At 69.4% G+C, this 57,280-nt stretch carries 46 protein-coding genes, 1 tRNA gene and 6 pseudogenes (2 of these 53 only partly in view); 21 read left to right on the top strand and 32 right to left on the bottom strand.

The genetic code is table 11. From position 1 onward, the window contains the following. Positions 1–795: the 3' portion of a uroporphyrinogen decarboxylase gene (gene hemE / locus FU658_RS07920; RefSeq protein ID WP_147891579.1), read on the top strand. 291 nt of this gene lie to the left of the window's left edge; only the last 795 of its 1,086 coding nucleotides appear in the window; the start codon falls outside the window, past its left edge; it ends in the stop codon at positions 793–795. 127 nt (positions 796–922) lie between these two features. On the opposite strand, the gene FU658_RS07915 is transcribed toward hemE, so the two are convergent. Next, positions 923–3,220, bottom strand: coding sequence for a M3 family metallopeptidase (locus tag FU658_RS07915; protein ID WP_147891578.1), 2,298 nt, complete (start codon positions 3,218–3,220; stop codon positions 923–925). A gap of 52 nt (positions 3,221–3,272) precedes the next feature. Beyond that, positions 3,273–6,791, bottom strand: a complete 3,519-nt coding sequence (locus FU658_RS07910) for a hybrid sensor histidine kinase/response regulator (protein ID WP_187265999.1) — start codon at positions 6,789–6,791, stop codon at positions 3,273–3,275. Positions 6,792–7,005: 214 nt separating this feature from the next. On the opposite strand from FU658_RS07910, the gene FU658_RS07905 reads away from it, so the two are divergent. Genes FU658_RS07905 through FU658_RS07895 form a run of 3 tightly spaced genes read left to right on the top strand, consistent with a single transcriptional unit; the run spans position 7,006 to position 8,791 of the window. Continuing rightward, complete coding sequence (locus FU658_RS07905) at positions 7,006–7,665, top strand: YceI family protein (RefSeq protein WP_147891576.1); 660 nt, start codon at positions 7,006–7,008, stop codon at positions 7,663–7,665. After that, on the top strand, positions 7,662–8,237 hold the full coding sequence (locus FU658_RS07900; RefSeq protein ID WP_147891575.1) for a cytochrome b: 576 nt from the start codon (positions 7,662–7,664) through the stop codon (positions 8,235–8,237). Before FU658_RS07905 ends, FU658_RS07900 begins: the two co-directional genes overlap by 4 nt. Continuing rightward, positions 8,234–8,791: a YceI family protein gene (locus FU658_RS07895; RefSeq protein ID WP_147891574.1), complete on the top strand. Its 558-nt coding sequence runs from the start codon at positions 8,234–8,236 to the stop codon at positions 8,789–8,791. The genes FU658_RS07900 and FU658_RS07895 overlap by 4 nt, the downstream gene beginning before the upstream one ends. A gap of 15 nt (positions 8,792–8,806) precedes the next feature. Here the strand turns inward: FU658_RS07895 and FU658_RS07890 are convergent, their stop codons facing one another. Beyond that, positions 8,807–9,034 carry a glutaredoxin family protein gene (locus FU658_RS07890; RefSeq protein WP_147891573.1) on the bottom strand — a complete coding sequence of 76 codons (228 nt, stop codon included), beginning with the start codon at positions 9,032–9,034 and terminating at the stop codon, positions 8,807–8,809. 58 nt (positions 9,035–9,092) lie between these two features. On the opposite strand from FU658_RS07890, the gene FU658_RS07885 reads away from it, so the two are divergent. The 6 genes from FU658_RS07885 (at position 9,093) to trhA (ending at position 15,963) form a co-directional block, all read left to right on the top strand. Beyond that, on the top strand, positions 9,093–10,475 hold the full coding sequence (locus tag FU658_RS07885; protein WP_147891572.1) for an L-serine ammonia-lyase: 1,383 nt from the start codon (positions 9,093–9,095) through the stop codon (positions 10,473–10,475). 36 nt (positions 10,476–10,511) lie between these two features. Beyond that, on the top strand, positions 10,512–11,657 hold the full coding sequence (locus FU658_RS07880) for a phytase (RefSeq protein ID WP_147891571.1): 1,146 nt from the start codon (positions 10,512–10,514) through the stop codon (positions 11,655–11,657). After that, entirely contained in the window at positions 11,642–12,631 is a 990-nt protein-coding gene (locus tag FU658_RS07875; RefSeq protein ID WP_147891570.1) for a peptidoglycan DD-metalloendopeptidase family protein, read from the top strand. Before FU658_RS07880 ends, FU658_RS07875 begins: the two co-directional genes overlap by 16 nt. A gap of 52 nt (positions 12,632–12,683) precedes the next feature. After that, on the top strand, positions 12,684–14,288 hold the full coding sequence (locus tag FU658_RS07870; RefSeq protein ID WP_147891569.1) for a peptide chain release factor 3: 1,605 nt from the start codon (positions 12,684–12,686) through the stop codon (positions 14,286–14,288). 1 nt (position 14,289) lies between these two features. Continuing rightward, on the top strand, positions 14,290–15,228 hold the full coding sequence (locus FU658_RS07865) for a glycosyltransferase family 9 protein (RefSeq protein ID WP_147891568.1): 939 nt from the start codon (positions 14,290–14,292) through the stop codon (positions 15,226–15,228). An 87-nt stretch (positions 15,229–15,315) separates the two neighbouring features. Next, positions 15,316–15,963: a PAQR family membrane homeostasis protein TrhA gene (gene trhA / locus FU658_RS07860; protein ID WP_147891567.1), complete on the top strand. Its 648-nt coding sequence runs from the start codon at positions 15,316–15,318 to the stop codon at positions 15,961–15,963. On the opposite strand, the gene FU658_RS07855 is transcribed toward trhA, so the two are convergent. Both FU658_RS07855 and mtgA read right to left on the bottom strand, forming a co-directional pair. Then, a complete protein-coding gene (locus tag FU658_RS07855; protein ID WP_147891566.1) occupies positions 15,954–16,970 on the bottom strand; it encodes a glycosyltransferase family 2 protein in 1,017 nt (338 codons plus the stop codon). The genes trhA and FU658_RS07855 overlap by 10 nt on opposite strands. Positions 16,971–17,058: 88 nt before the next feature. After that, complete coding sequence (gene mtgA / locus FU658_RS07850) at positions 17,059–17,787, bottom strand: monofunctional biosynthetic peptidoglycan transglycosylase (RefSeq protein WP_187265997.1); 729 nt, start codon at positions 17,785–17,787, stop codon at positions 17,059–17,061. Positions 17,788–17,903: 116 nt separating this feature from the next. Here mtgA and hslO point away from each other — a divergent pair, with 116 nt between their 5' ends. From hslO to FU658_RS07835, 3 genes are all read left to right on the top strand, one after another. Continuing rightward, the gene (hslO, locus tag FU658_RS07845) at positions 17,904–18,824 is read left to right on the top strand and encodes an Hsp33 family molecular chaperone HslO (protein ID WP_147891565.1); all 921 of its coding nucleotides are present in this window, start codon (positions 17,904–17,906) and stop codon (positions 18,822–18,824) included. 114 nt (positions 18,825–18,938) lie between these two features. Further along, positions 18,939–19,418, top strand: coding sequence for a hypothetical protein (locus FU658_RS07840; protein WP_147891564.1), 480 nt, complete (start codon positions 18,939–18,941; stop codon positions 19,416–19,418). After that, positions 19,358–19,906: a hypothetical protein gene (locus FU658_RS07835; protein ID WP_187265996.1), complete on the top strand. Its 549-nt coding sequence runs from the start codon at positions 19,358–19,360 to the stop codon at positions 19,904–19,906. Before FU658_RS07840 ends, FU658_RS07835 begins: the two co-directional genes overlap by 61 nt. 47 nt (positions 19,907–19,953) lie before the next feature. Here FU658_RS07835 and tsaB read toward each other — a convergent pair whose 3' ends face one another. The 5 genes from tsaB to FU658_RS15200 are packed head-to-tail and all read right to left on the bottom strand — an operon-like array spanning position 19,954 to position 25,457. After that, complete coding sequence (gene tsaB / locus FU658_RS07830; RefSeq protein ID WP_147891562.1) at positions 19,954–20,664, bottom strand: tRNA (adenosine(37)-N6)-threonylcarbamoyltransferase complex dimerization subunit type 1 TsaB; 711 nt, start codon at positions 20,662–20,664, stop codon at positions 19,954–19,956. Then, positions 20,661–22,688 (bottom strand): DNA repair helicase YoaA, encoded by a 2,028-nt coding sequence (gene yoaA / locus FU658_RS07825; RefSeq protein ID WP_147891561.1) that lies wholly within the window; start codon positions 22,686–22,688, stop codon positions 20,661–20,663. Before yoaA ends, tsaB begins: the two co-directional genes overlap by 4 nt. Positions 22,689–22,693: 5 nt before the next feature. After that, positions 22,694–23,221, bottom strand: a complete 528-nt coding sequence (locus tag FU658_RS07820; protein ID WP_187265995.1) for a tetratricopeptide repeat protein — start codon at positions 23,219–23,221, stop codon at positions 22,694–22,696. A gap of 2 nt (positions 23,222–23,223) precedes the next feature. Then, complete coding sequence (locus FU658_RS07815; RefSeq protein WP_255505483.1) at positions 23,224–24,972, bottom strand: transglycosylase domain-containing protein; 1,749 nt, start codon at positions 24,970–24,972, stop codon at positions 23,224–23,226. Continuing rightward, the gene (locus tag FU658_RS15200; protein WP_255505482.1) at positions 24,903–25,457 is read right to left on the bottom strand and encodes a hypothetical protein; all 555 of its coding nucleotides are present in this window, start codon (positions 25,455–25,457) and stop codon (positions 24,903–24,905) included. Before FU658_RS15200 ends, FU658_RS07815 begins: the two co-directional genes overlap by 70 nt. Before the next feature lie 170 nt (positions 25,458–25,627). Here FU658_RS15200 and FU658_RS07810 point away from each other — a divergent pair. Then, positions 25,628–27,765 (top strand): annotated as a pseudogene (locus tag FU658_RS07810) (glycosyltransferase). Here the strand turns inward: FU658_RS07810 and FU658_RS07805 are convergent. The 3 genes from FU658_RS07805 to FU658_RS07795 form a co-directional block, all read right to left on the bottom strand. Next, the gene (locus tag FU658_RS07805; protein WP_147891559.1) at positions 27,762–28,013 is read right to left on the bottom strand and encodes a hypothetical protein; all 252 of its coding nucleotides are present in this window, start codon (positions 28,011–28,013) and stop codon (positions 27,762–27,764) included. The pseudogene FU658_RS07810 and the gene FU658_RS07805 sit on opposite strands and share 4 nt — an antisense overlap. Further along, positions 28,007–29,020 (bottom strand): tetratricopeptide repeat protein, encoded by a 1,014-nt coding sequence (locus FU658_RS07800; protein ID WP_147891558.1) that lies wholly within the window; start codon positions 29,018–29,020, stop codon positions 28,007–28,009. Before FU658_RS07800 ends, FU658_RS07805 begins: the two co-directional genes overlap by 7 nt. Before the next feature lie 176 nt (positions 29,021–29,196). Beyond that, positions 29,197–31,374 carry a bifunctional (p)ppGpp synthetase/guanosine-3',5'-bis(diphosphate) 3'-pyrophosphohydrolase gene (locus tag FU658_RS07795; RefSeq protein ID WP_147891557.1) on the bottom strand — a complete coding sequence of 726 codons (2,178 nt, stop codon included), beginning with the start codon at positions 31,372–31,374 and terminating at the stop codon, positions 29,197–29,199. A gap of 81 nt (positions 31,375–31,455) precedes the next feature. Here FU658_RS07795 and FU658_RS07790 point away from each other — a divergent pair, with 81 nt between their 5' ends. After that, entirely contained in the window at positions 31,456–31,953 is a 498-nt protein-coding gene (locus tag FU658_RS07790; protein ID WP_147891556.1) for a hypothetical protein, read from the top strand. A 21-nt stretch (positions 31,954–31,974) separates the two neighbouring features. On the opposite strand, the pseudogene hrpA reads toward FU658_RS07790, so the two are convergent. Then, positions 31,975–35,927: pseudogene (hrpA, locus tag FU658_RS07785) on the bottom strand (ATP-dependent RNA helicase HrpA). 98 nt (positions 35,928–36,025) lie between these two features. Here hrpA and FU658_RS07780 point away from each other — a divergent pair. Together FU658_RS07780 and recQ are read left to right on the top strand one after the other, a co-directional pair. Beyond that, positions 36,026–36,505 (top strand): annotated as a pseudogene (locus FU658_RS07780) (Dps family protein); the annotation flags it as partial. Positions 36,506–36,645: 140 nt separating this feature from the next. Further along, positions 36,646–38,465: pseudogene (recQ, locus tag FU658_RS07775) on the top strand (DNA helicase RecQ). Positions 38,466–38,505: 40 nt separating this feature from the next. On the opposite strand, the gene FU658_RS07770 reads toward recQ, so the two are convergent. The 15 genes and pseudogenes from FU658_RS07770 to FU658_RS07700 all read right to left on the bottom strand — a co-directional run bounded on the left by FU658_RS07770 (position 38,506) and on the right by FU658_RS07700 (position 49,255). Further along, positions 38,506–38,581: transfer RNA gene (locus FU658_RS07770), tRNA-Lys, on the bottom strand. Between the two features lie 38 nt (positions 38,582–38,619). Beyond that, positions 38,620–39,283: pseudogene (gene queC, locus FU658_RS07765) on the bottom strand (7-cyano-7-deazaguanine synthase QueC). 33 nt (positions 39,284–39,316) lie between these two features. Next, a complete protein-coding gene (gene queE, locus FU658_RS07760; protein ID WP_147891554.1) occupies positions 39,317–40,003 on the bottom strand; it encodes a 7-carboxy-7-deazaguanine synthase QueE in 687 nt (228 codons plus the stop codon). A 72-nt stretch (positions 40,004–40,075) separates the two neighbouring features. Then, on the bottom strand, positions 40,076–40,891 hold the full coding sequence (gene ybgF / locus FU658_RS07755) for a tol-pal system protein YbgF (protein WP_255505481.1): 816 nt from the start codon (positions 40,889–40,891) through the stop codon (positions 40,076–40,078). A gap of 38 nt (positions 40,892–40,929) precedes the next feature. After that, positions 40,930–41,442 (bottom strand): peptidoglycan-associated lipoprotein Pal, encoded by a 513-nt coding sequence (pal, locus tag FU658_RS07750; protein WP_147891552.1) that lies wholly within the window; start codon positions 41,440–41,442, stop codon positions 40,930–40,932. A gap of 72 nt (positions 41,443–41,514) precedes the next feature. Continuing rightward, positions 41,515–42,831: a Tol-Pal system beta propeller repeat protein TolB gene (gene tolB, locus FU658_RS07745; protein WP_147891551.1), complete on the bottom strand. Its 1,317-nt coding sequence runs from the start codon at positions 42,829–42,831 to the stop codon at positions 41,515–41,517. A gap of 110 nt (positions 42,832–42,941) precedes the next feature. After that, a complete protein-coding gene (gene tolA / locus FU658_RS07740; protein ID WP_147891550.1) occupies positions 42,942–43,913 on the bottom strand; it encodes a cell envelope integrity protein TolA in 972 nt (323 codons plus the stop codon). 9 nt (positions 43,914–43,922) lie between these two features. Beyond that, positions 43,923–44,360 carry a protein TolR gene (tolR, locus tag FU658_RS07735; protein WP_147891549.1) on the bottom strand — a complete coding sequence of 146 codons (438 nt, stop codon included), beginning with the start codon at positions 44,358–44,360 and terminating at the stop codon, positions 43,923–43,925. A 13-nt stretch (positions 44,361–44,373) separates the two neighbouring features. Beyond that, a complete protein-coding gene (tolQ, locus tag FU658_RS07730) occupies positions 44,374–45,129 on the bottom strand; it encodes a protein TolQ (protein WP_147891548.1) in 756 nt (251 codons plus the stop codon). A gap of 8 nt (positions 45,130–45,137) precedes the next feature. Further along, on the bottom strand, positions 45,138–45,566 hold the full coding sequence (ybgC, locus tag FU658_RS07725) for a tol-pal system-associated acyl-CoA thioesterase (RefSeq protein WP_147891547.1): 429 nt from the start codon (positions 45,564–45,566) through the stop codon (positions 45,138–45,140). Positions 45,567–45,573: 7 nt separating this feature from the next. Beyond that, positions 45,574–46,599: a Holliday junction branch migration DNA helicase RuvB gene (gene ruvB, locus FU658_RS07720; RefSeq protein WP_147891546.1), complete on the bottom strand. Its 1,026-nt coding sequence runs from the start codon at positions 46,597–46,599 to the stop codon at positions 45,574–45,576. A gap of 9 nt (positions 46,600–46,608) precedes the next feature. Then, positions 46,609–47,214: a Holliday junction branch migration protein RuvA gene (gene ruvA, locus FU658_RS07715; protein ID WP_147891545.1), complete on the bottom strand. Its 606-nt coding sequence runs from the start codon at positions 47,212–47,214 to the stop codon at positions 46,609–46,611. Positions 47,215–47,271: 57 nt separating this feature from the next. Then, positions 47,272–47,819: pseudogene (gene ruvC, locus FU658_RS07710) on the bottom strand (crossover junction endodeoxyribonuclease RuvC). 6 nt (positions 47,820–47,825) lie between these two features. Further along, positions 47,826–48,566 carry a YebC/PmpR family DNA-binding transcriptional regulator gene (locus tag FU658_RS07705; RefSeq protein ID WP_147891544.1) on the bottom strand — a complete coding sequence of 247 codons (741 nt, stop codon included), beginning with the start codon at positions 48,564–48,566 and terminating at the stop codon, positions 47,826–47,828. A 35-nt stretch (positions 48,567–48,601) separates the two neighbouring features. Next, positions 48,602–49,255, bottom strand: a complete 654-nt coding sequence (locus FU658_RS07700; protein ID WP_147891543.1) for an esterase/lipase family protein — start codon at positions 49,253–49,255, stop codon at positions 48,602–48,604. 153 nt (positions 49,256–49,408) lie between these two features. On the opposite strand from FU658_RS07700, the gene FU658_RS07695 reads away from it, so the two are divergent. Beyond that, positions 49,409–51,811, top strand: coding sequence for a Tex family protein (locus FU658_RS07695; protein ID WP_147891542.1), 2,403 nt, complete (start codon positions 49,409–49,411; stop codon positions 51,809–51,811). Positions 51,812–51,872: 61 nt separating this feature from the next. Here FU658_RS07695 and FU658_RS07690 read toward each other — a convergent pair whose 3' ends face one another. Beyond that, positions 51,873–52,373, bottom strand: coding sequence for a pyridoxamine 5'-phosphate oxidase family protein (locus FU658_RS07690; protein WP_147891541.1), 501 nt, complete (start codon positions 52,371–52,373; stop codon positions 51,873–51,875). A 184-nt stretch (positions 52,374–52,557) separates the two neighbouring features. Between FU658_RS07690 and FU658_RS07685 the strand changes: the two genes are divergently transcribed. The 3 genes from FU658_RS07685 to alkB are packed head-to-tail and all read left to right on the top strand — an operon-like array spanning position 52,558 to position 54,470. After that, the gene (locus FU658_RS07685; RefSeq protein ID WP_147891540.1) at positions 52,558–53,166 is read left to right on the top strand and encodes an SRPBCC family protein; all 609 of its coding nucleotides are present in this window, start codon (positions 52,558–52,560) and stop codon (positions 53,164–53,166) included. A 9-nt stretch (positions 53,167–53,175) separates the two neighbouring features. After that, complete coding sequence (locus FU658_RS07680) at positions 53,176–53,823, top strand: DNA-3-methyladenine glycosylase family protein (RefSeq protein ID WP_147891539.1); 648 nt, start codon at positions 53,176–53,178, stop codon at positions 53,821–53,823. Then, positions 53,820–54,470, top strand: a complete 651-nt coding sequence (alkB, locus tag FU658_RS07675; RefSeq protein ID WP_147891538.1) for a DNA oxidative demethylase AlkB — start codon at positions 53,820–53,822, stop codon at positions 54,468–54,470. The genes FU658_RS07680 and alkB overlap by 4 nt, the downstream gene beginning before the upstream one ends. A gap of 16 nt (positions 54,471–54,486) precedes the next feature. Here the strand turns inward: alkB and FU658_RS07670 are convergent, their stop codons facing one another. Continuing rightward, positions 54,487–55,215 (bottom strand): hypothetical protein, encoded by a 729-nt coding sequence (locus tag FU658_RS07670; RefSeq protein ID WP_147891537.1) that lies wholly within the window; start codon positions 55,213–55,215, stop codon positions 54,487–54,489. A gap of 41 nt (positions 55,216–55,256) precedes the next feature. Beyond that, positions 55,257–57,280: the 3' portion of a type VI secretion system ATPase TssH gene (gene tssH, locus FU658_RS07665; protein ID WP_147891536.1), read on the bottom strand. Its footprint extends 685 nt past the window's final position; the window shows 2,024 of its 2,709 coding nt (coding positions 686–2,709); its start codon lies beyond the right edge, outside the window — the gene reads right to left on this strand; it ends in the stop codon at positions 55,257–55,259.

Below are 57,280 nucleotides of genomic sequence, written 5' to 3'. Positions count from 1 at the left end.
GGCGAGGGCCCGAAGTTCGAGCGCCCGGTGCGCAGCGTCGCCGACGTCGACAAGCTGGCGGTGCCGGACATCGGATCTGAACTGCGTTACGTCACCGACGCGGTCAGCCTGATCCGCCGGGAGCTCGACGGCCAGGTGCCGCTGATCGGCTTCTCCGGAAGCCCCTGGACGCTCGCCTGTTACATGGTCGAGGGCGGCGGCAGCAAGGACTTCAGCCGCATAAAGGCGATGGCGCTCAACGAACCCGCCGCGCTGCACCGGCTGCTGTCGGTCACCACCGATGCAGTGGTCGCCTACCTCGATGCCCAGCGCCAGGCGGGCGCCCAGGCGCTGCAGGTGTTCGATACCTGGGGCGGCGTGCTGGCCCCGCACATGTACCGCGAGTTCTCGCTGCGCTACCTGCAGCGCATCGCCAGCGAGCTGCCGCGGGGCGACGGCGCCGACGCGGCGCCGCTGATCCTGTTCGGCAAGGGCAACGCGCCCTATCTCGAGGAGCTCGCCGCTTCGGGTGCGGAAGGCATCGGCGTGGACTGGACCGTCGCGCTCGCGGACGCGCGCCGGCGAACCGGCGGCAAGGTCGCACTGCAGGGCAACCTCGACCCCACCGTCCTGTACGCCAGCCCCGAGGGCATCCGCCGCGAGGTCGGGCGCGTGATCGACAGCTTCGGTGCCGGGCCCGGGCACGTCTTCAATCTTGGCCACGGCATGTCGCCGGACATGGACCCCGAACACGTCGCGGTCCTGGTCGAGGCGGTGCACGCGCTGGGCCGCGGGCAGGCCGAACGCCGCGACTGAAAAGTCGGGGCCGGCTGCAGGAGCTAGCTCCCCCGTTGCCGGCGAAGGAGCCATCCTTCCGTGCAAGGCACCACAAAGAAAAAGGCCGCCCCGAGGGGCGGCCTTTTCCATGCGGTGATGGCGGCGATCAGCGCTGGCTGCCACCCTGCGGCGGGGTGCCCGGCGTGGTCGGCTCCGGGTCACGGCCCACCTCGCTGGCTCCGCCATCGTCGGTGAACCCGCGACGGATCAACAGCGGCTCCAGCCTCGGCTCGCGCCCGGTGAAGTCCTGGTAGAGCTCCATCGCATCCTTCGTGCCACCACGCGAAAGCAGCGTGTCGCGGAAGTGGTCGCCGTTCTCGCGGGTCAGCCCGCCGCTCTCCCTGAACCATTCCACGCTGTCGGCATCCAGCACTTCACTCCAGATGTAGCTGTAGTAACCGGCCGAGTAGCCGCCGGAGAACGTGTGGCTGAAGTAGGTGGTGCGGTAGCGCGGCGGGATGGGACCGAAGTCCATGCCCGACTCTTCCAGGGCTTGCTTCTCGAACGCGATCACATCCGAAGGCGTCTCATCGGGGCCCAGCTGGTGGAAGGCCTGGTCGAGGATCGAGGCCGCCAGGTACTCCGTGCTGCGGTAGCCCTCGTTGAAGGCCGACGCCGCCTCGACGCGGTCGATCAGCTCCTGCGGGATCTGCTCGCCGGTCTCGTGGTGCTTGGCGTAGTTGGCCAGCACCGACGGCCAGGTCGCCCACATCTCGAACACCTGGGAGGGGTACTCGACGAAGTCGCGCGGCACCGAAGTCCCTGCGAAGCGCGGGTAGCGCACGTCGGAGAACATGCCGTGCACCGCATGGCCGAACTCGTGGAACATCGTGGTGACCTCGTCGAAGGTCATCAGCGTCGGCTCGCCGTCGGGCGGCTTCGGGATGTTCTGGTGGTTGCCCACCACTGGACGCGTTTCCAGCAGGTTGCTCTGCGGCACGTAGGCGTTCATCCAGGCGCCACCGCGCTTGGAGGAGCGGGCGTAGAAGTCGCCGACGAACAGCGCCAGCGACTCGCCGTCATGGTCGAACACCTCCCACACGCGCACGTCCGGGTGGTAGGTCGGCAGGTCCGGGCGCTCGCGGAAAGTGATGCCGAACAGCTCGGTGGCGGCGTGGAACACGCCGTTGACCAGCACGCTGTCGAGCTCGAAATAGGGCCGCAGCACCGACTCGTCGAAGTCGTACTTCTCCTGGCGGACCTTCTCGGCATAGTGCTGCCAGTCCCAGCCGGCCAGCTCGAAATCACCGCCTTCCGCATCAATGACGCGCTGCAGCTCGGCCGCCTCGCGACGGGCGTTGGCCACCGCCGCCGGACCCAGCCGGCCGAGCATGTCGTTGACCGCGTCCTTGGTGCCCGCGGTGGCCTCCTCCAGCACGAAGTGCGCGTGGTCCTCGTAACCCAGCAGCTGGGCACGCTCGGCACGCAGGCGGACCATCTCGGCGACGATCTCGCGGTTGTCGTAGTCGCCGCCCTTGGCACCACGCTCGATCGACGCCTCGAACACCTTCTGACGCGCCTCACGATTGGTCATGTTGGTCAGCGGCGGCTGCCCGGTGGTGTTCATCAGGGCGATCTTGAACCTGCCCTCCTGGCCATCCTCGGCGGCCGCATCGGCGGCGGCCCTGATCTCCGCATCCGACAGGCCGGCCAAGTCTTCGCGGCTGTCGAAGAACACCGCCGAGGCGTTGACCTCGCGCTGCACGTTCTGGGTGAAGGTGGTCTGCAGCGTGGCCAGTCGCGAATTCATTTCGCGCAGGCGGTCCTGCTGGGCGTCGTCGAGCCGCGCGCCGGCGCGGACGAAATCGGTGTGGTAGCGCTCCAGCAGGCGCAAGCTCTCGGCATCGAGGTCAAGTTCGCCGCGCTGCTGGTAGAGCCCGTCGACGCGTTCGAACAGCGCGCGGTTGAGCAGGATCGCGTCGGAATGCGCCGACAGCTTCGGCGCCATGTCGCCCTGGACCTCGCGCATCGCGTCGTTGATGTGCGCGCCGGCGAGGTTGAAGAACACCCGCGAAACGCGGCCAAGCAGCGCACCGGCCCGCTCCATCGCGACGATCGTGTTCTCGAAGCTCGCGGCCTCGGGGTTGCGGGCGATCGCCTCGATCTCCTCGCGGTGCTCGGCCATGCCGCGCTCGAACGCGGGTGAATAATGCTCGTCGGCGATCAGGTCGAAGCGCGGGAACTCGTACTGCAGCGTGCTGGGCTGGAAGAATGGATTCTCCGACGCCGCCTCACCTGCGCGCTCGTCATCGACGACGCTGCCATCGGTGGTGCGTCCGGCCAGGGACTGTGCCGGGGCATCGGCCGAAGCGGCCGGATCGCTGCCGGCATCGTTGCCGGGGCTGCAGGCCGCCAGCGGCAGACCCAGTGCGGCCGCAAGGGCCAGGGCGAGGGGCTTTTTCACGTGACGAACTCCTGAATATCTATCGGGAAACCAGTTCGCAAGACTAACCCAGTCACCGATCGCTTTCAGCCGGTGTCGGGGCGGCCGGGCAAGACCGGGCGATCGCCACGGCCAGTGCGTCGGCGGTCAAGGGCTTGCGCAGGAACCCGTTCATGCCGGCCGCAAGCGCGGCAGGCTCCGCGTCCGCGTCCGCGCGCGCGGTGATGGCCAGCAGGGCAAGCCCGTGGCCCTGCTGGCGGATGAGGCGTGCCAGTTCCACCCCGTGCAGTCCGGGAAGGTCGAGGTCGAGGAACGCGAGGTCGAAGGGCCGGCGGGCCAGCTGCGAGAGTGCGGCGAGCCCGTGGGGCGCGTGCACCACGCGATGCCCCTGGGCCTGAAGCAGGCCTTCGATGACCTCGGCCACGATCGCGTCGTCCTCCACCAGCAGCACGTCGAGCGCCGCGGAGGGCTGCGCCCGGGACGACGCGGCCGCCGGTGCAACGCCGAGCAGTTCCACCGGGACGGCATCCAGCGGCAAGCTGACCTCGAAACACGAGCCCTCGCCGGGGCTGGAATCGAGGCTGATGCGCCCGCCCATCGCTGCGGCGAGCTCCTGCGAGATCGCCAGCCCCAGCCCGCTCCCGCCCTGCCGGGCATGCGTGCCCACGGCATGGGCCTGCTCGAAACGCTGGAACAGCCGTTCGCGCTGCTCCGCATTGAGCCCCGGGCCGGTGTCGCGCACGGCGAGGTCGAGCCAGTTGCCGCGCCTGCTCACCCGGATCGACACGCCGCCGTGCTCGGTGAACTTGATCGCGTTGGAGCCCAGGTTGAGGAGGATCTGCCGGACCCGGTACTGGTCGCCCTGCACCGCTTCGGGCAGGTCGGCGGAGAACTCGCATTCGAACGACAGGCCCTTCTTCGCGGCCAGCGGCCGCAGCAGGTCGGCGACCTCGTTGACCAGCGTCCTGACACGGAACGGCTGGCTCTCCAGCACCAGCTTCCCGGCCTCGATGCGGGCCAGGTCCAGCGCGTCGTTGACCAGTCGCAGCAGGTGACGTCCGGCGAGATGGATCGCACCCACCTGGCCGCGCTGTTTCTGCGTCAGGTCCGACTGGAGCAGGAGCTCGCTCATGCCAAGCACGCCCGTCATGGGCGTGCGCACTTCGTGCCCGAGGGTCGCCAGGAACTCGGTCTTGGCCTGTGAAGCCTGCTCGGCCATGCGCCGCTGCTGCTCGGCAAGTTCCAGCGCGTGGCGGCGAGCCAGCCTGAGCCGGAAGATGGTGGCGCCCCAGGAAGCCAGCAACAGGGCCAGGGCGAGATAGGCCAGCCAGGCCCAACGGGTCTGCCACCACGGGGGCAGCGCCCTGATCTCCAGCGTGCGCACCGGGGACCAGCGGCCCGACGCGTCGGAGGCCTGGATGTCGAGGCGGTATTCGCCCGGCTGGAGCCGGGTCAGCGTGCGCTCGCCGATCGAACCCAGCGACACCCAGTCCGCATCATGCTGGGACAGGCGCATCCGGTAGCGATGCCCGGCCGGATCGACGAAGGAGAGCAGTCTCACGCTGATCCGCAGGTCGCGGTCGCCGTGCCCCAGGACCAGTGGGGCCGTGGGATCGAGGGCGAGCTCGTGGTCGTCGCGGCGCACCTCCAGGCCCTTGACCTGCACCGGCAGGCTGGCCTCGCGCTGCTCGTTGAAACCGGGATCGAACAGGACCAGGCCGCCCTGGGTCGAGGCCACGCCGACGCCGTTGTCGAGCTGGAGCATCGGCCGCGTGTAGAAGTCCTGGGCCGGCAGGCCGTCGCGAAGGCCGAACATCCGCAGGACTCCCTGCGGCGAACGGTGCAGCAACCCGCGGCTCGTCGAGAGCCACAGTGCGTCGGCATCGTCGATCAACAGCCCGCCCGACTCCACGGCCGCCAGGCCATGCCCCGCGTCGACGACATCTTCCAGATGCAGGGCGTGGCCGTCGTAGCGATAACGCTCCAGCGCGGTGAAGCGATGCAGCCACACCGTCCCCGGGTCACGCCAGGCAAACGTATAGACGCGGTCCTCCGGAGCGCCCGGGACGCGCTCGAGGCGCTGCCCGGTGGCGTTCCAGCGCAGCAACCCGCCAGCATCGGCGACCCAGACCTCGCCGTCGGGTCCGTCGGCGATCTGTTCGGGATCGGGCCATTCCAGGCCCTGGCCATCCCCGGGGCGCAAGGCGTACAGGACGGCGCCCGCCGCGTCGCGCACCTGGATGCCTCCGCCATGGTTGCCCACCCACAGCCATCCGCGCGCATCGACGTGCAGCAGGTCGACGGGCCCGGCCAGCACGTCGCTGTCCTCGCCTTCGTCCTCCCTGCTCCACGATCGCGTCTCGCCGCCCGCCGGGTCCACCAGCGACAAGCCACCGGAGCGTCCGATCCACAGGCGTCCATCCTCCGCCGGAGCCATCGCCCACAGGCCGGTTCCGGCATGCGCGAAGTGCTCGGCGCCCCGACGGATGCGGCCCGAGGCCAGGTCCAGGTGGTCGAGGCCGTTCTGCCCGGCGAGCCACACGCCGCCCCTCCCGTCCGGGGCCATGCCGCGCACCAGGTCGCTCGACAGGCCCTCGCCCTCCGAGGGGCCGGGCTGGAACGATGCGAATCGCTGCCATCCGGAAGCCAGCTGCCACGCCCCGCCCATGCCGACCAGCCACAGGCTGCCCTCGCGGTCGATCATGGCCTGCTGCAGGGACGCGCGCGCCAGCGCCGGGTGGCCATAGGCGTCCTCGCGGATTCCCTCAGCGTGCAGCGCCATGAGTCCCCGGCCGGTGGCCAGCCAGACCAGGCCATCGTCCACGTCGAGCACGCCATGGACCACCGCGTCGACCACCTGGCGCTCGATGCTGCCGTCGGGCTTCCTGCGCAGGTACCGGTCGCGCTGTCCGAACCAGGGCTGCCCCGCGTCGTCGATGCCGAGCGACACCACGAGCGGCGGGTCGTCCGCCGCCAGCGCGACGGTGTGGAAGCGCTCACCGTCCCACCAGGCGGCCCCGCGACTGGTCGCGACCCAGAGCCGGTCCTGGTGGTCGACATCCAGAGACAGCACGACGTCGGACGGAAGGGCGTCGTCGCGCTCCGGGTCGGGCATGAAGTGGCGCACGCCGCCATCGGCATCACGGCGGTACAGGCCTTCCTGGAACGTGCCGACCCACATCGCGCCGTCCGGGGTTTCGCGCAACGCCCACACGTAGGGCCCCGCGAAGGCCTCCTCGTGGTCGCCACGCAGGTGCTCGAAGCGACTGCGGTCGGCGGACAACCGCGCCAGCCCCTGTCCCTCCAGCCCCAGCCAGAGGCGATTGGAGGAGTCCACCGCCAATGCGATCACGCCGTTGCCGGGAATGGAGTCGGGGTCGGCCGGGTCGTGGCGGAAGACATCCCAGTCCAGGCCGTCGAAGCGCGCCAGTCCATCGCCGGTGGCGAACCACAGATAGCCCTCGTGGTCCTGCACCATCGCGTAGACCACCCGGCTGGGCAGGCCGTCGCCCACGCCGAAGTGCCGGAACCGTGGCGTTTCAGGCAGCACGGGACTGGCCACGACCGGCGTTGCCAGTACCAGGCAGGCCACAACTGCGCAAATCCACTGGCGCACGAGCATTCCCTTGAGAGTTCCCCGGGGCGATGTTCGCAACGCACCGTTGCGCCCGCAAGCTTGGGTCTGCGGCAGGGGCCGGGGAGAATACCGCCTGGGCCACGGACACTCACGCCCGCTACGCGGCGGGACCGGCAATATCGAAGCGTCCAGCGTGTAGGCTCGATGCAGCCGCAAGGGAGGTCATCGCGTGGGATTGAACCCTGTCATCCGCAACGGTATCGCCGCATTCGTGCTGCTGTCGCCGGCCTGGGCCGGCGCTTCGGAGCCGCCCAGCTACAACATCGACCCGGTGCATACCCGGGTGGTGTTCCTGGTCGGCCACGCCGGATTCTCCCGCTCCATCGCGACGGTCTCCGGCGTCGTCGGCGCGCTCCATTTCGATCCCGGGCAATGGGAGGACTCGCGCGTGGACGTGAGGCTCCCGGTCGCCAGGATCGATTTCGGCGACGAGGACTGGAACCAGCGCATGCTCGCGCGCGGCTTCTTCGACGAACGCAACCATCCGGAGGTGCGCTTCCGGTCGACCCGCGTGGAACCCCTGGGTGACGGCGCGGCGATGATCCATGGCGACCTGAGCATCGCCGGCACCACCCGGGCAGTGTCGCTCAGCGCACGACTCAACGAGGCCGGGCGCAATCCGGTCAACTTCCGTCGCACGGTCGGTTTCTCGGCGACCACCCGTCTCGACCGTCGCGAGTTCGGGCTCGACCGATACCCCAACGTGATCGGCAACGAAGTCGAGGTGATCATCGAACTCGAAGCGACCCGCGGGCGGATCACCGGGGACGTGGAGGCGGCCGGGCCAGCTGCCGCGGACAGGCCGGTGCCGCCGGAGGAAGAGCGATGAGACTCGCCAACACGCGCGATCGCTGGGGCCTGGTCAGCATCGGCTTCCACTGGCTGCTGGCGATCGGCATCCTGGCGATGATCGGCATCGGCCTGTACATGGTGGACATGCCCAATTCGATGGCGAAGCTGCGCATGTACGCGCTGCACAAGTCGATCGGACTGACGATACTGGCCCTGGTGGTGCTGCGCCTGGGTTGGCGGCTCTACGCGGGCGCACCCGCGCCCGAACCCGGCACGCCACGCTGGCAGCACGCCGCCGCCACGACGACCCACTGGCTGCTCTACGGCCTGATGATCGCGATGCCGCTGAGCGGCTGGCTGTACAACTCGGCCTCGAATTTTCCCCTGCAGTGGTTCGGCCAGTTCAACCTGCCGGCCATCGCCAGTCCCGACCCAGAACTCAAGGCCCTCGCGCGCAACCTGCATCGCTGGGGCTACTACCTGATCTGCATGCTGGTGCTGCTGCATTCAGCCGCTGCGATCAAACATCACCTCGTCGACCGTGACCGCACGCTGCTGCGCATGCTGCCGGGAACGGGAGAACGACCACGCACCGGAGCACCAGAATGATCAAGCGCCTGCTGAGTTTCCTCGTCCTTTTGCCGGGCGCCACCGCCATGGCACACGCCGCCGACTGGGAGGCGGTCGCGGAGTCGTCGACGCTGGGCTTCGTCGGTTCGGCACAGGGTGAGGATTTCAGCGGCCAGTTCGGGGCGTTCAATGCCGCCATCCGCTTTGATCCCGACGCACTGGACCAGGCCCGCTTCGAGGTCGACATCGACCTGCGCAGCGCCGACACCCGGAATGCGGAGCGTGACGAGACGCTGCAGAGCGCCGACTTCTTCCGCACCCGCCGCGAGCCGATGGCCCACTACGTGGCCGAGCGCTTCCGGGCGCTCGACGACGGCCGCTACGCCGCCGACGGCGAGTTGACGCTGCGTGGCGTCACGCAGCCGGTGACGCTGGAGTTCAGCTTCAGCCAGGGTTCGCCTGCCGTGCTTGAAGGCGAGGCGACGCTGGACCGCACCGCCTTCGAGGTCGGCGGTGGCGACTGGGGCAGCGACGCGGACATCCGGCATGCAGTGCGGGTGGTCACCCGCCTGGAGCTTGAACGCATCGACTGATGCCCCCGGGTCGGGTCAGCCCGCCAGGAAGTGCGCGATGGCCTGGGCGTCGAAGGGCCAGTCGAGCTCGCGGCCGCTGGTTTCCTCGCGCAATACCGGCACGCGCAGTCCGTAACGGGCTTCAAGTCCGCTGTCACCGTCGATCCAGACGCTTTCGAACTCCGGCGCGCGCGCGCGCGCCAGTTCCTCCAGCGCCAGGTCGCACAGGTGGCAGTCGTCGCGTTGGTACAGGCTCAGCCGCATCGGTCCGGGTTCATGCAAAGGGGCCTTAGAATAGGCGTGAATCCGCCGGAATCCACCCATGGCTGTCAGCATTTTCGACCTCTTCAAGATCGGCATCGGCCCATCGTCCTCCCATACCGTGGGCCCGATGCGGGCGGCAGCGCGCTTCGTGGAGCGCTGGCTGCACGAAGCCGGCGACCTGGAGCGCTGCGCGCGGGTGCGGGTGGAACTGTTCGGCTCGCTCGCGCTCACCGGCCGTGGCCACGGCACCGACAAGGCGGTCATGATGGGCCTGGAGGGGCACTGGCCCGACCACGTCGACCCCGACGTGATCCCGGACACCCTGTCGCGCATCCGCAGCGCGAAGCGCATCCGCCTGCACGGCGGCCACGAGATCGACTTCGACGAGAAGGCCGACCTGGTGTTCAACAAGCGCCAGAAGCTGCCCCACCACAGCAACGGCATGCGCTTCGCCGCGTTCGATGCCGAAGGCGGCGAAATCGCCAGCCGGGAGTACTACTCGGTGGGTGGTGGCTTCGTGGTGAACCAGGACGAAGCCGCCGAGGACAGGATCGTCGCCGACACGACCCGCGTGGCGCATCCGTTCTCCTCCGGCGACGAACTGCTCGACACCTGTGAACGCGAGGGCCTGAGCATTGCCGAGCTCGTGTTCGCCAACGAACAGGCCTGGAGGAGTGCCGATGAGATCCGCAGCGGCCTGCGGCAGCTCTGGGAGGCGATGGAATCGTGTATCGAGCGCGGCATCCGCAACGGCGGCGAGCTGCCGGGCGGCCTGAAGGTGGCCCGTCGCGCACCGGCGCTCTACGCCGGCCTCAATGGCCGCCCCGAGAACTCCCTGCGTGACCCGCTGACGATCCTGGACTGGGTCAACCTGTATGCGCTGGCGGTGAACGAAGAGAACGCCGCCGGCGGCCGCGTGGTCACCGCCCCGACCAATGGCGCGGCCGGCATCGTCCCGGCGGTGCTGCGCTATTACGAGCGGTTCTGCCCCAAGGCCGACGAACAGGGTGTGTTCGACTTCCTGCTCACCGCCGGCGCGATCGGCATCCTCTACAAGGAGAATGCGTCGATATCCGGCGCGGAGGTGGGCTGCCAGGGCGAAGTGGGCGTGGCCTGCTCGATGGCCGCCGGCGGCCTGACGGCGGCGTTGGGCGGCAGCATCTGGCAGGTCGAGAACGCCGCCGAGATCGGCATGGAGCACAACCTGGGGCTGACCTGCGACCCGATCGCCGGCCTGGTGCAGATTCCCTGCATCGAGCGCAACGCGATGGGGGCGGTCAAGGCGATCAATGCCTCGCGCATGGCCCTGCGCGGCGACGGCAAGCACCGTGTGTCGCTCGACAAGGTGATCAAGACGATGCGCGATACCGGCCGCGACATGCGCGACAAGTACAAGGAAACCTCGCGCGGCGGCCTGGCCGTCAACGTCATCGAGTGCTGAGGCGGCAGCTTCGCGCGGCCGTGACGAGCGTGTCGTATGCTGTCGCGTCCTGAACCCCGCATCGACGCCATGAGCCCGAAGTCGGCTGCCTTCCTCCTGCTCCCGCTGATCGCAGCGTGCGCGTCCGTCCCCGGCCCCGATGCCCCGGAGTCACGCGCATCGATCGACCCCGTGCGGGTCGAGCCTCCGATGCAGGAGGTCGTCGTGGAGCGCTGGGTGACCGACGACCAGGAGGCCGGGGAACTCGATTCGCTGGCCACCTGGCTCACGCCGGAGGGCGACCTTTGGGTCCTGGCCACGGCGAAGCGCTCGCACCAGGTACAGGTCCACGCCGGCGACGACGGTGGACTGATCGCGCGCATCGGCGGTCCGGGCGACGCGCCGGGAAGCTTCAACCGGCCCAACGGCATCGCCGTGCATGGCGACCTGGTCTTCGTCACCGAGCGCGACAACCATCGCGTCCAGGTCCTGGAACTGCCGGGCTTCGAGCCGCTCGGCAGCTTCGGCGAGGAGCAGTTGCAGGCGCCGTATGGCATCTGGGTCCACGAGATCGCGCCGGGACAGCTCGAGGTCATCATCACCGACAGTTTCATGCTGGGCGAACGCTTCGACATCGTCCCGCCGCTGGAAACCCTGCATCGCCGCCTCCACCGTTTCCACGTGTCCGGCGCACACGAGAACCTGGAGGTGGAATACCGCGGAAGCTTCGGGGAAACCACCGACGCAGGCGCGATCCGCGCCACGGAGTCTGTCTGGGGCGACCCCTTGCATGGACGCCTGCTGGTGGCCGACGAACACGCGCCCGACGGCCTGCGGTTGCGGGTCTACGGCCTCGACGGCGGCTACGCCAACCGGGACCTGGGCCTGGGCACCTATCGCGGCGACCCCGAGGGCATCGCCCTGTGGGCCTGCCCTGATGGCAGCGGCTACTGGCTCTCGACCGACCAGCAGGTGGACCATTCCCGCTTCCTGGTCTATGACCGGGAGAGCCTCGCGCTGCACTCCGCGTTCACCGGACGCACGACGGCCAATACGGACGGCATCGCCCTGTATGCCGCCGGGACACGCGAGTTCCCCGACGGCGTCCTGTTCGCGGTGCACGACGACCGGGGCATCGCCGCCTTCGACTGGGCCGACATCGCCGATGCGCTGGACCTGCCGCGGCAATGCGCCATCGACTGATGCGCGGGCCGCAAGTCGCCGCGCTGCTCGGCCTGTCGCTGGCACTGCTGGCCCCTTCGGTGCTGCAGGGCGATCGCGAAACCCGGCTGCACCGCTGGGTGGACGCCGAGGGCGTCATCCACTACTCCGACCATCGCGGACGGGCCGGTGGCCGCTCGGATTTCTCCACCGACCCCGCCGCGGTGGCGCGCACCGCCGAACTGAGCCTGCACGAGGACACCGGCGTCTACGTGGCCCTGGTGCGCAACCTGCTGCATGGCCCGGTGGAGGTCGAGCTCGACATCAGTGCCGACGACAACGTCAGTGCCTGGCCCCGGCTTCCGCACCGCATGGCGCTGGGCAGCGGCGAGCAACGCTCGGTCAGCGCAATCGAAAAGATCAATCCCGCGCGTGCCGGCCACTTCGAACTGCACCTGCTGGCGATGCCCGGCCTGCCGGGTGCACGGCATGACGAAAGCACCTACGCCATGCCGGTGGCGGCGGGTACGGCGAGCATCGTGCAGGGCTTTGGCGGCGGCTTCAGCCATACCGACCCGCAGAACCTCCACGCCATCGACTTCGCAGTGCCCGAAGGCACGCCGGTACTGGCGGCGCGCGGCGGGACGGTGATGCAGGTGGTCGACGACCACGCCGGCGGCGGAATGGACCGCGAGGCCTTCGTGCACCGCGCCAACCACGTGCGGATCCTGCACGCCGACGGCAGCATGGCGGTCTATGCCCACCTGCGACAGGGCGGATCACGGGTCCGGGCCGGCCAGGAGGTCGGTGTCGGCGAGCACATCGCGGACTCCGGGAACACCGGCTTCAGCTCGGGCCCGCACCTGCACTTCGTCGTGCAGGTCAACACGGGCATGGCACTCGAATCGGTGCCGATCACGCTGGTCGACGAAGCCGGCAACCCGGCACCCGTCCCGGGCATGGGTGCCTTCGGGCCGGGCCCGGGCTACAGGTCCGGGGCCGGCGGCGGGCTATAATCCCCGGCTTCACCGACTTTGAAGCGCCGCGGCCACACCGTGGCGCAGGGCCATGTCCGAACAGACCAAGCAGACGGCGCGCCGCCGCACCTTCGCGATCGTCTCGCACCCCGATGCCGGCAAGACCACGCTGACCGAAAAGTTGCTGCTCTTCGGCGGCGCCATCCAGATGGCCGGCAGCGTCAAGGGCCGCAAGGCCGCGCGCCATGCCACCTCGGACTGGATGGCACTGGAGAAGGAGCGCGGCATCTCGGTCACCTCCTCGGTCATGCAGTTCCCCTACGACGGGCGCATCATCAACCTGCTCGACACGCCGGGCCACGCCGACTTCTCCGAGGACACCTACCGGGTGCTCACCGCGGTGGATTCCGCGCTGATGGTCATCGACTGCGCCAAGGGGGTCGAGGAACGCACGATCAAGCTGATGGAGGTGTGTCGCATGCGCGATACGCCGATCATGAGCTTCATCAACAAGCTCGACCGCGAGGGCAAGCCGCCGATCGAGCTGCTCGACGAGGTCGAGTCGGTGCTGGGCATCGCCTGCAGCCCGATCACCTGGCCGATCGGCATGGGCCAGCGCCTCAAGGGCGTCGTGCACCTGGTCACCGGCGAGGTGCACCTGTTCGAGCAGGGCCGCAACTTCACCCGCCAGGACTCCACGATCTTCCCATCGATCGACGACCCCGCGCTGGAGAAGCGCGTGGGTGCACCGGCGATGGCCGAGCTGCGCGAAGAGCTGGAGCTGGTGCAGGGCGCCGCCCCGGCGTTCGACATCGACGAGTACCTGGCCGGGCGCCAGACACCGGTCTTCTTCGGTTCGGCCGTGAACAATTTCGGCGTGCAACTGCTGCTGGACTTCTTCGTCGACCACGCGCCCGCGCCGAAGCCGGCTACGACCGCGTCGCGCACGGTGCAGCCCACCGAGGAAAAGCTCAGCGGCTTCGTGTTCAAGATCCAGGCGAACATGGACCCGCAGCACCGCGACCGCGTTGCGTTCATGCGCGTGTGCTCGGGGCGCTTCAGCGCCGGAATGAAGGCCTTCCACGTACGCAGCGGGAAGGAGATGAAGCTGGCCAACGCATTGACGTTCATGGCCTCGGATCGCGAACTGGCGATCGAAGCCTGGCCCGGCGATGTCATCGGCATCCACAACCACGGCACCATCTCGATCGGGGACAGCTTCACCGAGGGCGAGGTGCTGCACTTCACCGGCATCCCCAATTTCGCACCGGAGCTGTTCCGTCGCGCGCAGCTGCGCGATCCGCTCAAGCTCAAGCAATTGCAGAAGGGCCTCGCCCAGCTCAGCGAGGAGGGCGCCACGCAGTTCTTCCGCCCGTTGATGAGCAACGACCTGATCCTGGGGGCCGTCGGCGTCCTGCAGTTCGACGTGGTCGCCTACCGGCTCAAGGACGAATACGGCGTGGACGCCGCGTTCGAGAACGTCAGCGTGTCGACCACGCGCTGGGTGTACTGCGACGACCCGAAGATGCTGGAGCAGTTCAAGGAGAAGGCCGCGGGCAACCTGGCACTCGATGCGTCCGGTGCGCTGGTCTACCTGGCCCCCACCCGCGTGAACCTGCAACTGGCCCAGGAGCGCTTCCCGAAGGTGCGCTTCGAGGCCACCCGAGAGCACGCCCACGCCGTCGCGCTCGACTGACATGGACCGCGTGCTGGTGGTCAAGCTGGGCGCACTGGGCGACCTGCTGCTTGCAGAAGGCGCGCTGCGCGACATCCGCGACCACCATTCCGGCGCCCGGGTGACGCTGCTGACGCGTCGGCCGTTCGCGCCACTGCTCGTGCGATGCCCCTGGGTGGACGAGGTCATCGTCGACGACAACCGCCCGCGCTGGCACCTGCCGGCCATGTTCCGCCTGGCAGCGACACTGCGCGCGCAGCGCTTCGGCATGGCGTACGACCTGCAGAATTCACGACGAAGCAGCTTCTACCTGCGGCGGCTGCTGGGTGGGCAGGTCACCTGGTCGGGCCAGGGTCCGGCCTGCCCGCTTCCGCACCGGCACCCCGACCCGAAGTCCCTGCCGGTGCTCGAGCGCCACCTCGGCCAGCTGGCCGATGCCGGCCTCACGCCCACGCACACCCTCCGACCCGGCGCGGTCTGGCTGGCCCAGCCGGTCGGGGACCTGCTGGAGCGCGCCGGGGTGCACCCTCCCTTCGTCGTGCTGCTTCCGGGCTCCTCGGCGCGGGGCAGTGCGAAGCGTTGGCCGCACTACCGCGAACTGGCCGCCCGCCTGCAGGCACGTGGCCTGACGCCGGTCACGGTGCCTGGCCCGGCCGAACTGGACGCCTTCGACGACCTGGCCGGCATTTCGCTGCGGCGCCACGATGGTGGCGCACTCGACCTGCCGACGCTGGCCGGCGTGCTGCAGGCCGCGGCAGCGGTGGTCGGCAACGACAGCGGGCCGACCCACCTGGCCGCCAACCTCGGGGTCCCGGGCCTGGCCTTGTTCGGCACCGATGCCGCGCAGGCGGCGCGCACCTGCCTCGGCCGCGGAGCCGTCCAGGTGCTGGCCGCCCCCGGTTTCACGAACCTGGGCGCCGAACAGGTGGAGCGCGCACTGGTGCCGCTGGTGCGCACCTGAGGTCGAGCGTCGCTCTCTTGCGCAGGCGGGCGGCATGGGTGAGGCTTTACCCACGGCCCTCCCCCCTGGGCCACGGGAGAAAGCGCGATGTCGCGCGCGGATGAGTTACGCGAGGAAGTCGTCAACGCCCTGACGCACGGCCTTGGCGCCGTCATCGCCCTGGCCGCGGGCGCGGTGCTCATCACGCTGGCCGCAGTGTTCGGCGATGGATGGCAGCTCGCCGGCGCGATCGTGTTCGGGGCCACGTTGCTCCTGCTGTACCTTGCCTCGACGCTGTACCACGCCATTCCGCACCCCATCGCCAAGCAGCGGCTGAAGGTTTTCGACCACTGCGCGATCTACCTGCTGATCGCCGGCACCTACACCCCTTTCACACTTATCGGCCTGCGCGATGACGGCGGCTGGCTGCTGTTTGGCGTCATCTGGGCGCTGGCGGCGATGGGCATCGCCTTCAAGCTGTTCTTCACCGGCCGCTTCAAGCTGGTGTCCACGCTGATCTACGTGGCGATGGGTTGGATCGCGCTGCTGGCAATCGGGCCGATGCTGCGCCAGTTGCCGCCCACGACGCTGGCCTGGCTGTTCGCCGGCGGCGTCGCCTACACGGTCGGCGCCGTGTTCTACATGAGCCGGCGACTGCGCTATGGCCACGCGATCTGGCACCTGTTCGTCATTGCCGGCAGCGTCTGCCACTTCGTTGCCGTGGCCACCCAGGTCCTTTCCCCGGACTACTCCTGAGCGTGCGACTGGACCGGGGTTGCCGGAACGCCGGGACGCAGGCGATCCACGCCCTCCCCCACATCTTCCTGGGCCGCCTGCCGCCAGGCATCCACCAGGTACAACGGGCGTTGCTTGGACTCGTCGTACAGCCGGCCCAGGTACTCGCCGATGATGCCCAGCGCCAGCAGCTGGATGCCGCCCAGGAACAGGACCACCGTCATCAGCGAGGGATAGCCGGGCACCGGGTCGCCGTAGACCAGGGTCTTGGCGATGATCCAGGCGCCATAGCCGAACGCGACGACGGCGGTGAGCAGTCCGAAGTAGGTGGCCATGCGAAGCGGCACCGTCGAGAAGCTGGTGATGCCCTCGAGCGCGAAGTTCCATAGCTTCCAGTAGTTGAACTTGCTGTGGCCCTGGCTGCGCGGCTCACGCTCGTACTCCAGCGGCACCTGCTCGTACCCCACCCACGCAAACAGCCCCTTCATGAAGCGATGGCGCTCGCGCAGCTGGGCAAGGGCGTCGAGGACGCGACGCGACATCAGGCGGAAATCACCGGTATCACGCGGCACGGGCGTACTCGAGAGCCGTCCCATCAGGCGGTAGAACAGGTGCGCGGTGGTGCGCTTGAACCAGCTGTCGCCCTCGCGCCGGCTGCGCACGCCGTACACCACGTCCGCACCCTGTTGCCAGCGCGCGACGAACTCGGGGATCAGCTCGGGCGGATCCTGCCCGTCCGCATCCAGCACCAGCGCCGCATCGGCATGCGTGCGCACGTGGTCCAGCCCGGCGGTCAGGGCCAGCTCCTTGCCGAAATTGCGGCTCAGGCGCAGGCCACCGACCCGGCGATCGCGGTCGGCGAGGCCCTGGATCACCGCCCAGGTGTCGTCGCGGCTGCCGTCGTCGACGTAGAGCACCGTGGCCCGGGCATCGAGCCGGTCGAGCACCGGCGCCAGGCGCTGCTGAAGGCCAGGCAGGGCCTGGGCCTCGTTGTAGGCGGGCACGACGATGGCGAGGCGGGCACTCATGGCTGGCAGGTCGGCGGGGTCATCCGTTCCGATCTTAGCCGGCTGCGCCGTCGCCGGCACGGAGCCGTCGCACAGCGATCGCGCATCCTCAACGGCCACAGCACGCCTCCAGGTACTCCTGTCCACCCAATTGCACGACCTGACGCTGCACCCAGGCCGCGCGCTGTTGCACGTGAGGACCGGGCTGGGTGGGCGAATAGCGACGCGGGCTCGGCAGCACGGCGGCCAGTCGGGCCGAGCGCGCCGGGTCGAGCGCCGATGCGGAGATGCCGAAGTGCCGTTGCGCGGCCGCCTCCGCGCCGTAGATGCCGTCGCCGAACTCGGCGATGTTCACGTACACCTCCAGGATCCGCCGCTTTGGCCAGGTCAGTTCGATCCAGCCGGTGTACCAGGCCTCCAGGCCCTTGCGCACCCAGCTCCGCCCGCCCCAGAGGAACAGGTTCTTCGCGACCTGCTGGCTGATCGTGCTGGCGCCGCGGCGCGAGCCTCCGCTGAGTGCTTCGTCGATCGCATCGAGGTCGAATCCGCGGTGGTGGGCGAAGTTCTGGTCCTCCGAGGCGATGACCGACATCAGCAGGTGCGGCGAGACCGCGTCGAAATCGCGCCAGCGGTAGTCGATGCGGAAATCCTCGCCCGGGGCTCGCCAGTGCTCGAGCGTGCGTGCCAGCATGAAAGCCGACGTCGGCGGATCGACGAAGCGCAGCACCACCACCTGGGCGATGCTCAGCACGATCGCGGCAAGCACCAGGAGCAGACCCAGGCGCAGCAGCCGCACGGGCAGGGAACGTCGTCTGGTTCTGGTTCTGGTTCGCGGCACGCTGGCCCCGCATCCGTCGAAGGGGGGCCAGTTTAGCCACAGCCCCACCCGCCGCGCTTGACGCGCGCGCCCATGGCCCCAAGATCATGGGTTCTCCCCCATGCAGATTCCCCCGAATGACCCCGGACTCCTCCCCGCCCGCCCACGACACCGACCTCGACACCGCCGATCGCGATGCACTCTCGCGCTTCGTGCTCGAGCGCTCGGGGGTGCGCGGCGTGCTGGTGCGCCTGGACGCCACGTGGACCGAGATCCAGGCCCGCGCCGACTACCCCGACGTCATCGCCGAGCGCCTGGGCGAGTGCTGCGCGGCGGCCGCGCTCTTCACCGGCCACACCAAGGTCGATGGACGCCTGACCATCCAGCTCAACGGCCCTGGCCCGGTACGCACGCTGTTCGCTGAGTGCACCCACGAGGGCACCTTGCGGGGAATCGCCCAGTTCACCGCGCCGGTGCCGGAGACGATCGCCCCGCGCGACATGGGTCGCGACGCGGTGATGGCGATCACGATCGAGAGCCGCCCGCCCGGGAAGGCCGAGCCGGTGCGCTACCAGGGGCTGGTGGGCCTGGATGCACCGGACTTCCCGGCCGCCTTCGAAGCGTACTTCTCGCAATCCGAGCAGTTGCCGACGCGAATCGTGCTGGCAGGCAAGGGCGAGCGTGTCAGTGGGTTGATGATCCAGCAGCTGCCGGGAACCGACGGCGACCCCGACGGCTGGGTGCGGGCCTGCGCCCTGCTCGACACCCTCGGGGCCGACGAACTCCAGTCCACGCCGGTGGGCACGCTGCTGTACCGGCTCTTCCACGAGGACGAGGTGCGGCTACTGGGCGCGCGGCCGCTGTCGTTCGCCTGCTCGTGCTCGCGGGAGCGGGTAGCCAACGTATTGATTTCACTGGGGCAAACCGAAGCCATGGCGGCGGCGGAGAGCGGGGTTGCGCAAATTACCTGCGAGTTCTGCAACGCCAGCTACGAATTCACCCGCGCCGACGTGGCGGCGCTGTTCGCCGCCCCAGCGGGCCCTGGCCGAGTTCATTGACGTCTCACGTTTGAATTGTTAGTTAAAAGTAAACGGCGTATGATCGAATACCCGGGACGCCGGAACCCGATTGCTTGACGAGCGGTCGAATACGGCATGAAAAGGACACCTGCAATGCTCCGCACCGCCTTGTCGATCATGTTGCTGTCCGGCCTTGTTGCCGGTGCCGCGCATGCGCAGGCGTGGCAGCCAGTGGTGCCCGAGCCCGGCGACGAACCCACCGTCCTGCCCATCTGGAACAGCACCAGCGGCCGCATGGAAGGCCTGCTGCTGGTCGACAGCCAGAACCAGCCGCGCTCCCCGGTGGATCGCGTGATCGGTCCGGCGACACCGCGCCGGGACGTCCCGTTGGCCAGCCTGCGCACGGCCCAAGGTTCGCGCGTGGACTTCTCGGCGGGTCTGGAAGCCCAGCGCGGCCTGGCGCTGCTCTGCGACGGCGGCGGCAGCATGCTGACCTCGCTCGGGGCGCTGGCCGACCACTGCCTGCTGGCCGACCTGGGCGCGCCGGACCGCTCAACGCCTACAGCCCCGGCGTGCGCGCCGGTGTCGGCACCGACGTCGGCGATTTCCGCTTCGACGTCGGCGCCAGCGTGAGCCGTGGCAACTTCAGCCCCTATCCCAGTGACGTGCCCGTGTGGCTGCAGCCCAGCGCCAGCCTGCTGCCCGGCAACTGGCATGGGACCTCGCGCCTGGAACATGAAGGCGTCGACGCCAGCGGCGTCTACCGCTTCGGCGCCGACGGCTGGGTGTCCGTGGGCGGTTCGGTCGCGCGCGCCCGCCTGATCCCCGCGCAGGAAGCACTGGCCGGCCCGCTGGACTGGACCGGCAGCCGCGTGCAGCTGGGCGTGGGCTACGGCAATTTCAGCGGCGAACTGGTCGGACGCTCGATCGACCTCCCCGGCGGCGAACCCAGCTGGAGCGGCCTCGACATCGGTGTCAGCTGGCGCACGCCGTGGCACGGTCGACTGACCTTCGGTACCCAGAACGTGATTTCCCGCGGTCGCTCGCCGTGGGTGCTCGATGGCGAGTCCGGCGAAGACGGCCAGCGCACGCCCTACGTGCGCTACCAGCAGGACCTCTGACCCCTCCAGGCGGCTCGTTGCGCAGGCCGACCGGCCAGCACTTTCGCTTACTTCTTGCTGACGCTGCCCGCTTCCCGGGCGGCTTCGCGCTCCCGGATCGTCAGCGCCACGCGGTCGCGCAGGTAGGCCGGCTGCAGCAATGCCGCATCCGTGGCCTCCCCCCGCCCGAACGCCTCTGCGGCCAGCTTCGCGACCGCAGCCGCCCGGGGCAGCGCCTCTGGATCGCAGCTCGCCAGCAGGCTTGAAAGGCGCGCACGCAAGTGCCCGTCCCGCGCGGCAAAGCCGGTGCCAATGCCATGCACCTCGTGCGACGGCAGTTCCAGCGCCTCCGGGGGCACGACCTGTTCACCATGCGTCGATGCCAACATGCCGCCGTCCCGACTGAAACGGGCTGCGTAGATCTCACCCATGCGCGCATCGATCGCGGCGAGCACCGGCACCCCATCCTCCGGGGCCTGGGCGGCCAGGGCTGCCAGCGTGGAGACGCCCACGACCGGGCGATCCAGGGCCAGCGCGATGCCCTGCGTCAACGACACCGCCAGGCGCACGCCGGTGAAGGCACCGGGGCCCCGGCCGCAGGCCACGGCATCCAGCGCCGTACGCGCCAGTCCCGCCTCGGACAGCAGGGCTTCGGCCCATGGCAAGACCAGGGCGGAGTGCTGCCTGGGCGCCACTTCGAAGCGCTCATGCACCTCCCCGTCGATCCACAGGGCCACCGAACAGGCCTCGGTCGCGGTCTCGATCGCCAGCAGCTTCATTCTTCCCACCCCTTGTCTTCCTGCGAGAACGATACCGGATCGAAGAACCGCCGCACCGTGTCGATCCCGCGTGTTCGCGGCATGGGCGGCAGGCTGTCCAGGAACATGCGGCCGTATCCCTTCGCCAGCAGGCGCGGATCGCACAGCACCAGCACGCCGCGGTCCTCCAGCGTGCGGATCAGCCGACCCACGCCCTGCTTGAGCGCGATGACCGCGGTGGGTACCTGCTCGTCGCGAAACGGGTTGCCGCCGCGCTGGCGCACCGCGTCCAGCCTCGCCTCCAGCACCGGATCGCCCGGCGAGGCGAAGGGCAACCGGTCGATCACCACGACGCTCAAGGCATCACCCGCCACGTCGACACCCTCCCAGAAGCTCGCCGCGCCCAGCAACACGCCGTTGCCCGACTGCCTGAAGGCCTCCAGCAGCGCGTGTCGCGGCGCCGAGCCCTGCACGAACAGCGGCCACGGGCCGCCTTCGAGCCGGTCGGCCGCTTCGCGAAGCGCGCGGTGCGAGGTGAACAGCAGGAAGGCCCGGCCGCGCGAGGCCTCGAGCACCGGCCTCACCGCCTCGACGAACGCATCCCCGTATGCGGGCGCATTCGGCTCGGGCATGTGCGGCGGCAGGTAGCACAGCGCCTGGTGGTCCCAGTCGAACGGGCTGGGCTGCAGCAGCTCGCGCGGGTCGTCGAGGCCAAGTCGCGCCGACACGTGGCGGAAGCTGCCCGCCACCGCCAGCGTGGCCGAGGTGAACACCCAGGCCGCGCCGCTGCGCTCGCGGTAGCGGCGCAGCGGGGCGGAGACATCCAGCGGCGTGCGCTGCAACACGAAACCCCGGCTGCCCAGCTCGAACCAGCGTACGTCGATGTCCGCCGCAAGACCGCCTCCGATAGCGTCGGAATCTTCGCTCGGGGGATCGAAGCACTCGTCATCGGCCACCGGAATCTCGTCGGCCTCTTCGCCCAGCCACTCCGCCAGCCGCTGCTGGAGTACCAGCGCGCGCTGCCTGCAGGCCTCGAGGCCCGGAGCCGCCTCGCCCATCGGCGCCAGCGCGGCGGCCACGTCCGCCAGCGCCTCGCCCACCCGGTCGAGCCCCTCGCGTACCCCGGGAAGCAACAGGGCACGCGCGGCGGCCGCCCGTTGCGGCAGGGGCGACATCGCCTCGCGCAGCACGCGTACCGCGTGATCCAGGCCGGCCACCGGCCCCTGCAGCACCGCCAGCGCCCCGTCCACGCCCTTGCATTCGGCCAGGGCGTCGCGCCCGAGTTCACCCAACTGGCGCGCACTGAGCCGAGCGCCGAAGAACTGCGCGGCCAGCTCCGGCACCTGGTGGGCCTCGTCGAGCACGAAGGTTTCCGCGCCGGGCAGCACCTCGCCGAACCCTTCCTCGCGCAGCGCGAGGTCAGCCAGCAGCAGGTGATGGTTCACCACCACCAGGTCGGCCGCCTGGGCCGCCTGCCGGGCGCGCACGACGAAGCATTCGCCCCACATCGGGCAGTCACTGCCCAGGCAGTTGTCGATCGTGGAGGTGACCTGCGGCCACAGCGGGGAGTCCTCGGCCAGCGCCGTCATCTCGGCGAGGTCCCCACTGCGCGTGTGTGATGCCCACTCCTGGAGCTTCTGCAGGGTGGCCGCGGCATCGGGCCCTCGCGCGCTGCCCCGGGCCTGGTCCAGGCGATACAGGCACAGGTAGTTCGAGCGCCCCTTCAGCAATGCCGACGTCAGCCCGACACCCAGCGCCTTGCGCACGCGCGGCAGGTCGCGGTGAAAAAGCTGGTCCTGCAGCGCGCGGGTGCCTGTGGAGATGATCGTGCGGCGACCCGAGAGCAGTGCCGGCACCAGGTAGGCGTAGGTCTTGCCTGTGCCGGTGCCAGCCTCGGCGACCAGGCAGGCGCCGTCCTGGATGCATCCGGCGACCGCTTCGGCCAATACATGCTGGGCCTCGCGCGGCCGGAAGCCGGGCACGGCCGACTCCAGCGCGCCCCCGGCGCCGATGGCCCGGGAGGTCAGCTCCGCGAGTTCGTCCACGGCGCTTACATGCGCACCGGGCCGGCGACCGTGCAGTCCTCGATCTTGCGGACCGCGATCTCGATGCCCTCTTCGTAGCGCGCTTCCTCGTAGGCTTCGCGAATCGTCCCCCAACTGCGACGGCAGAGGCTGCCGACCTGGGGACCCAGGCGCCAGGCCTCCCCGGCACGGACGACCGCGGTATCGATGTCGCCGCCCAGCAGGGCGACCTCGGCCGCCTGCTGCAGCAGTTCAGGGCTGTTCGGGCGCAGGTCGAGCGCCTGGGCGAGCAGCGACTGTGCCTGGGCGAGATCGCCACGGGCCTCGGCCTCGCTGGCTGCCTCGCGCAGGTCCTCGACCTCGGCGTCGCGCACCGGCAACACATCCAGCCCCTGGCCCTCGCCCGCTTCGCTGCGCACGCGATCCACCCGCTGCTGCAGGCTCGGCGAGATCGCGGGCTCGGCCTCGACCACGACAGGTGCCTGCTGCGGCGGGGGCGTGCGCGCGCAGGCCGCAAGCATCGCCACCACGACCAACACGAATACACGTTTCATCTTCATTCCCGGTTGTCCCGACCAAACCATCCACGTACCCGCTCCACCGTGCAGCCCCGGTGATACCCGGGGAGGTAGCCGCGCACGAACGGATAGCGCTGTGCCTGTGGGCACGTCTCATCGGTCGTTGCGTACTCCTCGGCCGAGACCCAGGCCCACTGGAGGTCGGTGTCGCCAACCTGCAGCGGTTCGCCCGGCAGGCTGCGCACCAGCGTCGACCACAAGCGCATCGCACCGGTGGCGCCGTACAGGCCGGTGGCTTCGTTGGCATCGTTGCCGACCCAGGCCACCGCCAGGTGGCTGCCGGTGTAGCCGGCGAACCAGCTGTCGCGACCGTCGTTGCTGGTGCCCGTCTTGCCCGCGACACGCATCCATCCCAGTCCGTCGGACATCAGGCCGCGGCCGGTGCCATCGGTCACCGCACGCTGCAGCGCGATCGTCACCAGGCGCGCAGTGATCGAATCGCCACCCTGCGCAGGATCGATGTCCTCGCGGTAGCGGTTGACCGGCTTGCCGTCGGCATCGACCACGCCGCGCACCGCTCGCAGGGGCTGGATCTCCCCACCCGAGGCCAGGAACTGGTAGAGCTGGGTGACCGCGAGCGGACTGAGGTCGACGCTGCCGAGGATCAGCGAAGGGTTGGCCGGCGCATCGACTTCACCGAGCACCTTGAGCAGTTGCGCCAGGCGATCCACGCCGACTTCCATGCCCAGCCGAACGGTGGCCTGGTTGTAGGAAAGGGCCAGCGCGTCGATCAGCCGCACGCGGCCGTGGCTGCGCCCGTCCGAGTTTTCCGGCGCCCAGCTGCGCCCGCCCGGCAGGGACACCTGGATCGGCGCATCGTCGACCACGGTGGCCAGCGAGTAACGCCCCGGCTGTGCCATGGCGAGCAGGTAGACGAAGGGCTTGAGCACCGAGCCGACCGGACGCTGCGCCTCGATCGCGCGGTTGAATCCCACCCGGCCCGGCACGCGGTCCCCCACCACCGCCACGACCTCGCCGCTGCGCACGTCGGTCACCACCATCGCGCCCTGGAGCGCCGGGCGGCGCTCGTTCTGGAGGGCATCGAGGTTCTCGCGCACCGAGGCCTCGGCATACATCTGTGCCGACGGTGCCAGCGTGGTGTACACCGACAGGCCCGCACCGCGAAGGGCGTTGGCGGGATAGTCGCGCTCGAGCTGGCGCCGCACCAGGTCGAGGAAGGCCGGATGCCTGTTGCCCGCGACGCCAGGGCGCGTGGTGATGCCCAGCCCACGCGCCTTGGCGGCCGCCTGGGTGTCGGCATCGAGCAGGCCGGTCTCGGCCATCATGTCCAGCACCAGGTTGCGCCGCGCCAGGGCCCGCTCGGGATAGCGCCGCGGGTCGTAGTAGGAAGGTCCGCGAATCATTCCGATCAGCAGCGCGATCTCGTGTTCGCGCAGGCCACGGACCTCGCGCCCGAACCAGAACTCCGAAGCCGCCGAGACGCCGTGCACGGCCTGGCTGCCGGACTGGCCAAGGTAGACCTGGTTGAGGTAAGCCTCGAGGATGGTCCCCTTGTCGAAGCGCGCCTCGATGATCATCGCGTAGAGCGCTTCGTTGATCTTGCGGCTGAAGACCTTCTCGCGGCTCAGGAACAGGCTGCGCACCAGTTGCTGGGTCAGCGTCGAGCCACCCTGGCTGAGCCCGCCTTCGCGCATGTTCACCCACGCCGCGCGCAGGATGCCCATCGGATCGATGCCGCGGTGGTGCTTGAAATCCCGATCCTCCACGCCTGCAGGCCGGTGATCAGCAGCACCGGCACCTCGTCGAGGCGCACCAGCCGGCGTTCCTCCTGGCGCTGCCCGTGCAGCGTGGCGATGCGCGCCGGGTCCACCAGCGCCTGCTGCAGCGGGGAGCCATCGCGCCCGGCGAGGCTGCGCAGGCGGCCCTGGCCCAGCCCCACCTCCAGGCGTTGCTCGGGCCACTCCCCATCGCTGTCGATGAAGGACCGCGTGTGGATGGCGAAGGCATCGCCGCTGCGGCGATAGGTGCCAGGCAGGGTGACGTCCTGGGCAGCCCGGTAGGCGGCGGCCTCGAGTTCGAGTTCCAGCGCGTCGGCCGACATCGGCATGCCGGGGCGCAGCTCGAGCGGCCGCGCGAAGACCCGGGTCGGCACCTGCCACACGAGCTCACCGAAACTCTGCCGTACCTCGCGGTCGAGCACGACGACGTAAGGCACCGCCACGGCGGCCACCGCCAGCGTCACCACGCCCATGGCAAGCAGCGCCCAGCCCCACCATCGACGGGACTTTGGGGACTGGCGGGATTTCTTTCTGGGGGAAGCCTTACGGGGCACGGGATGCGAGAATGCTGCGATTCGCGCAAGTCTAGCCTGCCTTCAGGCAGGATGGGTCGCGAAACCCTGTCGGAGTCTGAACGAAAATCATGTCCGAAGCCCCGGGCCCCCGCGCGGGCCTGTCCCAGCTGCTTCCCGCAGGCCTCGCGTTCAGGCTGCGCCGCCTGGCCTACCTGTTCTCGCGCGGGCTGTTGAGCCTGCGTACGCGCGGTCTCTCCGCGACGCTGCAGCGGGTGGGCAACGAGCTCGCCCCGGCGGGGCCGGTGGCCCGCGCGCAACTGGTGTTGCCGGCGGCCGATGACGCGGCGCCCCCGGCGTTCACGCCCGGCGGGCATCCACGCGCCAGTGTGATCGTACCGGTGTACGGGCAGTTGGCGATGACGCTGGATTGCCTGGCCGCGCTGGCCCTTCACAGCGGCGACGTGCCGATGGAAGTCATCGTGGTCGACGACGCCTCGACCGACGACACCGCGAGGGTGCTGCCGGCATCAGGCATCCGCTACCAGCGCATGCCCGTCAATTCCGGATTCATCGCGGCATGCAACGAGGGGGCACGACTGGCCAGCGGCGGGTTCCTGGTGTTCCTCAACAACGACACCCTGGTACAGCCGGGCTGGCTGCAGGCCCTGCTCGACACGTTCACCACCCATCCCGACACCGGCATGGCCGGCGCCATGCTGGTCTACCCCGACGGAAGGCTGCAGGAGGCCGGCGGCCTGGTGTTCAGCGACGGCAGCGGATGGAACCTCGGTCGCTTCCAGTCCCCGGGGGACCCGCGCTACGGCCACGTGCGCGAGGTGGATTATTGCTCGGGAGCAGCGATCGCCATCCCGGCGGAGCTGTTCAACCGCCTGGGCGGCTTCGACAGCCACTACGCACCGGCGTATTACGAGGACACCGACCTGGCGATGCGCGTGCGCGATGCGGGACTGAAGGTGCGCTACCAGCCCGCCAGCGTCGTCGTGCACCGCGAGGGCGCCACCAGCGGCACCGACCTGGCCTCGGGGACCAAGGCCTACCAGCGGGTGAACCAGGGGAAGTTCCAGGCGCGCTGGCGCGAAGTGCTGCAACGCGAGCACGCCGCTCCCGGAACCGACCCGTTCGCAGCCAGTCGCAGGCATCACCGGGGGCAGGTGCTGGTGATCGACGTGCAGGTGCCCAAGCCCGACCGCGACTCGGGATCGCTGCGCATGCTCAACCTGGTCAGGCTGCTGCTCGAGCGGGGCCTGCACGTCGTGTTCCTCCCCGACAGCCGCGAACGGGAGGGCGACTATGCGTCCGCGTTGGAGCAGCTGGGCGTCGAGGTGTGGTCGCGTGCCTGGCTGGGCGACATGCCGAAATGGTTCGCTCGCCATGGCGATCGCTTCGACCTGGTGATCACCAGCCGCCACTATGTCGCGGCCAGCTATGAGCCGCTGCTGCGCAAGCATGCAGCGCGGGCGCGATGGGTGTTCGACACCGTGGACCTGCACTTCCTGCGCGAGCAGCGTGAGGCCGAGATCGGCCGGGGCAGCCTTCGGCTGGCCCAGCGCACCCGCGAGCAGGAACTGGGCCTGATGGCGCGCGCCGACGCGACGCTGGTGGTGAGCACCCACGAGCGCACGCTGCTCGGGGAGCTGTTGCCTGGCGTGCGGGTGGAGGTGCTTTCCAACGTGCACGAGATCGCCGGCTGCGTCGTGGCTTTCACGACAGGCGCGGCCTGGTCTTCGTCGGCGGATTCCGCCACCCACCCAATGTCGATGCGGCGCATTGGCTGGTGGGCGAGATCTGGCCGCGGGTGCGCGCGCGGCTCCCGGACGTGGAGCTCCACCTGGTCGGTGGCGACGTGAGCGACGACATCCGCGTGCTGGGCGACACGCCCGGGGTGCACGTGCGCGGGCACGTGCGGGACATCGACCCATTGATGGACGGCTGTCGCGTTGCGCTGGCACCTCTGCGCTACGGCGCCGGGGTCAAGGGCAAGGTCAACCTGAGCATGGCGTACGGCCAGCCGGTGGTGGCGACCTCATGCGCGGTGGAAGGCATGCACCTGGACACGGGCGTGGACGTGCTGGTGGCCGATGATGCCGAAGGGTTCGCCGACGCCATCGTTTCCGCCTACACCGACCAGGCCACGTGGGAGCGCCTGTCCGCCGGCGGACTGGCGAACGTCGAGCGGCACTTCTCGTTCGCTGCCGCGAGCGCGACCCTGGACCGCCTGCTGGCCGAACTCCTGCCGGCGCGCTAGCGCGGCCGGGCCTGTTCCAGCCTCGCCGCCAACGCGGCCAATTCCGGGTGCGTGGGATCGCGTGCCAACGCCGCCTCGTAAGCCCGCGAGGCAGCATCGAACTGGGCGGCACCAAGCCGCTCCTGGGCGACGCCGACCCAGCGCGCGGCGAGGCGGCGGCTGGCTTCGCCTATGCGCGCGTCGCCCGGATCGAGCGTCTCGAGCGCCTGCAGGCAGTTCTCGGCGGCGGACAGGCGCGGGGTCACCACGTGCTGTTCGAAACAACCACGGGCGCTGTCGCGGAAGCGCCGCTCGGCGTCGACGACGCGCGGGTCCTCCGGGGCTCCGGAGCGCAGCACCCGCAAGCGGTCCCAGGCACTGTCACCGGGCGGGTCGAGCAAGGCCTGGCGCGCCAGTGCCTCATCGAAGCGGGCCAGCATCTCGACGCGCTGTGCCTCGGGAATGCTGGGTGCCGACGGCGGTGCCGGCTCGGGATCCGTCGGCACAGCAGGCGTCGGAGGCGGCGTGGCCGCACCGGCGGTGGCAGCGGGATCGCGGGGCTCGGCGGCGGCGGCCGACGCGCCGCCTGCTGCTGGCGCGCCTCGCTCAGGCGCCCCCGCACACCGGGCAGGGCCGCGTGCGCGGAATCGACTTCAGCGACGAGTTCGATCTTGTCATGCGCGGCATCGAGGTCGCCGGCGGCGATGTCACGGCCGGCCTCGTCGAGCACCTCGCCCAGCAGGCGCGAGCGCGAGGTCAGCACCAGGAGGTGGTCCGGCGCCAGTTCCAGCGCCTGCGCGTACAGCGGAAGCAACAGCGGCATCGCCTCGCTTGCGGTGCGGCCACGGCGCGTGTTCTGGATGCGCGCCAGCAGGTTTCCCAGGTCCGCTTCGTCGTCGCCGTCGCGCTGCGCGCGCACTGCCTGTACCCGGGCCAGTTCGTGCTCGGGCACGTTCAACTCGCGCGCCAGCTGCAGCATCGCTTCGGCACGGGCGGTCTCGCCCTGGGCGCTGGCGCGCTCGGCCTCCGCCAGTGCCGCCCGGCCGGTGTCGGCGACGCCCTGGCGCGCCGCCTGGTGGTCCGGGTCGAGCGCGAGCACGGCGAGGTAGAGCTCGCGTGCACCGCGACCATCCTCGCGACTGAGCTCCCCGGCGTTCAACGCGCGCTGCGCCTGGTCCAGCAGGCGTGCACGTTCGGTGCCGTGCGAAATCTGTTCACCCAGCGGCTCGCGCGCCATCCACAGGCCGAGCAGCACCGCGACGAGCACCAGCGCCACGGCGGCCCACGCGAAGCGTCGGCGACGACGCTGTTCGGGCGTGGGGCCCAACCGCCGCGATCGCGGTCGGCGCGGGCTGTAATCCGGTTCGCCGGAGGGGTCCCGCGGCCCGGGTCGATGTCTTCTCATTCCGCTCCACGATCATTTCAACGTGCGCAAAGCATAGCCCGGCACCTTCAGCCGATGCGTTGCGCCGAATAAACGCCCGGCACCGCCACCAGCTTGCCGAGCAGGCCCGAGAGCTGTTCGAAGTCGTCCACCTTCAAGCCAAAGCGGATCTCGACGACGCTCCGGCTGCTGTCGACGCTGGAGTTCACGGAAAGCACGTGCACCCCGGACTGGGCGATCAGCGTGGTCAGGTCCTTGAGCAGCCAACGTCGGTCGGCGCCCACCACCAGGGCATCGACGCCGTAGCTGGTGCCGCCACTGCGCCCCCACTCCACGCTGAGCACGCGCTCGGGATGGCGCGCGGCCAGGCGCTGCAGGCTGGCGCAACCGGCGCGGTGCACGGTCAGCCCACGGCCGCGCGTGAGATAGCCCACGATCGGGTCGCCGGCGACAGGTTGGCAGCACTTCGCCAGCTGGGTCAGCAGGTTGCCCACGCCTTCCACGATGAACTCCGCTCCAGGCCGCGGCGGGCGCACCCGTGCCGCGGCACGCTGCAGCTCCGCATCGACGTCTTCCTCCCGGTGGCGCTCCTGCTCGGCATCGTGCAGCGCGCGGGCGACCTGGGCCGGGCTCACGTCGCCCAGCGCGATGGCCAGGTGCAGTTCCTCGACGCCGGACAGGCGCAGCTTCTCGAGCGCCGGCGAGAGGTCGGACTGGGCCAGCGCCATGCGCTTGAGCTCCTTCTCCAGAAGCTCGCGGCCGGCGTGCAGGTTGCGCTCGCGGTCCAGGCGATGGAACCAGGCGCGGACCTTGTCGCGCGCCCTGGCACTCGCCAGGAAGCCGGAGGAGGCCTGCAGCCAGTCGCGCCGGGGCCTGGCTTCCTTGCCGGTGAGGATCTCCACGCGGGCGCCGCTGCCGGGACGATGGGTCAGGGGCACGATGCGCCCATCGACCTTGGCGCCGATGCAGCGGTGGCCGACCTCGGTATGCACGTAATAGGCGAAGTCCAGCACGGTGCTTCCCTTGGGCAGGTCCACCACCTCGCCGCGCGGCGTCAGCAGGTAGACGCGGTCTTCGACCAGGGCGCTGTCGAGGCTGGCGGCGAGACTCGCGCTGCCCGACCCGGCCTTCTCACCACCGGCATCGTCGGTGGCATCCGCGCCTTCGAGCAATTGCCGCATCCAGGCCACCTTGCGCTGGAAGGAGGCATCCGCGCCATGGCTCCCCCCTTCCTTGTAGCGCCAGTGCGCAGCGACGCCGAGCTCGGCGTGCGCGTGCATCTCGTGGGTGCGGATCTGGATCTCCAGGGTCTTGCCTTCCGGCCCGACGACCGCGGTGTGCAGGGATCGGTAATCATTGCCCTTGGGCTTGGCGATGTAGTCGTCGAACTCGCTGGGGACCGGCGTCCACAGCGAGTGCACCACGCCGAGGGCGGCGTAGCAGCTGGTCAGGTCGGGGACCAGGATGCGTACCGCTCGCACGTCGTAGAGCTCGCTGAACGGGATGTCCTTGCGGCTCATCTTCTTCCAGATGCTGTAGATGTGCTTCGGCCGGCCGGCGACATCGGCCTCGATGCCCGCCTCGGCCAGCGCCTCGGCGATGCGTTGCTTGGATTGCGCGATGAAGGCCTCGCGGTCGGCACGCTTCTCGTCGAGCAGCCGGGCGATGCGGCGGTAGGTGTCGGGCTGCAGGTAGCGGAAGGCGAGGTCCTCGAGCTCCCACTTGAGCTGCCAGATGCCCAGCCGGTTGGCCAGCGGCGCGTGGATATCGGCGCTCAGGCGCGCCATCGCCTCGCGCTCCGCCTCCGGCAGTCCGCCGGCATGGCGCAGGTCGACAAGTTGGCGCGCCAGCAAGACCAGGATCAGCCGAAGGTCCCGGATAAGTGCCAGCAGCAGTCGTCGCAGCCCCTCTGCATTGGCCGTGCCGGTGGCCGCGTCGTGCAGGCCCCACACCTGGCGCGCGTCGTGCAGGCCCTGCAGCAGCGAGTCCAGCGCGGGGAACACCGCCCGCAACGGCGCCACGTCCCCTTCCGACAGCTCGTCGGCCACGGCCGCGGCCAGGACCTCGGTATCGGCATGCAGTTGCCCTAGCAGCTCAAGCACCTCGGCAAGGCGGTCGAGTCGCGGCCCGGGGACCTGCCCCAGCGCCGCCAGCAGGGCCTCGCGCCGCCCTGCATCGAGGCCGGGCGGTCGGGCCTGTTCGAGCCAGGCAGCCGGATTGTCGCGGGCGGTGGGCAGGGAGGCCATCGGGCGGATCGCAGGGGGCGGGTAAAACCGGGAACGTGCTGGGTTTACACTAACGCGAAATCGCCCAATGGAAATGCCCTGATGCGTTCGATACCCCGCGCCCTGCTCGCCTTCTTCTTCCTGCTGCTGCCGCTGGGCCTCGCCCACGCCCAGGAGTTCTCCTCGCTCGAGGAGCGCATGTCCGGCAGCGAGTTCCGGGCCGCCGGACTCGAGAAGCTCAGCGCCGAGGAACTCGAGGCGCTCAATCGCTGGCTGCGTACCCAGATGGGCGCGCACGGCGCCGCCGGCGTCGCAGCCGCCGCACCGGTCGAGCCGGTCGACACGCGTGGCCTGCGCCAGGGCACTGGTTTCGACGAAGACATCATCACCTCGATCCCGGGCAACTTCCGCGGCTGGTCGGGGCGTGGCCAGCGCATCCGTTTCGCCAACGGCCAGGTGTGGGAGACGGTCGACTCGACCTCTCGCCTGACCATCAATGTCGAAGACCCGGCGGTGCGCATCCATTCCGGCATGCTCGGCGCCTGGTACCTCAGCGTGGATGGCTACAACACCCGCGTGCGCGTGCGCCGCATCCAGTAAGTCCCAACGCGCTGCAGCCGCTCAGCGCTGCAGCGCCTTCAGGGCGCGCGTGAGCCGCTTGACCGACACCGGCTCGCGCGTGCCCAGCTCCTGGGCGAACTGCGAGACCCGCAGTTCCTCCAGCTGCCAACGGAAGTGCTCCCAGGCCTCCGCATCGCCCTCTTGCTGGGCCTGCGCCCGGGCCAAGGCGTCGACGAAGGGCTGGATTTCCAGCATCCGCGCCTGGTCTCGGGTCGGATCGCGCGGGATCCGCTCGGCGCGCAGGCCGATGCCGCGGATGTAGCGTGGCAGTTCGGCCAGGCGCTCGGCCGGCGTTTCGCGCAGGAAGCCCGGGTAGACCAGGCCGGACAGCTGCTGCTGCAGGTCGTCGTAGTTGGCGCGCGCGAATCCCATCAGTTCCGGCTCCAGCTTCGTGCGCACCTCCGCGTACACCTCCAGGATCCGCTCGGCCAGCTCCAGCCGCGCCATCGCTTCGCGGAACAGGCCGCGGCCGGCGTCCTGCAATCGCGCCTGGAACACCTCGCGCGAGCGCACATCCTGCAGGTCGCCATCGAGGACGGCCTTGAGGGCGGCATCGACCAGGTCGGCGCCCAGGCCATCGCCCAGCTCGCCGCCGATCGAGAACTCCTGCACCGAGGCGTACATCAGTTCGATCTTCGGCCCCACCGGCAATTGCTTTCGTGCCTGCTTCGCGCGGTCGGCCAGCGCGATTCGCATCAGCCGCCGCACACCGCGCTGATGCGCCTGCCGGGCCTTGTCGGCCTCGGCGAACACCTGCAGCGCCACCGTCTCACCCTGGTCCACCAGCGCCGGATAGGCCTCGAGCCCCGCAGCACCCGGCACCGTGCGAGGCACCGGCGTATCGGGGAACGTGGTCAGGCCCTCGCTGGCCAGCTCGCGGCCGGCGCGCTCTGCAAATGCCCGCTCCGCGAGACCACCCAGGCGCGCACGCAACGCGTCGAGGTCGCGCGACTCCTCCAGCACCCGTCCCTGCTCGTCGAGCACGCGCAGGTTCATCCGCAGGTGCGGCTCCAGCAGCGTCTCGTCGAACTCGCTGGCCGCCAGGGCCGCACCGGTGGCCCTGGACAGGAAGCGCGCCAGCTCGCCGGTGAAGCGGTCGGCCGATGCCGTGGGCCAGGCCTCGTGGAAGGCACGCGCGAAATCCGGGGCCGGCACGAAGTTGCGTCGCAACGCCTTGGGCAGGCCGCGGATGAGCGCCGTGGCCTTGTCCTGCGCGAGCCCTGGCACCAGCCACGACAGTCGCGCCGGATCGAGCGCGTTGAGCAGGTGCAGCGGCACCACCAGGGTGACGCCGTCGTCGGGCGTGCCCGGCTCGAAGCGGTAGTGCAGGCGCAGGCGCTTCTCACCCAGCAGCATGAATTTGGGGAAGCGCTCGGCTTCGCTTCCCTCGCCCGGCAGCAGCTCCGCCAGCGACCATTCCAGCGTCTGGCGGGTCTTGGCATCCAGACCCTTGAACCATTTCTCCAGGCCAACGGCGCTGTTGACTTCGGCCGGCAAGCGGTCGAGGTACCAGGCTGCCTGCCAGTCCTCGTCGGCGACCAGCCCGGCCCGTCGCAACTTGGCCTCCTCCTCGCGCGCGCGTTCGAGCGTGGCCAGGTTGCGCTCGACGAAGGGCAGCCGGCCGTTGACCTCGCCCGGCACCAGGCCCTGGCGCACCATCAGCTCGCGCGCCTCCAGCGGCGCGATCGAGCCGTAATGCACCGGCCGCTTCGGCGCCAGCACCAGTCCGAACAGGCTGATCTGTTCCGAGGCGAGCACTCGGCCCTGCGCGCGCGACCAGTGCGGGTCGTAGTGCTTGCGCGCCAGCAGGTGCGCCAACTCGTCGATCGCCCACTCCGGCTCGATCCGGGCGTTGGTCAGGCCCCATACCTTCTGCGTGTCGAGCAGGGTCGCGCACAGCACCCACGGCGGTGGCTGCTTCGACAGCGACGAACCGGGAAACAGCTGGAATCGGCGGCCACGCGGGCCTTCGTAGAGGTACTTGTCGACCTTGTGCCCGACCTGGGTCGCAGGCCGGTGATCAATGCCCGGTGCAGCGAGGCGTAGCCCACGCGCACGTCCGTGCCCTCCGCGGGCTTGCGTCCCCGTTTGGGCTCCTCGTCGACGGGGATCTGGCTGGGCCCCTCCACCGGCCAGCCCAGCTCGCGACACACCAGCAGCAGTTGCCGGTGCAGCTCGCGCCATTCGCGCATGCGCAGGAATCCGAGGAAATGCCTGCCACACCAGTCGCGCAGCTTCGACTGGGTCAGATCCTCGTGCGCGTGGCGATAGGCATCCCAAAGCTTGAGGATGCCGATGAACTCCGAGCGCGGGTCGTGGAACTCCGCGTGTGCGGTGTCGGCGGCCTGGCGCTGGTCGGCCGGACGCTCGCGCGGGTCCTGGATGCCCAGGAAGCTGGCGATCACCACCATCTCGCGCAGGCAGCCGTGCTGGTTCGCCGCGATCAGCATGCGCGCCAGCTTCGGGTCGATCGGCAGGCGGGCCATCTGCCGGCCCACCGTGGTGAGCCGCTTGTCGCCGTGCGCGCTGCCCAATTCCACCGCGCCGAGCTCGACCAGCTGCTGCCAGCCGTCGGCCACCGCGCGGCCGTCGGGCGGCTCCAGGAACGGGAAGTCCTCGACCCGGCCCAGGCCCAGCGACAGCATCCTCAGGATCACCCCCGAGAGGCTCGAGCGCAGGATCTCGGGGTCGGTGTAGGCCGGGCGCGATTCGAAATCGGCCTCGCCGTAGAGCCGGTAGCACACGCCGGCGGCGACGCGCCCGCATCGCCCCTTGCGCTGGTTCGCACTGGCCTGCGAGATCGGTTCGATATGCAGCCTGTCGAGCTTGCCCCGCGGGCTGTAGCGCTTCACCCGCGCAAAGCCCGGGTCGATGACGTAGCGGATGCCCGGCACGGTCAGCGAGGTCTCGGCGACATTGGTGGCCAGCACGATGCGGCGCTTGCCGCCGGGCTTGAACACGCGGTCCTGGTCGCGTGCACTCAGGCGGGCGTAGAGCGGCAGCACCTCGGTGTGGCGGTACTTGCGCCGTTCCAGCGCCTGGTGGGCGTCGCGGATCTCGCGCTCGCCGGGCAGGAACACCAGGATGTCGCCACGCGGATCCTCGCGGGTGATCTCGTCGGCAGCCGCCACGATCGCATCATTGACCGTGCGCTCGCCTTCGTCCTCGCCCTCGCCTTCCAGCGGCCGGTAACGCACCTCGACCGGATGGCTGCGACCCTCGACCGACACGATAGGCGCATCGGCGAAGTGCCTGGCGAAGCGCTCGGTGTCGATCGTCGCCGAGGTGATGATGATCTTGAGGTCGCGGCGCTTTTGCACCAGCGTCTTGAGATAGCCCAGCAGGAAATCGATGTTGAGGCTGCGCTCGTGCGCCTCGTCGACGATGATCGTGTCGTAGGCCGACAGCCAGCGGTCGGACTGGATCTCGGCCAACAGGATGCCGTCGGTCATGAACTTGATGTGGCTGTCGGCGCCGACCGCCTCGGTGAATCGAACCTGGTAGCCGACCGGACCACCCAGTTCCACGCCCAGCTCCTCGGCCACGCGCCGGGCGACCGAGCGCGCGGCGATGCGGCGCGGCTGGGTGCAGCCGATCAGACCGGCACTGCCGCGTCCGGCGGCCAGGCACAGCTTCGGCAGCTGGGTGGTCTTGCCCGAGCCGGTCTCGCCGGCCAGGACGACCACGGGGTGCTTGCGGATCAGTTCGATGATCGCGTCGGCTTCCCGCGCCACCGGCAGCGACTCGTCCAGCGTGGGGGTCGGTGCGCGCGCGGCACGCTGCTCGCGCGCGGTGATCGAGCGCGCCAGGGCCGCCTCGAACGCCTCGCGCTTCTCCGGTTCGCGGCGCGCTCGCGTGCGCATCCCGATCAGGCGGCCGCGGTCACGGCTCAGCGCCCGGTCGACCGGATCACCGGGTGCATCGGACGGCGGCGGGACGGGGGACTCGGTCATAGACAAAAGCTATCGCAGCGAGCGAAAAGCTCCATTTCACACGATCAAGGGGGAGGCGTAGCTTATAGGTATAGACAACCACCGCACACAAGGAGCGCGCGATGAAGATCGATATAGGCATCAAGGAGAAGGATCGCAAGAAGATCGCCGACGGCCTGTCGCATTTCCTGGCCGACAGCTACACGCTGTACCTGAAGACCCACAACTTCCACTGGAACGTCACCGGTCCGATGTTCAACACGCTGCACACGATGTTCGAGACGCAGTACACCGAGCAGTGGACCGCGCTGGACGAGATCGCCGAGCGCATCCGCGCGCTGGGCTTCAACGCGCCGGGCTCCTACGCGCAGTTCGTCAAGCTCAGCTCGATCAAGGAGGAGCCGGGCGTGCCGGAGGCGCCGGAGTGGAAGGAGATGGTGCGCCAGCTGGTGGTGGGCAACGAGGCGGTGTGCCGCACCGCGCGCGGCGTGCTCAAGACCGCCGACGAGGCCAGCGACGACCCCAGCGTCGACCTCTTGACCCAAAGGCTCCAGACCCACGAGAAGTACGCGTGGATGCTGCGTTCGCTGCTGGAGTGAGTCGCGCGGGAGACCGTCAGCCGATGTGAAGGGCGCGCCGGGAGGCGCGCCTTTTTCGCAGCTGTCGCGGCGCAGATTGCCGACCCTGGAGCCACGCCATCTCCGGTGGCTGCGAGACACCCCTCTGCTACCCTTGCTCCATGTCCGAATCCCCCGTTGCGCTGCTCAGGCGCGTCTTCGGCCATGACGCCTTCCGCGGGCGGCAGGCGGAGATCATCGACACCCTCATCGAAGGCCGCGACTGCCTGGTGCTGATGCCCACCGGCGCCGGCAAGTCCCTGTGCTATCAGGTGCCATCCCTAGTGCGCGAAGGCTGCGGCATCGTCGTGTCGCCACTGATAGCGCTGATGCAGGACCAGGTCGACGCGCTGCTGCAGCTGGGCGTGCGGGCCGCTTGCCTGAACTCCTCGCTCGACGGCAACCAGGCGGCTGCCGTCGAGCGCCAGTTGCTCGATGGCGAGCTCGACCTGCTCTATGTGGCCCCGGAGCGCCTGCTGACCTCTCGCTTCCTGTCGCTGCTCGATCGCAGCCGGGTGGCGCTGTTCGCGATCGACGAGGCCCACTGCGTGTCGCAGTGGGGCCATGATTTCCGGCCCGAGTACCGCCAGCTCGACCTGCTGCACGCGCGCTGGCCCGACGTGCCGCGCATCGCGCTGACTGCCACCGCCGACCCGCCGACCCAGGCCGAGATCGCCGAGCGCCTCGGCCTGCCGATGCACCGAAGTTCGTCACCTCCTTCGACCGGCCCAACATCCGCTACCGCGTGGTGCAAAAGGCCAGCGCCAAGCAGCAGCTGCTGGACTTCCTCGAGGGACACGAGGGCGAGGCCGGCATCGTCTATTGCCTGTCGCGGCGCAAGGTCGACGACACCACCGCCACGCTGCAGGCCCAGGGCATCAAGGCACTGGCCTACCACGCCGGCATGGACGGGGAAACCCGTGCGCGCCACCAGCGGCGCTTCCTGCGCGAGGATGGCGTGGTGATCGTCGCCACGATTGCGTTCGGCATGGGCATCGACAAGCCCGACGTGCGCTTCGTCGCCCACATGGACCTGCCCAAGTCGCTGGAGGGCTACTACCAGGAGACCGGCCGCGCCGGACGCGACGGCGAACCGGCGGAAGCCTGGCTGTGCTACGGCCTGCAGGACGTGGTGCTGCTCAAGCAGATGATCGATGGCGGCGATGCGGGCGAGGAGCGCAAGCGCGTGGAGCACCGCAAGCTCGACACGCTGCTGGGCTACTGCGAATCGACCCGCTGCCGGCGCCAGGTGCTGCTGTCGTGCTTCGGGGAGACCTACCCCGAACCCTGCGGCAACTGCGACACCTGCCTGGAACCCCCGGAAACCTGGGATGCCACCGTCGAGGCGCAGAAGGCGCTGAGCTGCGCCTACCGCACCGGCCAGCGTTTCGGCGCCAGCCACCTGGTCGACGTGCTGCGCGGCGGCAACACCGAGCGCATCCGCGAGCTGCGCCACGACAAGCTGAGCACCTGGGGCATCGGCGAGGACATCGACGCGCGGCAATGGCGCGGCATCTTCCGCCAGCTCGTGGTCGGCGGGCTGCTGGAGGTCGACGCCGACGGCTACGGCAGCCTGCGCCTGACCCAGGCGGCCGGACCGGTACTGCGCGGCGAAGTGCGGCTGGAACTGCGTCGCGAGCCGAAACCCTTGCGCGACCGCAAGCGGGCCTCGGCCCGCGCCACCCAGTCCGCCAGCCCGCTGTGCCCGGAAGACGACGCCCTGTTCCAGCGACTGCGCGCCCTGCGCGCCGAACTGGCCCGCGACCAGAACGTCCCGGCCTATGTGATCTTCCACGACGCCACGCTGCGCCAGATCGCCGAGGTGCGCCCACGCAACGAAACCGAGCTCGCCGGCATCGGCGGGGTCGGTGCGACCAAACTGGAACGCTACGGCGAGTTCTTCATCGACGCGGTGCGCGAGGCGGACTTCGACGCCGCCTGAAACGAAGACACCGCGCAGGGGCGCGGTGTGGAATCTTGAGTGGTGGGCCGTGATGGATTCGAACCATCGACCAGCGGATTAAAAGTCCGATGCTCTACCAACTGAGCTAACGGCCCACGCAGGGCGCGCATTCTACCGCATGGTCGGCGCGACGTCAGCGGTAACGCGTCGGATCGGGCAGCCCGGCCGCAGCGAAACCATCGGCGCGCAGGCGGCAGGCATCGCAATGGCCGCAGGCCAGGCCGTCGGCGTCGGCCTGGTAGCACGACACGGTCTGCGCGAAGTCCACGCCCAGGCGCATGCCCTCGCGTGCGATGTCGGCCTTGGACAGATACTGCAGCGGCGCGCGGATGCGCAGGCCCGCGCCTTCCACGCCGGCCTTTGTCGCCACGTTGGCCAGCCGTTCGAACGCGTCGACGAAGGCGGCGGCAGTCGGGATAACCGGAGTAGTCCACCGCATTGACGCCGCAGAAGATCTCGTTGGCGCCCAGCACCTCTGCCCAGCCCAGCGCGATCGACAGCATGATCGTGTTGCGTGCAGGCACGTAGGTCACCGGAATGCCGTCGCCTCCGTTCTCGGGGACATCGATGTCGGCCGTCAGCGCCGAGCCGCCAATCGAGCGCAGGTCGACGGTGACGGTCTTGTGCTGGATCGCGCCCTGGGCCTTGGCCACGCGGGCCGCCGCTGCCAGTTCCGAGGTGTGGCGCTGGCCGTAGGCCACGCTGAGCGCATGGCATTGGAAGCCCCGCTCACGGGCCATCGCCAGCACGACGGCCGAATCCATGCCGCCGGAGACCAGTACCACTGCCTTGTCCACGCGATGCTCCATCGAATCGTCCAATCGCCGCGCTCAGCGGCCCGGCTCGTCGCCCCACAGCTGCTTGTGCAGCTGCACCTGGAAGCGCACCGGCAGATGGTCGGCCAGGATCCAGTCGGCCAGCTCGCGCGGGGCGACCTGCGCGAAGCTGGGCGAGAACCAGACCGTGCACAGCCGATCCAGGCCGCGCTCGCGCACCTGCTGTACGGCCCATTCGTAATCCTGGCGGCTGCAGATGACGAACTTGACCTGGTCGTGCGCGGTCAGCTGGGCCAGGTTGTCCCACAGGTTGCGTTCGCACTCCCCGGAATCGGGGGTCTTGAGGTCGACGATGCGACTCACGCGGGTGTCGGCGACGGAGATGTCGAGTGCACCCGAGGTTTCCAGCGAAACGACGTAGCCGGCATCGCAGAGGCGACGCAGCAGCACCGCACAGCGCTTCTGCGCCAGGGGCTCGCCGCCGGTCACGCACACGTGGCGCGCGCCATGGCGGGCCACCTCTTCCAATATCGCGTCGATGTCCCACCACTGCCCGCCGTGGAAGGCATAGGCCGTGTCGCAGTAGACGCAGCGCAAGGGGCAGCCGGTCAGGCGCACGAACACGGTGGGCCAGCCTGCGTCGCGGGCCTCGCCCTGCAGCGACAGGAAGATCTCGGTCAGCTTCAGGCGCGACGAGGCGTCGGCTTCGGCTTCGGGGGCGGTGTCGATGTCAGTGGCCATGGCGGCTTCCGGCTTGCGCCCCGGGGGCGCATGCCGGCCCCGTGGGCCGGCGCGGTATCGGTGTCTACCGCCTCAGCGGTTTTCCAGCATCAGCGCGCGCAACCGGCCCTGGGCCAGGCGGGCCACGGTGGTGTCCGGGTAGCGCTGGACGACCTGGTTGAGCGTGGCCTGGGCCGCGTCGAAGTCGCGAAGCTCGTACTGGCAATAGCCAAGCTTCAGCAACGCATCGGGGGCCTTGGCCGAATCGGGATGGCGCCGCAGCAGCGACTCGAAAGCCTCCATGGCCAGTTCGAAGTTCTGCGTGACGTAGTAGCTCTCGCCCAGCCAATACCAGGCATTGGACGCGTACTGTCCGTCCGGGTAGGCCTCGATGAAGGACTGGAAGCGCCGGGCGGACTCCGCGTAGCGGCCGTCCTTGAGCGCATCGAAACCGGCCTCGTAGGCGGCGCGTTCATCGGCCGGGTCGCCCGCCGGAGCGGCGCCCAGGTCGGTTTCCTCGCCTGCGATGTCCACTTGCCTGCCAACCTGTGGCGACGGCGCCTGGGACGGACGGCCCAGTGCGGGCGCTTCCATCGGCAGCTCGTCCCCACCCTCCTGCGCGCCCATTCCACCAGCGGACGGCACGCCGCCCTGCAGGCGTTCGATGCGGCTGTCGAGGTCGATGTACTGGTCGCGATTGCGACGCTGCATTTCCTGCAGCTCGAACTGCAGTTGCTCGACCTGTCCGCGCATCATCGCGAGCTCGGCCTGCAACTCATTGATTCGGTTGAGCGTTTCGAGCGCCTGCTGGCGATCGCCAGGCTGGTTGGCCTGCTGCTCGAGTTGCGCCACACGCTCAGCGAGCGTGGCCCTTTGCGCCTGGACCGGAGCGGTGGCCACGAGGGCCACCGCTACGACCACGGCGTTGACTACGCCGATACGTATCATCAACGGGCGGTGTAGATGATCTCGACGCGACGGTTCTGCGACCAGCAGCTCTCGGCCGACTGGGTGCAGGTCGGACGCTCTTCACCGTAGCTCACGGTGGTCAGCTGGCCAGCGCTGCCGCCGGCAGCCTGCAGCGCGTCACGCACCGAGTTGGAACGACGCTCGCCCAGGCCGAGGTTGTACTCGCGGCTGCCACGCTCGTCGGTGTGGCCTTCCAGGGTGATGCGGGCCGAGGAACGGTCACGCAGGTACTTGGCGTGGCAGTTCATGATCTGCTGGAACTCCGAGCGCACGTTGTCGCGGTCGAAATCGAAGTAGACCACGCGCTGGCGCAGGCAGGAGTCGGAATCCAGATCGGACGGCTGGAAACGGCCGTCGGTCGGGGCAGTGGGGGTGGTCGTAGCCGGCGGCGGCGGAGTCGGCGCCGGGGCTTCTTCCTGGACCTGGCGCGTACAGGCGGCCAGGGCAACGCTGAAAGCAGCTGCCATCAAAAGGCGATGGGAAATCTTCATTTTTGTAATCCTCGAGGTTGTCCGGATGCAGTAACAGCATGTTGCGACTGGAATGATAGCCCGTCCTTACTTTCAACGCTGCCGATAAGGCGACCAGGCGGGCTCCCGGACGTCGCCATCGGCCAAAACGAGGCGCTGCCGCACCCGGCCATCGGCCGAGACTGCGTAGAGCACCCCACGCCCCGCTTCACGCGTGGCGTAAATGACCATGCTTGCATTCGGAGCGAAGCTGGGCGACTCATCCAGGTTGCCGGGAGACAGTGTCTGCCAGCGCCCGGAACCCCCGAGACTGCGGTCCAAGATTGCAATACGATAAACATTTCCTCCGCCCTGCGCCACGGCAATCTTGTTGCCGTCGTAGGAGATGCTGGGGCGCGAGTTGGACTCCCCCGAGAACGTCACCCGGGTGGCTTCGCCACCAGCGGCCGGCACCATGTAGGTCTGCGGCTTGCCGCCACGGTCGGAGGTGAAATAAAGGCTGCGCCCATCGTGCGACCAGGCCGCCTCGGTGTCGATCGCCCAATGGTTGGTGATCTGGGTGAGGTTCTTGGTGGCCAGGTCCATCACGTAGATCTCGGGGTTGCCCGAGCGCGACAGGGTCATGGCCAGGCGGGTGCCGTCCGGGCTCCAGGCCGGCGCGCCGTTGATGCCGCGGAAGCCGGCCACGACTTCACGGGCACCGGTGGCGATCTCGTGCACATAGATCGTGGAGTTGCCGCGCTCGAAGCTGACATAGGCCAGGCGACGACCGTCCGGGCTCCAGGACGGCGACATCAGCGGCTCGCGCGAGCGCACCACCGGCTGCGGGTTGTGGCCGTCGGCGTCGGCCACCATCAGCGCGTAGCGGATGCCGTCGCCGGTGCCGGTGGCGGTCACGTAGGCGATGCGGGTCCAGAACGCGCCGGGCACGCCGAGGATCGCCTCGTAGATGTGGTCGGAAATCTGGTGGGAGACATCGCGCATGCCCTGTGGCCGGCCGGCGAGCGCCAGCCCCTCGACCCGCTCCTGGCGGGCGACGTCGAACACTTCGAACTCGGTGCGGTAGCCGCCATCGGGGTTGTCGAGGATGCGACCGACGACCACGTACTCCTGGCGAAGCAGGCGCCAGGTGGCGAAGTTGATGTCGGAGCCGCGCTGCGGCCGCTCGACGATGTCGCCCTCGGGCAGCGTGCGGAACTGGCCGGAGCGGTTGAGGTTGGCGCGGATCACCGCGGCCACGTCGGTGTCCGGTGCGGCGGACGTGCCCACGTACTCGAACGGCACGACGGCGATCGGCATCGCCGCCGCCTGGCCATCGACGATGTCGATCTCGAGCCCCTGCGCACGGATTTCCTGCGCGGCGAACGGCAACGCCAGCATGAACACGATCAGTTTGAACATGGATTTCATGTCGGATGGATCCTCACGGGTTCGAGTCGGGCCGGGCGCGTCACGCCTAAAGGCGCCAGCCCCGTCACATTAAACAATGGTTTGTTAACAACAGCCCAAGCGCGGGGAACTCATTGCTCAGGGGCCCGGAAGCGGAAGTTCAGGCGCGGGCTGAACACCGACTCGAAGCCGGTGTACGGCAGGGGTTGGGCCTGCAGCACCGCGTTCTCCACCGAGCGCCGCCCTATCGCGTCGAATGGGCAGTCACGCCCCACCTCGACGCTGATCACCTCGCCACCCGGAATCTGCCGGATGTCGAGCGTGCATACCGTGCCGGGCGGGATCGTTTCCGGCCGGCGCCAGTGGCGCTGCACGGCCTGCTGGATCGCCACGCGGTAGGCAGCCTGCAAGGACTCGTCGGTGCCACCCTCGCCCGCCCGCTGGGTTCCCTGCTGCGGTTGCGGCGTCGGCGTGGCCGCCGGCCGCTCGCGGTCGGCGATCTGCTGCAGCCGCTCGGTCTCCATCTGGGTCTGCCGCTCGGCCGCCTCGCGCTGGCGTCGCACGTCGGCCAGGCGCTGCTCGATCTCGCGCTGCTCGCGGGCCAGCCGCTCGCGGCGCTCGGCCTCTTCCTGCTGGCGCTGCCGCTCGGTCAGGTCGATCTGTTCCTGGCGCCGGCGCTCCTCCTGCTCGCGAACGCGCTGGGCCTCGGCTTCCGCCGCCTGTTGCTGCTGGATGCGCTCCTGCTCGCGTGTGTCCGGAAGCGGGGGCGGCTGCTGGGGTTCCGGCTGTGGCTGCTCCTGCGCTTCCTGCGGCCGCGGCTCAGGCTCGGGCTGCGGCGGTGGCGCGGCCGGCGGTTCGGGCTCGGGGCTGCGGCGGCGGGGGGCGGCGCCTCGGGCTGCGGGGGCCGGCTGCTCGGGCATCGGCTGGGGCGCCCAGGTCACCCCGGTCATGTCCACCAGCACCGCGTCGATGATCGGCCCGGCCGCCGGCTCGGGCGCCGCGGTACGCGTCCACCACACGCCGCCGACCATGATCAGCACGCAAAGCAGGTGCAGGCCGATCGAGAAGACCAGCGCGCGGATTTTGTCGGCGGTGGTTTCCATCCGTCGCGATCAGTTCCCGGAATCCGTGGCGGGCGCGCTCATCAGGCCGACCCGGGGTACGCCGGCGTTCTGCAGCAAAACCATGCCCTGGTAGATCGTGCCGTAGTCGACGCGGCGGTCGCCGGCGATCAGGACCGCGGTCTGGGGGTTGTTGCGCACGAACGCGCCGACACGCGCCACCAGTGCTTCGGCGGCCAGCTCCTCGGGGTCGGCACCCTGCAGCGTCAGGTAGTAGCGGCCGTCCATCGTCACCTCGACGATGACCGGGTCCGCCTGCTGCTCGATGGGCTGGGCGCTCGACTGCGGCAGCTCGATGTCCACGCCGAGATTGAGCAAGGGCGCGGTGACCATGAAGATGATCAGCAGCACGAGCATCACGTCGATATACGGCACGACGTTGATCTCGTTCTTGAGCTTGAGCTTGCGGCGGGAGCGGGTCATGCTCATTTCAAAGCCTCGATCAGTCGTCCAGGTGGGCCTGGCGCTGCAGGATCGAGGAGAACTCCTCGGCGAAGGCCTCGTAGCGCGTGTTCACGCGCTCGACCTTGGTGGCGTAGCGGTTGTAGGCCCAGACCGCCGGGATCGCCGCGAACAGGCCCATGGCCGTCGCGATCAGCGCCTCGGTGATGCCCGGTGCCACGGTGGCGATCGTCGCCTCCTTCATGTTGGCCAGGCCCTGGAAGGAAATCATGATGCCCCACACGGTGCCGAACAGGCCGACGTAGGGGCTGACCGAGCCGACGCTGGCGAGATACTCCAGGTTGGAATCGAGCACGTCGACCTCGCGCGAGGCCTGGGCGCGCATGCCGCGCTGGGCGCCCTCGAGCTGGGTGCGGGTGTCGACGCCGCGCTTGTTGCGCAGGCGGGCGAACTCGCTGAAGCCGGCTTCGAAGATCGCCTCCATGCCGAACACTTCGCGGTTGCGGTCGCTGGCGTTCTTGTACAGCTGCGCCAGATCGATGCCGGACCAGAAGCGTTCCTCGAACGTGTCGGCCTCGTTGGCCGCGCGGTCGAGCACCTTCTTCTTGCGGAAGATGATGACCCAGGACGACACCGAGCCGAAGATCAGCAGCAGCATGACGATCTTCACCGGGATACTGGCGTGCAGTATCAGTCCGATCACGTCCAGGTCGGTGCTGGGCAGGGCGGGCGCCGCCACCGGCAGCTCGGGGGCGGCCACGGCCGCGGCTGCGGCGAACATCAGCAGATCCATCATGGGTGTAATTACTCCGGCACCTTGAACTTCGTGAGCAGCTCGGGCGTGAGCGCACACGGCTTGAATTCGCTGGCGGTCAACGAGACCGCCTTGACCCGCGCAGCGATGAGCACCTCTTCGCCGCGTCGGATCACCTGTTGGAACATCATGCTGGCGTGTCGGGCCGTTTCGACCTTCACGCCGACCTCGAGTTCATCGTCCAGGCGCGCCGGCTTGAGGAAATCCAGCTCCATCCAGCGCACCGCGAACACCCGGTCCTCCACGTCGCGCAGGGTTTCCTGCCCGATGCCGAGCGAGCGCAGCCACTCCGTGCGGGCCCGCTCCAGGAACCGCACGTAGGCCGCGTGGTAGACCACCCCGCCGGCGTCGGTATCTTCCCAGTAAACCCGCACCTTGATGGTGAACGGACATATAACGTCTCGGGTCCGGATCGCCATGGCGGGCTCAGCCCTCCTTGAAAAGGTCTTCGCCGGGCACCTTCGGCTTCAGGCCGAGGTGGCGCCAGGCCTTGGGCGTGACCATGCGGCCGCGTGCGGTGCGCACCAGGAAGCCCTGCTGGATCAGGTAGGGCTCGAGCACGTCCTCGATCGTGCCGCGGTCCTCGGAAATGGCCGCCGCAAGCGACTCCACGCCCACCGGGCCGCCGTCGAAGTTGTCGATCATCGTCTTGAGCAGGCGTCGGTCGAGCTCGTCGAAGCCCTCGGCGTCGACCTTGACCATCAGCATCGCCAGGTTCGCCACCTCCAGCGTGATCACCCCGTCGGCCTTGACCTGGGCGAAGTCGCGGGCACGGCGCAGCAGGCGGTTGGCGATGCGCGGCGTGCCGCGCGAGCGCTTGGCGATCTCGGCCGCGCCCTCCGCGTCGCAGGCGATGCCCAGGATCTTCGCCGAGCGGCGCACGATCTGGGTGAGTTCGGCCGGGGAATAGAACTCCAGCCGCTGGACGATGCCGAAGCGGTCGCGCAGCGGACTGGTCAGCAGGCCGGCGCGGGTGGTGGCGCCGATCAGCGTGAACGGCGGCAGGTCGAGCTTGATCGAGCGCGCGGCCGGGCCCTCGCCGATCATGATGTCGATCTGGTAGTCCTCCATCGCCGGGTAGAGGATCTCCTCGACGACCGGCGAAAGGCGGTGGATCTCGTCGACGAACAGCACGTCGTGCGGCTGCAGGTTGGTCAGCAGCGCGGCCAGGTCGCCGGCGCGCTCGATGACCGGGCCCGAGGTCTGGCGCAGGTTCACGCCCAGCTCGTTGGCGATCACGTGGCTCAGCGTGGTCTTGCCCAGGCCCGGCGGTCCGAAGATCAGCACATGGTCCATCGCCTCGCCACGGCGCTTGGCGGCCTCGATGTAGATCTTCATCTGCTCGCGCACCGGGTGCTGGCCGAGGTATTCGTCCAGCACGCGCGGGCGGATCGAGGCCTCCAGCTGGGCCTCGTCGAGCTCGGTTTCCGGGGACACGATGCGCTCGTTCATCAGGCCACCTTAGCGCTTGAGCGCCGACTGCAGGGCCTTGCGGATGATCGCCTCGGACGTGTCGCCGTCGGTTTTCACCTTCTCGGCCATGCGCGCGGCCTCGGCGGGCTTGTAGCCCAGCGACTGCAGCGCCACCACCGCCTCGGTCAACGGGTCGGCGGGCACCGCCCCGCCGCCGCTGCGCCCGGCCAGCACCGCGTCCATGCCCGCGCCCAGGTCGGCGCGGTCGCGCAGTTCCACGATCATGCGCTCGGCGGTCTTCTTGCCGATGCCCGGGATCTTGGTCAGCGCGGTCACGTCGCCGCCCTGCACCAGGCGCGCGAACTCGTCCACGCTGGTCCCCGACAGCACCGCCAGCGCGATTTTCGCGCCGATGCCGCTGACCTTCTGCACGTCGCGGAACAGCCGCCGCTCGGCCTCCTTGAGGAAGCCGTACAGCGACACGGAGTCTTCCTTCTGCGCGTAGTGGGTGAACAGGCTGACCTCGCGGCCGGTCTCGGGCAGGTCGTAGAAGGTGCTCATCGGCGCCTCGAGTTCGTAGCCCACGCCGTTGACGTCCACCACCAGCCAGGGCGGCGCCTTGTGCACCAGGGTTCCGCGCAGTCGTCCGATCATCGTTGAACCTGTCCTCGTGTGAGTTGCCGCGGGCCGGGGCCCGCCGCGTGCGTCGCGCTAGCGTCGGCCACGGCCACGCCGGCGCAGCATGTCCGACCCCACCACGCCGGCCCGGTCGGCCAGCGTGCGGGTGTGTGCGTGGGTGATCGCCACCGCCAGTGCGTCGGCGGCATCGGCCTGGATCTTCGGGCCGATGCCCAGCAGCACGCCGATCATGTGCTGCACCTGGGCCTTGTCGGCAGCGCCCCGGCCGACCACCGCATTCTTGATCTGCATCGGCGAGTACTCGTGCACCGCCACCTCGCGCGACATCACCGCGCAGATCGCCGCGCCCCGCGCCTGGCCGAGCTTGAGCGCCGAATCCGGGTTCTTGGCCAGGAACACGCGCTCGATCGCCATCTCGTCGGGCCGCCAGGTCTCGATCAGGCCGCACAGCCCGTCGAAGATGCGCTTGAGCCTGTCGGCGAATCCATCCTCGCCATTCACTCCCACCCCCACCGCCAGCGCCTCGTGGTGCACGTGAACGCAGTGGCCGGTGCGTCGGCATCGACGATGCCCACGCCGGTACGGACCGAGCCGGGGTCGATGCCGAGGATGCGGGTCATGCCGCCCTACTCATACGCGTCCGGTGGCAGGTCGGCGTTGTGGTAGACGTCCTGCACGTCGTCCAGGTCCTCCAGGCGCTCCAGCATCTTCACCACGTCCTTGGCGGCGTCGCCCTCGACGGCCACGTCGATATCGGCGCGCATCGTCACCTCCGACTCGTCGGGCACGTGGCCGGCGTCGACCATGCCCTGCCTGACGGCCTCGAAGTTCTCCGGCGCGCAGACCACCTCGATGGACCCATCGGCCTCGTGCACGCGCACGTCGTCGGCGCCGGCCTCGATCGCGGCCTCGGTGATGGCGTCCTCGTCGGCGCCCGGCGCGTAGCTGAGCACGCCGATCTTGTTGAACATGAAGGCCACCGAGCCGTCGGTGCCGAGGTTGCCGCCGTGCTTGGAGAAGCCGTGGCGCACGTCGGCGACGGTGCGGTTGCGGTTGTCGGTCATCGTTTCGACGATCACCGCCACGCCGCCCGGCGCGTAGCCCTCGAAGCGGATCTCCTCGTAGTTCACGCCCTCGAGCTCACCGGTCGCCTTCTTGATGGCGCGCTCGATGTTCTCCTTGTTCATGTTGGCGCCCAGTGCCTTGTCCACCGCCAGGCGCAGGCGCGGGTTGGCTGCCGGGTCGCCGCCACCGGTGCGGGCAGCGACAGTGATCTCGCGGATCACCTTGGTGAAGATCTTGCCGCGCTTGCGGTCCTGCGCGTTCTTGCGGTGCTGGATGTTGGCCCACTTGGAATGACCGGCCATGGAGTTCCCGAAACGAGTGGAGGGCAAGCCCGTGATTATAGGGCCCCGGCAGCCTCCGCGCCGGTGGCGCAGCCCCTGAAATGGCCCTCGCGCAGGAAGGCCACGGTGAGCCGGGCCGCGTGCCGGGACAGGATCAGCCCGGTGTGGCTGGCGTGCACGGTGCAATGGTCGGCCAGCCCGGGGACCCGGGTTTCGTCCACCGCCACGGTGCCATCGCTGGGCCCTTGCATGCGACCGAAGAACCGGCCCAGACCCAGGGCCCGGGTGCCGGCGATCGAGCCGACCTCCACCCGTCCCTCCACCGAGCCGATGCCCTCGGCCAGCGAGCGACGGCTGCGGCCCATCATGCGAGGCGCGAGCGGGAAGCGGCCCAGTCCACGGGCCGCGGCGCTGCCGGCCAGCGGCGAACCCAGGCACACCACCCGCCCCACGCAGTGTTCCGCAGACATCGACAGCGCGCGCAACGCCACCAGCCCGCCCAGGCTGTGGCCGACCAGGTGGGTGGGGCCATCGCAGCGCGACAGGATGTCCATGACTTCCTGCGCCGCGCGCTCCGGTCCATGCAGCACGCTGGCATAGTCGATCGCCTGCGGCGCATAGCCCGCAGCCCGCAGCCGCCGGCCCAGCGGGCCCAGCGTAAGCCCGCGCAGCCACAGGCCATGGATGAGGAGGACGCGTTCGACTGGCATGCCCTCTTGATAAGCGAGCGCTGCACGCAGGGCAAGCACGCCGGCCTGCACGTTGGCCTGCCCGGCTTCGGCCAGGGGGGCCGCCCGGTTTGGTCCGGCCGTCGCTATGGGGTGATACTTCCGCCCCCCTTGCCCCACGGAGTTCCCCCAGGAATGAGCCCCACCGAACAGCGCATCCTCCAGCAGATCGCCGACATCATCGGCGCCAAGCCGGCCCAGGTCGTGGCCGCGGTCGAGCTGCTCGATGCCGGTGCGACGGTGCCGTTCGTGGCGCGCTACCGCAAGGAAGTCACCGGGGGACTGGACGACATCCAGCTGCGTGCGCTGGAGGAGCGGCTGGGCTACCTGCGCGAACTGGAGGACCGGCGCGCGGCGATCCTCGCCAGCATCGAGGAGCAGGGCAAGCTCGGCGACGAACTGCGTCGCGATATCGAGGCGGCCGACACCAAGGCGCGGCTGGAGGACCTCTACCTGCCCTACAAGCCCAAGCGCCGCACCAAGGCCCAGATCGCCCGTGAGGCGGGGCTGGCCCCGCTGGCCGATGCGCTGCGCGCCGACCCGTCGCGTACACCCGAAGAGCAGGCGGCGGCCTATGTCGACGCCGACCAGGGCGTCGCCGATGCCAAGGCGGCGCTGGACGGGGCGCGCGCCATCGTCATCGAGGAGATCGCCGAGGACGCCTCGCTGGTCGGCGAGCTGCGCGAATGGCTGTGGACGCGTGGCGAACTGCATGCCCGGGTCGTGGAGGGCAAGGAATCCGAGGGCGCGAAGTACAGCGATTACTTCGACCACGCCGAGTCGGTGGCGAAAATTCCCTCGCATCGCCTGCTGGCGCTGCTGCGCGCGCGCAACGAGGGCATCGTCGCGATCGATCTCGTGCCGATGGGCCGCACCGAAGCCGGTGGCGAGGATGCCCGCAAGGAGGCGGTGAAGGCCGGCCACGCCGAGGCGATCGGGCGCATCGCCGCACACCAGCGCATCCACGAACAGGGCCGTCCCGGCGATGCCTGGCTGCGCGACACGTTGCGCCACGCCTGGATGTACAAGCTGCACCTGGGACTGGGGCTGGACCTGATGCTGCGCGCGCGCGAAGCCGCCGAGGAAGAGGCGATCCGCGTTTTCGGCGACAACCTCAAGGACCTGATGATGGCCGCGCCGGCCGGCCCCAAGGCCGTGCTGGGCCTGGACCCGGGCCTGCGGACCGGGGTCAAGGTGGCCGTGGTCGATGCGACCGGAAAGCTGGTCGACACCGCGACGATCTACCCGCATGCGCCGAAGAACCAGTGGGACGCATCACTCGCCCAGCTGGCGAAACTGGCCGCCGCGCACGACGTGCGGCTGGTCGCGATCGGCAACGGCACCGCCTCGCGCGAGACCGACCGGCTGGCCGGCGACCTGATCAAGCGGCACCCGGAGCTCAAGCTGCAGAAGCTGGTGGTCAGCGAAGCCGGGGCATCGGTCTATTCCGCCTCTGAACTGGCATCGAAGGAGTTTCCCGACATCGACGTGAGCCTGCGGGGTGCCGTGTCGATCGCGCGGCGCCTGCAGGACCCGCTGGCGGAGCTGGTGAAGATCGAGCCCAAGGCGATCGGCGTCGGCCAATACCAGCACGACGTCAACCAGAGCCGCCTGGCGAAGGCGCTGGAGGCGCGCGTGGAGGACTGCGTCAACGCCGTCGGCGTCGAGGTGAACACGGCCTCGGCCCCGCTGCTGGCCCGCGTGGCCGGCCTGAATCCGACCGTGGCCGAGAACATCGTCGCGCACCGCGACGCCAATGGCGCGTTCCGTTCGCGACGCGAGCTGCTGAAGGTGCCGCGGCTGGGCGAGAAGACCTTCGAGCAGTGCGCGGGCTTCCTGCGCATCGCCAACGGCAGCGACCCGCTCGACGCCTCTTCGGTGCACCCGGAGGCGTATCCGGTGGTCAAGCGCATCCTCGAGCACTGCGGCCGCGAGGTGCGCCAGGTCATCGGCGACAGTGGCTTCCTGCGTGGTCTCCGGCCCGAACAGTTCACCGACGAGCGCTTCGGCGTGCCGACCGTGCGCGACATCCTGGCCGAACTGGAAAAACCCGGCCGCGACCCGCGCCCCGAGTTCAGGACCGCCACGTTCGCCGAGGGCGTGGAGGACATCCGCGACCTCAAGCCGGGCATGGTGCTGGAGGGCGTGGTCAGCAATGTCGCCGCATTCGGTGCCTTCATCGACCTGGGTGTCCACCAGGACGGCCTGGTGCACGTTTCGGCGCTGTCGAACCGTTTCGTCAAGGACCCCCGCGAGGTCGTCAAGGCCGGCGACATCGTCAAGGTCAAGGTGATGGAGGTCGACCTGCCGCGCAAGCGCATCGGCCTGTCGATGCGCCTGGACGACACACCCGGCGAGGCGCGCGAACCACGGGCACGCGAGGGCGGCGGACCTCGCAGGCCGGGCGGAACACCCACCGGCGGTCGCGACCCCGGCGCCCGGCGCGGCGGCGGCGGGAGCACCGGCGGGACGAAGCCTGGCGCGACGCCCGGCTCGAACGCGCTGGCCGACGCGTTCGCGCGGGCCAAGCGCAACTGATCAGCGATGCAGGCGCACCCGGCGGCCGGAGCACACGCGGCCGCCGCGGGCTTGCTGCGGATCAGACGTTGAGCTTTCCGTGCTCGCCCATCGCTTCGGGACCCTCACCCGACAGGGCGCGGCCAAAATCGATCGCCCGGGCGATGAAATTGCCGGAAGCCTCCCAGTACTCGGCGCCATGGGTGTCCACCCGCAGCACCGCGAGATCGGGATCGTCCTTGCCCTTCGGGAAGAACGCCTTGTGCACCGGCTTCCAAAGCTCTTCGATCAGCGCCCGGTCGCGGACGACCGTGGCGTGGCCGGTCACCGACACGTAGGTCTGGCTGGAAGGATTCGCGTAGGCCACGTTGACCTTGGACTTCGCCTTGAGGTCGTGCACCTTGCCGCTGCCGGCGTCGGTGAAGAACAGCAGGTTGCCGGCGGGATCGACCTTCAAGGTCTGGAGGGGCCGACTGACCAGCGTGCCATCGGGCCCGACGGTGGTCAGCATGGCCACCTCGATGTCGTCGATCAGCTCACCCAGCTTGCGGGTGTCGTCGTTGGTGCTGGCTGCGTTCTTCATGCGCACGCTCCGTGTGGGAATGAAGCTGCAGGCTCCCATCCGGCCGTGTAAGTCCGGGTGAATCCAACCGGCGACGGTCAGGCGGGATTTAGTATCGCGACGCGGGAACGCGCATGCTGCGTGCGCCAATGGCCGCTTTGGGCTATACCGTGGCGCATCGATACAACCCCATGGGGAGGGGATCATGTTCAAGAACATCGTTTTTGCCATCGCCATCGTGCTCGCGCTGGCGATCACCGTGGTGCTGGTGCTGGCCACGACCAAGCCCGATGAGTTCCGCGTCGAACGCAGCGCCACGCTGAATGCGCCCGCGGAGGCGGTGTTCGGCCTGGTCAACGACTTGAGTCGCTGGCCGGAGTGGTCGCCCTGGGAGGACCTCGACCCGGAAATGACGCGTGAATTCAGCGGCGCCCCCCACGGGGTCGGCGCGGTCTATTCCTGGGACGGCAACAACGAGGCCGGCGCCGGTCGCATGGAGATCCTCGAGTCGCGCAGCCCGGAGCATGTCCGCATCCAGCTCGACTTCGAGCGGCCGATGAGTTCCAGCAGCACCACCGTGTTCGACTTCGAGCCGCGCGGCCGGCAGACCCGGGTGACCTGGTCGATGCAGGGCGCGAACCCGTTTCCCTTCAAGGTGATGCAGGTCTTCGCAGACATGGACACGATGGTCGGTCGCGACTTCGAGCGCGGTCTGGCACAGCTTGAAGCCGCCGCAGCCCGGGAGCCGCTGGCCGAGCCCGTGCAGGATCCCGCCCTGGAATCCGTGGACGACGCCTTCGAATCCGGTGAGTAGGCGGTGGTGATGACGGCGTCGGACCTGCGCCGGGCCGAAGCCCACCTGGCGGCCGTCGATGACGACTGGGCCGGCCTGGTCCGACAGGTCGGCCCCTGCGACCTCGTCGTAGTGCGTGGCCGTGAGCCATACGAGGCCCTGGTGCGTTCGGTGGCCTACCAGCAACTGCACACGCGGGCAGGCGACACGATACTGGGCCGGATGCTGCAGCTTTACCCCGAAGCCCGCTTCCCGACACCCGAGGCCCTGTTGGCCACCGACGTCGCCACCTTGCGTGCCTGCGGCTATTCGGCACGCAAGGTCGAGACGATGCACGGCATCGCGGCGGCGGCGATCGATGGGGTCGTGCCGACCCGCCGCCAGGCCGCGCGCATGCACAGCGAGCGCCTGATCGAACGCCTGGTGACGCTGCGCGGCGTTGGCCGCTGGACGGTCGAAATGTGCCTGATCTTCACGCTGGGCCGCCCCGACGTGCTGCCCCTGGACGACTTCGGCGTGCGTGACGGCTATCGGCGCCTGAAGGGACTACCGGCGCTGCCTGCGCCGAAGGAGCTCGCGTTGGCGGGTGAGTCGTGGGCGCCCTGGCGATCGGTGGCCGCCTGGTACCTGTGGCGTCTTCCACGCGGCACGGCCGACGTCGGGGAGGCTGGCGGTTGACCGGCGAGCTGTTCCCCGATGCACCGACCCCGGTCGGAGACGAGGTGCTGGCGCCCGGCGCGATGCTGCTGCGCGGATACGCCGTGGGTCGTGCCGAGGCCCTGGTCGCTGCGGTGGAGGAAGTGCAATCCCGGGTGCCGTTCGTGCACCTGGTCACTCCCGGCGGCCACACCATGTCGGTGGCGATGACCAACTGCGGTCGGGTCGGTTGGGTCAGCGACCGGCGCGGCTACCGCTACGCCGCGACCCGGCCCGGGACCGACCAGCCCTGGCCGGACATGCCGGATGTGCTTCGCGAACTCGCCGAAGAAGCGGCGCGCCGCTCGGGTTTTCCGGATTTCGACCCGGATGCCTGCCTGATCAACCGCTACGAGCCCGGGGCACGCATGTCGCTGCACCAGGACCGTGACGAAAACGACAGGCAGGCGCCGATCGTCTCCGTGTCGCTCGGGCTTCCCGCCGTGTTCCAGTTCGGTGGTTTCCAGCGCAGCGACCGACCGGCACGCATCCCCCTGGCGCACGGGGACGTGGTGGTGTGGGGCGGTCCGTCGCGCATGCGCTTCCACGGGGTGCTGGCCGTGAAGCCGGGCGACCACCCCCTGCTGGGCAATTGCCGGATCAACCTGACGTTCCGGAAAGTCTTCTGAGTCCGCCACCGGGACCCTAGAGCGGATCGCCCTCGGGTCCGGCGTCGGCGGTCAGGCCATCGCAGGAGGGCATGTCCACCACCTGGCCGAACTCGTACTCCTCGAAGGTCTGGGCGGCCCACAGGTCGGCGTAGACCTTGCGCTCGGGGTGGGCGATCTCCAGGTAGCCGTGGGGCGAATTGAAGCAACGCCCGGTGCGCCGCACCACTTCGTCCTCGTCGAAGCGCCCGCTGGCAATCAGCATGTGCCGGTACAACTGCGTTTGGAGATGGGAAGGCACGTAGCCTTCGGTTTCCCAGAAATAGGCGGCGCTCTTGTGCAGGAAGATGCGCTGGGGTTGCAACAGATACTCGCGGGTCGGTCCGGTGAAGCGCCCTGCGAGATCGTGGAAGAGCTGCTCGGCGAAGTCGTAGCGGTCCTCGCTGTCCCGGTCGATGCGCTCGACGATCGCCAGCGCGTCTTCGGGCAGGTCATCTCGCAACGGCACCGAGTACAGCGCCACCAGCAGCAGGATGCCGACGCCGGCCCATGCCCCGTCGATCCAGCCGACCCGGCTGCGCAGGACGAGCGCCGCGACCGCCACGGCGAATGCCACGAGCGAGACACCGATCACCAGCAACGCCGCCGTGTCACGGTCGAACACGACGAAACCGACGAAGGCGGTCAGCAGCCAAAGCCCGGCCAGCAACGCGAATCCCGTCAGGATCCGCCGCGGGCGCAGCCACTGTCTCGCCTTCCATGCCATGCACTCAGGCTATCGCCTCGGGGCGGGGGCCGCCAGGACGCTCACTGAATCCGGTACTTGAACTCCCCCTTGCGGCCCGCGCTGACCCGGATACGTTCCAGGGTCTCGCCCTCGCTCATCCGGGCCAGCACGGCGTCGGCGATCTCGGGCAACAGGCTGCCGTTGAGCACGTGGTCGACATTGCGGGCCCCGGCATCGACCTCGTTGCAGCGTGCCAGCACCGCGTCGACCAGCCCGTTGTCGTATTCGAACCCCGCCCGATGGTTCACCGCCACGCGGTGCCGGATGCGATCAAGCTTGAGCCGGATGATGCGGCCCAGCACATCGTCGGTGATCGGGTAAAAGGGAATCGTCTTCATGCGGCCGAGGAAGGCAGGCTTGAAGGCCTTGAAGAGCTGGGGACGCAGGAGCTCCGCCAGCTCCTCCGGACCCGGCCGCTCCGCGTCGGGCAGGTTGAGGCAGGCGTTCATGATGACCGACGAACCGACGTTGCTGGTGAGGATGATCAGCGTATTGCGGAAGTCGATCTCGCGTCCCTCGGCGTCGTCGAGCACGCCCTTGTCGAAGACCTGGAAGAACAGTTCCAGCACGTCCGGGTGCGCCTTCTCGACCTCGTCGAGCAGCACGACGCTGTACGGGCTGCGGCGCACGGCCTCGGTCAGCACGCCGCCCTCGCCGTAACCGACGTAGCCCGGGGGCGAGCCCTTCAGCGCCGACACCGTGTGCGCCTCCTGGTACTCGCTCATGTTGATGGTGATGAGCTTGCGCTCACCGCCGTACAGCGTCTCCGCCAGGGCCAGCGCGGTTTCGGTCTTGCCGACGCCCGAGGGACCCACGAACAGGAAAACGCCCATGGGCTTGTCCGGGTCCTCGAGGCTGGCGCGCGCGGTGCGCACGCGCTGCGCGATCGCGTCGAGTGCATGCGACTGGCCGATCACGCGTTGCTCGAGCAGGGGCTTGAGGTTGCGCACCGTCTCGATCTCGTCCTTGAGCATCCGACCCAGCGGAATGCCGGTCCACGCCGCGATGACCTCCGCCACCGCGATCGCATCCACCTGGCAGGGCACCAGCGGCGCCTCGCCCTGCGAGCGGGCCAACTCCGCCAGGGCCGACTGCAACGGCGCCTTGTCCGGCCGTGCCGCACGCTTGCTGTCCGCCTTCCCTGCTTCGCCCGGCGCTTGGGCCGTGTCTGGCGCGGCCGCATGGCCGCTGGCCTCCTCCTCGAGCTGATTGCGCATGGCGCCGATGCGATCGACCAGTTCGCGTTCGAGCTGCCAGCGCGCGTCGAGCACCGCCAACTCACCTTCCAGCGCCTTGTGCTCCACGTCGAGTTCCGCCATCCGCTCGCCATGCCCGGTCCCGGAGCGGGCCTCGCGGGCCAGGGCAGCAGCCTCGACGGCATTGCGCTCGAGCTTGCGCCGCACGTCCTCGATGGCGGCCGGCATCGCGCTCTGACCCAGCGCCACGCGGGCGCAGGCGGTGTCGAGCACGCCAACCGCCTTGTCGGGAAGCTGGCGTCCGGTGATGTAGCGGTGCGACAGGCGCACCGCCTCGGTGATCGCCTCGTCGAGTATGCGCACGCCGAAGTGCCCCTCCATCAGCTGCGCCATGCCGCGCAGCATCGCAGCGGCGAGCGCCTCGCTGGGTTCCTCGACCTTCACCACCTGGAAGCGTCGTGCCAGGGCGGCGTCCTTTTCGAAGTACTTCTTGTACTCGCCCCAGGTGGTGGCGGCGATGGTGCGCAGTTCGCCGCGGGCCAGTGCCGGCTTGAGCAGGTTCGCGGCATCGCCCTGCCCTGCCGGCCCCCCGGCACCGATCAAGGTATGCGCCTCGTCGATGAACAGGATGATCGGGCGCGCGCTCCTGCCGACCTCGTCGATCACGTTGCGCAGCCGGTTCTCGAACTCGCCCTTCACGCTGGCCCCGGCCTGCAACAGGCCCATGTCCAGCGTCCGCAGTTCCACGCCCTGCAGCGGCGGGGGCACGTCGCCCGAGGCGATGCGCAGCGCCAGCCCCTCGACCACCGCAGTCTTTCCCACGCCGGCCTCACCGGTCAGGATCGGAT

This window comes from Alkalisalibacterium limincola, from assembly GCF_008017755.1.
Classification (GTDB): Bacteria; Pseudomonadota; Gammaproteobacteria; order Xanthomonadales; family Xanthomonadaceae; genus Alkalisalibacterium; species Alkalisalibacterium limincola.
Note: the sequence above shows the minus strand (reverse complement) of the source record. Positions and strands in the feature narration are given on the sequence as shown.

Excerpts from the sequence above, each read along its gene's own strand:
- FU658_RS07890 (WP_147891573.1), bottom strand. The coding sequence starts at position 9,034 with ATGCGGCTGAGCCTGTACCAACGCGACGACTGCCACCTGTGCGACCTG.
- FU658_RS07865 (WP_147891568.1), top strand. The coding sequence starts at position 14,290 with ATGGACCGCGTGCTGGTGGTCAAGCTGGGCGCACTGGGCGACCTGCTG.
- FU658_RS07700 (WP_147891543.1), bottom strand. The coding sequence starts at position 49,255 with ATGCCAGTCGAACGCGTCCTCCTCATCCATGGCCTGTGGCTGCGCGGG.
- ruvB (WP_147891546.1), bottom strand. The coding sequence starts at position 46,599 with ATGAACGAGCGCATCGTGTCCCCGGAAACCGAGCTCGACGAGGCCCAG.
- FU658_RS07795 (WP_147891557.1), bottom strand. The coding sequence starts at position 31,374 with ATGGCCTCCCTGCCCACCGCCCGCGACAATCCGGCTGCCTGGCTCGAA.
- FU658_RS07855 (WP_147891566.1), bottom strand. The coding sequence starts at position 16,970 with ATGAGTGCCCGCCTCGCCATCGTCGTGCCCGCCTACAACGAGGCCCAG.
- FU658_RS07705 (WP_147891544.1), bottom strand. The coding sequence starts at position 48,566 with ATGGCCGGTCATTCCAAGTGGGCCAACATCCAGCACCGCAAGAACGCG.
- hslO (WP_147891565.1), top strand. The coding sequence starts at position 17,904 with ATGACCCCGGACTCCTCCCCGCCCGCCCACGACACCGACCTCGACACC.
- FU658_RS07875 (WP_147891570.1), top strand. The coding sequence starts at position 11,642 with ATGCGCCATCGACTGATGCGCGGGCCGCAAGTCGCCGCGCTGCTCGGC.
- FU658_RS15200 (WP_255505482.1), bottom strand. The coding sequence starts at position 25,457 with ATGGGCGTGGTGACGCTGGCGGTGGCCGCCGTGGCGGTGCCTTACGTC.
- FU658_RS07880 (WP_147891571.1), top strand. The coding sequence starts at position 10,512 with ATGCTGTCGCGTCCTGAACCCCGCATCGACGCCATGAGCCCGAAGTCG.
- FU658_RS07670 (WP_147891537.1), bottom strand. The coding sequence starts at position 55,215 with ATGGCATGGAAGGCGAGACAGTGGCTGCGCCCGCGGCGGATCCTGACG.
- FU658_RS07840 (WP_147891564.1), top strand. The coding sequence starts at position 18,939 with ATGCTCCGCACCGCCTTGTCGATCATGTTGCTGTCCGGCCTTGTTGCC.
- FU658_RS07820 (WP_187265995.1), bottom strand. The coding sequence starts at position 23,221 with ATGAAACGTGTATTCGTGTTGGTCGTGGTGGCGATGCTTGCGGCCTGC.
- queE (WP_147891554.1), bottom strand. The coding sequence starts at position 40,003 with ATGGCCACTGACATCGACACCGCCCCCGAAGCCGAAGCCGACGCCTCG.
- tsaB (WP_147891562.1), bottom strand. The coding sequence starts at position 20,664 with ATGAAGCTGCTGGCGATCGAGACCGCGACCGAGGCCTGTTCGGTGGCC.
- FU658_RS07870 (WP_147891569.1), top strand. The coding sequence starts at position 12,684 with ATGTCCGAACAGACCAAGCAGACGGCGCGCCGCCGCACCTTCGCGATC.
- tolA (WP_147891550.1), bottom strand. The coding sequence starts at position 43,913 with ATGGAAACCACCGCCGACAAAATCCGCGCGCTGGTCTTCTCGATCGGC.
- FU658_RS07680 (WP_147891539.1), top strand. The coding sequence starts at position 53,176 with ATGACGGCGTCGGACCTGCGCCGGGCCGAAGCCCACCTGGCGGCCGTC.
- tolB (WP_147891551.1), bottom strand. The coding sequence starts at position 42,831 with ATGAAATCCATGTTCAAACTGATCGTGTTCATGCTGGCGTTGCCGTTC.
- pal (WP_147891552.1), bottom strand. The coding sequence starts at position 41,442 with ATGAAGATTTCCCATCGCCTTTTGATGGCAGCTGCTTTCAGCGTTGCC.
- ybgC (WP_147891547.1), bottom strand. The coding sequence starts at position 45,566 with ATGGCGATCCGGACCCGAGACGTTATATGTCCGTTCACCATCAAGGTG.
- FU658_RS07695 (WP_147891542.1), top strand. The coding sequence starts at position 49,409 with ATGAGCCCCACCGAACAGCGCATCCTCCAGCAGATCGCCGACATCATC.
- FU658_RS07690 (WP_147891541.1), bottom strand. The coding sequence starts at position 52,373 with ATGAAGAACGCAGCCAGCACCAACGACGACACCCGCAAGCTGGGTGAG.
- trhA (WP_147891567.1), top strand. The coding sequence starts at position 15,316 with ATGTCGCGCGCGGATGAGTTACGCGAGGAAGTCGTCAACGCCCTGACG.
- ruvA (WP_147891545.1), bottom strand. The coding sequence starts at position 47,214 with ATGATCGGACGACTGCGCGGAACCCTGGTGCACAAGGCGCCGCCCTGG.
- FU658_RS07885 (WP_147891572.1), top strand. The coding sequence starts at position 9,093 with ATGGCTGTCAGCATTTTCGACCTCTTCAAGATCGGCATCGGCCCATCG.
- tolQ (WP_147891548.1), bottom strand. The coding sequence starts at position 45,129 with ATGATGGATCTGCTGATGTTCGCCGCAGCCGCGGCCGTGGCCGCCCCC.
- FU658_RS07895 (WP_147891574.1), top strand. The coding sequence starts at position 8,234 with ATGATCAAGCGCCTGCTGAGTTTCCTCGTCCTTTTGCCGGGCGCCACC.
- FU658_RS07685 (WP_147891540.1), top strand. The coding sequence starts at position 52,558 with ATGTTCAAGAACATCGTTTTTGCCATCGCCATCGTGCTCGCGCTGGCG.
- FU658_RS07900 (WP_147891575.1), top strand. The coding sequence starts at position 7,662 with ATGAGACTCGCCAACACGCGCGATCGCTGGGGCCTGGTCAGCATCGGC.
- FU658_RS07790 (WP_147891556.1), top strand. The coding sequence starts at position 31,456 with ATGCGTTCGATACCCCGCGCCCTGCTCGCCTTCTTCTTCCTGCTGCTG.
- tolR (WP_147891549.1), bottom strand. The coding sequence starts at position 44,360 with ATGAGCATGACCCGCTCCCGCCGCAAGCTCAAGCTCAAGAACGAGATC.